This is a genomic window from Lysobacter sp. GQ73, assembly GCF_059758755.1.
This window is the reverse complement of sequence record NZ_JCAXEE010000001.1, coordinates 1,029,595-1,085,975: the sequence shown is the minus strand read 5'-3', so window position 1 is coordinate 1,085,975 and position 56,381 is coordinate 1,029,595. Positions and strand designations below refer to the sequence as shown.

At 68.0% G+C, this 56,381-nt stretch carries 50 protein-coding genes and 1 tRNA gene (1 of these 51 running past the window's edge); 23 read left to right on the top strand and 28 right to left on the bottom strand.

Going from position 1 to position 56,381, the window contains the following annotated elements:
- Positions 1–335 precede the first annotated feature (335 nt).
- On the bottom strand, positions 336–611 hold the full coding sequence (locus AC6CH2_RS04400; RefSeq protein WP_435396869.1) for a polyhydroxyalkanoic acid system family protein: 276 nt from the start codon (positions 609–611) through the stop codon (positions 336–338).
- A 201-nt stretch (positions 612–812) separates the two neighbouring features.
- Here AC6CH2_RS04400 and AC6CH2_RS04395 point away from each other — a divergent pair, with 201 nt between their 5' ends.
- Positions 813–1,616, top strand: a complete 804-nt coding sequence (locus tag AC6CH2_RS04395; protein ID WP_498268085.1) for an FHA domain-containing protein — start codon at positions 813–815, stop codon at positions 1,614–1,616.
- 30 nt (positions 1,617–1,646) lie between these two features.
- On the opposite strand, the gene msrQ is transcribed toward AC6CH2_RS04395, so the two are convergent.
- Both msrQ and msrP read right to left on the bottom strand, forming a co-directional pair.
- Complete coding sequence (gene msrQ, locus AC6CH2_RS04390) at positions 1,647–2,264, bottom strand: protein-methionine-sulfoxide reductase heme-binding subunit MsrQ (RefSeq protein ID WP_498268084.1); 618 nt, start codon at positions 2,262–2,264, stop codon at positions 1,647–1,649.
- 112 nt (positions 2,265–2,376) lie between these two features.
- On the bottom strand, positions 2,377–3,348 hold the full coding sequence (gene msrP, locus AC6CH2_RS04385) for a protein-methionine-sulfoxide reductase catalytic subunit MsrP (protein ID WP_498268083.1): 972 nt from the start codon (positions 3,346–3,348) through the stop codon (positions 2,377–2,379).
- Positions 3,349–3,506: 158 nt separating this feature from the next.
- On the opposite strand from msrP, the gene serC reads away from it, so the two are divergent.
- From serC to aroA, 4 genes are all read left to right on the top strand, one after another.
- The gene (serC, locus tag AC6CH2_RS04380) at positions 3,507–4,592 is read left to right on the top strand and encodes a 3-phosphoserine/phosphohydroxythreonine transaminase (RefSeq protein ID WP_498268082.1); all 1,086 of its coding nucleotides are present in this window, start codon (positions 3,507–3,509) and stop codon (positions 4,590–4,592) included.
- A 141-nt stretch (positions 4,593–4,733) separates the two neighbouring features.
- Positions 4,734–5,981, top strand: a complete 1,248-nt coding sequence (gene pheA, locus AC6CH2_RS04375) for a prephenate dehydratase (protein ID WP_498268081.1) — start codon at positions 4,734–4,736, stop codon at positions 5,979–5,981.
- Positions 5,978–7,177, top strand: a complete 1,200-nt coding sequence (hisC, locus tag AC6CH2_RS04370) for a histidinol-phosphate transaminase (protein WP_498268080.1) — start codon at positions 5,978–5,980, stop codon at positions 7,175–7,177. The genes pheA and hisC overlap by 4 nt, the downstream gene beginning before the upstream one ends.
- Positions 7,174–8,499: a 3-phosphoshikimate 1-carboxyvinyltransferase gene (aroA, locus tag AC6CH2_RS04365; RefSeq protein WP_498268079.1), complete on the top strand. Its 1,326-nt coding sequence runs from the start codon at positions 7,174–7,176 to the stop codon at positions 8,497–8,499. The genes hisC and aroA overlap by 4 nt, the downstream gene beginning before the upstream one ends.
- Positions 8,500–8,705: 206 nt before the next feature.
- Here aroA and AC6CH2_RS04360 read toward each other — a convergent pair whose 3' ends face one another.
- Positions 8,706–9,329: an energy transducer TonB gene (locus tag AC6CH2_RS04360; RefSeq protein WP_498268078.1), complete on the bottom strand. Its 624-nt coding sequence runs from the start codon at positions 9,327–9,329 to the stop codon at positions 8,706–8,708.
- 143 nt (positions 9,330–9,472) lie between these two features.
- A complete protein-coding gene (locus tag AC6CH2_RS04355) occupies positions 9,473–10,141 on the bottom strand; it encodes an energy transducer TonB (RefSeq protein ID WP_498268077.1) in 669 nt (222 codons plus the stop codon).
- Between the two features lie 193 nt (positions 10,142–10,334).
- Here AC6CH2_RS04355 and serS point away from each other — a divergent pair, with 193 nt between their 5' ends.
- Together serS and AC6CH2_RS04345 are read left to right on the top strand one after the other, a co-directional pair.
- Positions 10,335–11,627: a serine--tRNA ligase gene (serS, locus tag AC6CH2_RS04350; RefSeq protein ID WP_498268076.1), complete on the top strand. Its 1,293-nt coding sequence runs from the start codon at positions 10,335–10,337 to the stop codon at positions 11,625–11,627.
- Positions 11,628–11,662: 35 nt separating this feature from the next.
- Positions 11,663–12,043, top strand: a complete 381-nt coding sequence (locus AC6CH2_RS04345; RefSeq protein ID WP_498268075.1) for a hypothetical protein — start codon at positions 11,663–11,665, stop codon at positions 12,041–12,043.
- Positions 12,044–12,163: 120 nt separating this feature from the next.
- Here the strand turns inward: AC6CH2_RS04345 and AC6CH2_RS04340 are convergent, their stop codons facing one another.
- On the bottom strand, positions 12,164–12,742 hold the full coding sequence (locus AC6CH2_RS04340; RefSeq protein ID WP_498268074.1) for an FMN-dependent NADH-azoreductase: 579 nt from the start codon (positions 12,740–12,742) through the stop codon (positions 12,164–12,166).
- A 116-nt stretch (positions 12,743–12,858) separates the two neighbouring features.
- Here AC6CH2_RS04340 and AC6CH2_RS04335 point away from each other — a divergent pair, with 116 nt between their 5' ends.
- Positions 12,859–13,884 carry a LysR family transcriptional regulator gene (locus AC6CH2_RS04335; protein WP_435396346.1) on the top strand — a complete coding sequence of 342 codons (1,026 nt, stop codon included), beginning with the start codon at positions 12,859–12,861 and terminating at the stop codon, positions 13,882–13,884.
- 147 nt (positions 13,885–14,031) lie between these two features.
- A tRNA-Ser gene (locus AC6CH2_RS04330) sits at positions 14,032–14,121 on the top strand.
- A 58-nt stretch (positions 14,122–14,179) separates the two neighbouring features.
- Here AC6CH2_RS04330 and AC6CH2_RS04325 read toward each other — a convergent pair.
- From AC6CH2_RS04325 to AC6CH2_RS04315, 3 genes are all read right to left on the bottom strand, one after another.
- A complete protein-coding gene (locus tag AC6CH2_RS04325; protein ID WP_498268073.1) occupies positions 14,180–14,698 on the bottom strand; it encodes a hypothetical protein in 519 nt (172 codons plus the stop codon).
- 25 nt (positions 14,699–14,723) lie between these two features.
- Positions 14,724–15,305: a YecR family lipoprotein gene (gene yecR / locus AC6CH2_RS04320; RefSeq protein ID WP_498268072.1), complete on the bottom strand. Its 582-nt coding sequence runs from the start codon at positions 15,303–15,305 to the stop codon at positions 14,724–14,726.
- 231 nt (positions 15,306–15,536) lie between these two features.
- Positions 15,537–15,866 (bottom strand): hypothetical protein, encoded by a 330-nt coding sequence (locus AC6CH2_RS04315; RefSeq protein WP_498268071.1) that lies wholly within the window; start codon positions 15,864–15,866, stop codon positions 15,537–15,539.
- Between the two features lie 259 nt (positions 15,867–16,125).
- On the opposite strand from AC6CH2_RS04315, the gene AC6CH2_RS04310 reads away from it, so the two are divergent.
- Positions 16,126–16,968 (top strand): energy transducer TonB, encoded by an 843-nt coding sequence (locus AC6CH2_RS04310; protein WP_498268070.1) that lies wholly within the window; start codon positions 16,126–16,128, stop codon positions 16,966–16,968.
- Positions 16,969–17,292: 324 nt separating this feature from the next.
- Complete coding sequence (locus AC6CH2_RS04305; protein WP_498268069.1) at positions 17,293–18,240, top strand: DUF2268 domain-containing putative Zn-dependent protease; 948 nt, start codon at positions 17,293–17,295, stop codon at positions 18,238–18,240.
- A gap of 86 nt (positions 18,241–18,326) precedes the next feature.
- On the opposite strand, the gene AC6CH2_RS04300 is transcribed toward AC6CH2_RS04305, so the two are convergent.
- The 5 genes from AC6CH2_RS04300 to AC6CH2_RS04280 form a co-directional block, all read right to left on the bottom strand.
- Positions 18,327–18,614 carry a hypothetical protein gene (locus AC6CH2_RS04300; protein ID WP_498268068.1) on the bottom strand — a complete coding sequence of 96 codons (288 nt, stop codon included), beginning with the start codon at positions 18,612–18,614 and terminating at the stop codon, positions 18,327–18,329.
- A gap of 74 nt (positions 18,615–18,688) precedes the next feature.
- A complete protein-coding gene (locus tag AC6CH2_RS04295) occupies positions 18,689–19,171 on the bottom strand; it encodes a hypothetical protein (RefSeq protein ID WP_498268067.1) in 483 nt (160 codons plus the stop codon).
- 129 nt (positions 19,172–19,300) lie between these two features.
- Positions 19,301–20,206: a LysR family transcriptional regulator gene (locus AC6CH2_RS04290; protein ID WP_498268066.1), complete on the bottom strand. Its 906-nt coding sequence runs from the start codon at positions 20,204–20,206 to the stop codon at positions 19,301–19,303.
- 37 nt (positions 20,207–20,243) lie between these two features.
- Positions 20,244–20,948, bottom strand: coding sequence for a cysteine hydrolase family protein (locus AC6CH2_RS04285; protein WP_498268065.1), 705 nt, complete (start codon positions 20,946–20,948; stop codon positions 20,244–20,246).
- Between the two features lie 138 nt (positions 20,949–21,086).
- On the bottom strand, positions 21,087–21,782 hold the full coding sequence (locus tag AC6CH2_RS04280) for a histidine phosphatase family protein (protein WP_498268064.1): 696 nt from the start codon (positions 21,780–21,782) through the stop codon (positions 21,087–21,089).
- A gap of 305 nt (positions 21,783–22,087) precedes the next feature.
- Between AC6CH2_RS04280 and AC6CH2_RS04275 the strand changes: the two genes are divergently transcribed.
- On the top strand, positions 22,088–23,134 hold the full coding sequence (locus AC6CH2_RS04275) for a saccharopine dehydrogenase family protein (protein ID WP_498268063.1): 1,047 nt from the start codon (positions 22,088–22,090) through the stop codon (positions 23,132–23,134).
- A gap of 55 nt (positions 23,135–23,189) precedes the next feature.
- Here the strand turns inward: AC6CH2_RS04275 and AC6CH2_RS04270 are convergent, their stop codons facing one another.
- The 3 genes from AC6CH2_RS04270 to AC6CH2_RS04260 are packed head-to-tail and all read right to left on the bottom strand — an operon-like array spanning position 23,190 to position 25,817.
- Positions 23,190–24,545 carry a hypothetical protein gene (locus tag AC6CH2_RS04270; RefSeq protein WP_498268062.1) on the bottom strand — a complete coding sequence of 452 codons (1,356 nt, stop codon included), beginning with the start codon at positions 24,543–24,545 and terminating at the stop codon, positions 23,190–23,192.
- A gap of 42 nt (positions 24,546–24,587) precedes the next feature.
- On the bottom strand, positions 24,588–25,157 hold the full coding sequence (locus tag AC6CH2_RS04265) for a hypothetical protein (RefSeq protein ID WP_498268061.1): 570 nt from the start codon (positions 25,155–25,157) through the stop codon (positions 24,588–24,590).
- Positions 25,158–25,196: 39 nt separating this feature from the next.
- Positions 25,197–25,817, bottom strand: a complete 621-nt coding sequence (locus tag AC6CH2_RS04260) for an alpha/beta hydrolase family protein (protein WP_498268060.1) — start codon at positions 25,815–25,817, stop codon at positions 25,197–25,199.
- 463 nt (positions 25,818–26,280) lie between these two features.
- Between AC6CH2_RS04260 and AC6CH2_RS04255 the strand changes: the two genes are divergently transcribed.
- A complete protein-coding gene (locus AC6CH2_RS04255; protein ID WP_498268059.1) occupies positions 26,281–27,726 on the top strand; it encodes a hypothetical protein in 1,446 nt (481 codons plus the stop codon).
- 125 nt (positions 27,727–27,851) lie between these two features.
- Here AC6CH2_RS04255 and AC6CH2_RS04250 read toward each other — a convergent pair whose 3' ends face one another.
- The gene (locus AC6CH2_RS04250) at positions 27,852–29,303 is read right to left on the bottom strand and encodes a TIGR04222 domain-containing membrane protein (RefSeq protein WP_498268058.1); all 1,452 of its coding nucleotides are present in this window, start codon (positions 29,301–29,303) and stop codon (positions 27,852–27,854) included.
- 306 nt (positions 29,304–29,609) lie between these two features.
- On the opposite strand from AC6CH2_RS04250, the gene AC6CH2_RS04245 reads away from it, so the two are divergent.
- A complete protein-coding gene (locus tag AC6CH2_RS04245) occupies positions 29,610–29,918 on the top strand; it encodes a DUF2782 domain-containing protein (RefSeq protein WP_498268057.1) in 309 nt (102 codons plus the stop codon).
- Positions 29,919–29,931: 13 nt separating this feature from the next.
- On the opposite strand, the gene AC6CH2_RS04240 is transcribed toward AC6CH2_RS04245, so the two are convergent.
- Positions 29,932–30,744: an isocitrate lyase/PEP mutase family protein gene (locus AC6CH2_RS04240; protein ID WP_498268056.1), complete on the bottom strand. Its 813-nt coding sequence runs from the start codon at positions 30,742–30,744 to the stop codon at positions 29,932–29,934.
- A gap of 116 nt (positions 30,745–30,860) precedes the next feature.
- Positions 30,861–31,757, bottom strand: coding sequence for a M28 family metallopeptidase (locus tag AC6CH2_RS04235; RefSeq protein WP_498268055.1), 897 nt, complete (start codon positions 31,755–31,757; stop codon positions 30,861–30,863).
- 139 nt (positions 31,758–31,896) lie between these two features.
- Here AC6CH2_RS04235 and AC6CH2_RS04230 point away from each other — a divergent pair, with 139 nt between their 5' ends.
- The gene (locus tag AC6CH2_RS04230; RefSeq protein WP_031371689.1) at positions 31,897–32,544 is read left to right on the top strand and encodes a response regulator; all 648 of its coding nucleotides are present in this window, start codon (positions 31,897–31,899) and stop codon (positions 32,542–32,544) included.
- Between the two features lie 268 nt (positions 32,545–32,812).
- Here AC6CH2_RS04230 and AC6CH2_RS04225 read toward each other — a convergent pair whose 3' ends face one another.
- Positions 32,813–36,328, bottom strand: coding sequence for an Rne/Rng family ribonuclease (locus AC6CH2_RS04225; RefSeq protein WP_498268054.1), 3,516 nt, complete (start codon positions 36,326–36,328; stop codon positions 32,813–32,815).
- A 501-nt stretch (positions 36,329–36,829) separates the two neighbouring features.
- Between AC6CH2_RS04225 and AC6CH2_RS04220 the strand changes: the two genes are divergently transcribed.
- Positions 36,830–37,786 (top strand): RluA family pseudouridine synthase, encoded by a 957-nt coding sequence (locus tag AC6CH2_RS04220; protein WP_498268053.1) that lies wholly within the window; start codon positions 36,830–36,832, stop codon positions 37,784–37,786.
- 165 nt (positions 37,787–37,951) lie between these two features.
- Here the strand turns inward: AC6CH2_RS04220 and AC6CH2_RS04215 are convergent, their stop codons facing one another.
- Together AC6CH2_RS04215 and AC6CH2_RS04210 are read right to left on the bottom strand one after the other, a co-directional pair.
- Positions 37,952–38,368: an energy transducer TonB gene (locus AC6CH2_RS04215; RefSeq protein ID WP_498268052.1), complete on the bottom strand. Its 417-nt coding sequence runs from the start codon at positions 38,366–38,368 to the stop codon at positions 37,952–37,954.
- Positions 38,369–38,375: 7 nt separating this feature from the next.
- Positions 38,376–38,717 (bottom strand): 4a-hydroxytetrahydrobiopterin dehydratase, encoded by a 342-nt coding sequence (locus AC6CH2_RS04210; RefSeq protein WP_057917746.1) that lies wholly within the window; start codon positions 38,715–38,717, stop codon positions 38,376–38,378.
- A 143-nt stretch (positions 38,718–38,860) separates the two neighbouring features.
- On the opposite strand from AC6CH2_RS04210, the gene AC6CH2_RS04205 reads away from it, so the two are divergent.
- Both AC6CH2_RS04205 and AC6CH2_RS04200 read left to right on the top strand, forming a co-directional pair.
- Positions 38,861–39,457 (top strand): NfuA family Fe-S biogenesis protein, encoded by a 597-nt coding sequence (locus tag AC6CH2_RS04205; RefSeq protein ID WP_498268051.1) that lies wholly within the window; start codon positions 38,861–38,863, stop codon positions 39,455–39,457.
- Between the two features lie 19 nt (positions 39,458–39,476).
- Positions 39,477–41,186, top strand: coding sequence for a serine/threonine-protein kinase (locus AC6CH2_RS04200; protein WP_498268050.1), 1,710 nt, complete (start codon positions 39,477–39,479; stop codon positions 41,184–41,186).
- A 183-nt stretch (positions 41,187–41,369) separates the two neighbouring features.
- Here the strand turns inward: AC6CH2_RS04200 and AC6CH2_RS04195 are convergent, their stop codons facing one another.
- Together AC6CH2_RS04195 and AC6CH2_RS04190 are read right to left on the bottom strand one after the other, a co-directional pair.
- A complete protein-coding gene (locus tag AC6CH2_RS04195) occupies positions 41,370–41,822 on the bottom strand; it encodes a c-type cytochrome (protein ID WP_498268049.1) in 453 nt (150 codons plus the stop codon).
- An 8-nt stretch (positions 41,823–41,830) separates the two neighbouring features.
- Positions 41,831–42,220 carry a c-type cytochrome gene (locus AC6CH2_RS04190; protein WP_498268213.1) on the bottom strand — a complete coding sequence of 130 codons (390 nt, stop codon included), beginning with the start codon at positions 42,218–42,220 and terminating at the stop codon, positions 41,831–41,833.
- A 379-nt stretch (positions 42,221–42,599) separates the two neighbouring features.
- Here AC6CH2_RS04190 and AC6CH2_RS04185 point away from each other — a divergent pair, with 379 nt between their 5' ends.
- The 5 genes from AC6CH2_RS04185 (at position 42,600) to AC6CH2_RS04165 (ending at position 53,181) form a co-directional block, all read left to right on the top strand.
- The gene (locus tag AC6CH2_RS04185; RefSeq protein ID WP_498268212.1) at positions 42,600–43,709 is read left to right on the top strand and encodes an efflux RND transporter periplasmic adaptor subunit; all 1,110 of its coding nucleotides are present in this window, start codon (positions 42,600–42,602) and stop codon (positions 43,707–43,709) included.
- Between the two features lie 76 nt (positions 43,710–43,785).
- Complete coding sequence (locus tag AC6CH2_RS04180) at positions 43,786–47,277, top strand: efflux RND transporter permease subunit (protein WP_498268048.1); 3,492 nt, start codon at positions 43,786–43,788, stop codon at positions 47,275–47,277.
- A 1-nt stretch (position 47,278) separates the two neighbouring features.
- Positions 47,279–50,389 carry an efflux RND transporter permease subunit gene (locus tag AC6CH2_RS04175; protein WP_498268047.1) on the top strand — a complete coding sequence of 1,037 codons (3,111 nt, stop codon included), beginning with the start codon at positions 47,279–47,281 and terminating at the stop codon, positions 50,387–50,389.
- Positions 50,390–50,717: 328 nt separating this feature from the next.
- On the top strand, positions 50,718–52,373 hold the full coding sequence (locus AC6CH2_RS04170; RefSeq protein WP_498268046.1) for an ExeA family protein: 1,656 nt from the start codon (positions 50,718–50,720) through the stop codon (positions 52,371–52,373).
- A 4-nt stretch (positions 52,374–52,377) separates the two neighbouring features.
- A complete protein-coding gene (locus AC6CH2_RS04165; RefSeq protein ID WP_498268045.1) occupies positions 52,378–53,181 on the top strand; it encodes a general secretion pathway protein GspB in 804 nt (267 codons plus the stop codon).
- Between the two features lie 124 nt (positions 53,182–53,305).
- On the opposite strand, the gene AC6CH2_RS04160 is transcribed toward AC6CH2_RS04165, so the two are convergent.
- From AC6CH2_RS04160 to AC6CH2_RS04150, 3 genes are all read right to left on the bottom strand, one after another.
- A complete protein-coding gene (locus AC6CH2_RS04160; RefSeq protein ID WP_498268044.1) occupies positions 53,306–54,535 on the bottom strand; it encodes a TraB/GumN family protein in 1,230 nt (409 codons plus the stop codon).
- Between the two features lie 359 nt (positions 54,536–54,894).
- A complete protein-coding gene (locus tag AC6CH2_RS04155) occupies positions 54,895–55,776 on the bottom strand; it encodes an alpha/beta hydrolase (RefSeq protein WP_498268043.1) in 882 nt (293 codons plus the stop codon).
- A gap of 64 nt (positions 55,777–55,840) precedes the next feature.
- A protein-coding gene (locus AC6CH2_RS04150; RefSeq protein WP_498268042.1) for a TetR/AcrR family transcriptional regulator crosses the window boundary here: on the bottom strand, positions 55,841–56,381 show its 3' portion. Its footprint extends 68 nt past the window's final position; only the last 541 of its 609 coding nucleotides appear in the window; the start codon falls outside the window, past its right edge; it ends in the stop codon at positions 55,841–55,843.

The following is a 56,381-nucleotide window of genomic DNA, read 5'->3' as shown; positions in this document are numbered from 1 at the left end:
CGGCTCAGGCCGATGCGCGAACGAATGCCGGCAGGCCTCATGCCGACGCGCGCTGCGAATCTTGTCGAAATACAGACGCTGCCCCGCCGATCGTGCATCGACCTGCGACAGGTCGGCCAGCCGCTCGGGCGGTCCGCCGTGGGCCGCGAACAGGACGAACTCCAGCGTTTCACCGGGGCCGGTGGGCGGACGAGTCGACCGCCACGGATGCGGGCGCGCTCTATGCGAAACCGTTCGTTTGCGCCGAACTCGCCCTCGGCCTCCCGGTCCTCGCGTTCGAGGGCGTCCTCGAGCTCGACCAGGCGGGCTCGGTCATGGGTCGGCGTGAAGACGGTTTACTTGAACCGTTCTTCCAGCACCCGGCGGATTTCCGACTCGATCGGGCCCTTGAGGGCGCCGAGCAGGAAACCGAGTTGCGCGGTCACGTGCAACTGGTTCGGCTGCAGCGAGATCTTGCCGTCGACGCCGCTGCGCACGAAGTTGAGGGTGTCGCCGACCCAGTCGTATTCGACATCGAAACGTTCGGCGAGCTTCTTCGCGACGTCCTCGACGGCTTTGCGGGCCTTGGCCGGTGCGAGCGAATGCGGGTGGCGGATATCGATGCTGGACATGGTCTGGGTTCTCCCTGGAGGCCGGTATTGTGGGGGCAGGGACGGGCGCATCCAAGCCTGACCGCGCCGCGCGAAGGCGCGGTGTAGCGCCGCCCGGAGCGGCGATGCGCCGGCGCATGCTTGCGAATGCGCCGCGGCGATGCGATCCGGCGGCGCCCGCGGGGTGTGAGCCGATTCGACAACCTGCTAGATTGCGGCGGAGTGAGCGCCCTCAAACTTCGATACCCCAACCGCGAACATGCCGACCTGGCCCTCAAGCCCGGGGTGCATGCGATCGGGCGCGATCCGGCCGGACGCACCGTGCTGGTGGAAGACGCCGGCGCGGCGATCGCCCAACTCAGCGTCGACCGCCGCGGCGTCTGGCTGCAGGTGCGCGAAGGCCTGCGCGGCCTGCACGTCAACGGCCGCCCGGTGAAACGCGTGGCGATGCTGCGCGCCGGCGATGCGATCTTTCTCGACGGCGTCGAACTGCTGCTGATCGACGACAAGCCTGAGCCCGCGCCGCCGTTCGGGGTCGACATCCCGGCCGATTCGCGCATGGTCGTACGCGGCGTCGGCGGCATTCATCACGGACGCTGCTACACCCTGGAGCAGCCGCGCCTGATCGGCCGCGCCGGCGATTGCGACATCCGCATCAACGAACCGGCTTTCGCCGACCGCCACGCGCGCCTGGAGGCCCATGCCGACGGCGTGGTGTTGCGCGATGTCGGCTCGGTCGACGGCAGCGTGGTCAACGGCCAGCCGGTGCGGCACGCCTTGCTCAAGCCCGGCGACCAATTGCTGCTCGATGGCCAGCACCGCTTCGTGATCGAAGCGCCGACCCGCCAGTTCAGCGCGGCCGAAGCCCTGCAGGCCCAGTTGGCCCAGGAAGCGGCCTCGAACGAAGAGCGCATGCCGCCGCCGTCGGCGCTGCCGGCCTCGGTGCGGCGCATGCCCTGGCTGCTGCTGGCCGCGGTGGTCATGGCCGGCCTGCTGAGCCTGCTGCTGCTGTACGGCACCCGCTGAGCTCCAGCTGTCCCCTGGGCCGAACCGCGCCTATCGCGCCGCGGCCCGGCGCCGCGTCCGCGCCTCGGCGACCTTGCGCCACAGCCGCCAACCCAACAGCAGGGTCAGGATCGCGGCGTACAGCAGGGGCTCGCGGATATCCGACTTCACCAGCCACCAGAAATGCAGCACCGCCAGTACGGCGATCGGATACACGAGCCGGTGCAACTGCCCCCAGCGCCGGCCCAGGCGCCGCATCATGCCCTGGGTCGAGGTGACCGCGAGCGGGATCAGCAGCAGCCAGGCCAGAAAACCCACGGTGATATAGGGCCGCTTGGCGATTTCCTCGAAGATCTGGGTCCAATAACCCTTGAGGTCGAGCGCCAGGTACGCGGTCAGGTGCAGGCTGGCATAGAAGAAGGCGTACAGCCCGAGCATGCGGCGGAAGCGCAGCAGCACGGTCTGGCCGCTGAGCTGGCGCAACGGCGTGACCGCCAGGGCGATCATCAGCAGGCGCAGCGCCCACAAGCCCAGGCGATGTTCGATCTCGGCGATCGGGTCGGCGCCGAGCCCGCCGCCACCGGTCAGCACCTCTTCGCGGATCTGCCAGGCCAGGATCGCCGCCGGGGTCAAGGCCAGGCCATGCACGACCAGCTTGGCCCAGACCACGCCCGCCGGTGTCCGGCGTTTAGTCGCCGGACGCGGCGGCCGGCCCGGCGAGGGCGAGGGTGCAACTGTCGCGTTCGAAGTCGTCGCGTCGGCCATCGAATCCTGCGCCATCTCAGAACCAGGTCCGCAGGTTCATGCCGGCGTACAGGCCGGCGACCTGGTCGCCATAGCCGTTGAACAAACGGGTCGGGATGCGCTCGGCGAACAGCTTGCTGCCGGTGCCGGCGATGCGGCGCTCGTTCTTCTGGCTCCAGCGCGGGTGGTCGACGCTGGGGTTCACGTTCGAGAAGAACCCATATTCGCTGGGTTGCAGCTCGTTCCAACTGGTGCGCGGCCGGCGCTCGACGAAGGTGATGGCGATGATCGACTTGATGCTCTTGAAGCCGTACTTCCACGGCACCACCAGGCGCAGCGGCGCGCCGTTCTGCTGCGGCAGGGATTTACCGTACAGGCCGGTCGCGAGCAGGGTCAGCGGGTGCATCGCCTCGTCGATGCGCAGCCCCTCGCGATACGGCCAATCGATCGAGGGGTAGGCGATGCCGGGCATCTGCTTGCGGTCGGCTAGGGTAGTGAAGGCGACGTACTTGGCCTTGGAGGTCGGCTCGAAGCGCTTGAGCACGTCGGCCAGCGGCACCCCGAGCCAGGGGATCACCATCGACCAGCCCTCGACGCAGCGCAGCCGGTAGATCCGCTCCTGCGGGGTCAGCCCCTTGATCAGGTCCTCGAGCGAGAGCTTGCCCGGCTTGGCGCAGGCGCCGCCGACCGCGACCGTCCACGGGCTGGTGCGCAGGGTCCGCGCGGCCTTCGAGGGGTCGGACTTGTCGGTGCCGAACTCGTAGAAGTTGTTGTAAGTGGTGATGTCTTCATAACGAGTCAGCACCTCGTCGGTGCGGAACCCGGCCTGCATCTGCTCCGGGCTCGGCGCCGGCCGCGCCGGCGGCGAGGGCGGCTCGGCCTCGGCGCAGCCGGACAGGCCCAGGGCCGGGCTCAGGGCGAAGGCGGCCAGCAGGCGCCGGCGCTCGCGGTAGACCGCTTCGTCGGTGACCTGGGAGGAGGGGATGGAAAGTGCATCGCGCAATGACATGAGACAGCTCCGGGAGGCGAGTCCGAGTCCTCAACGCATACCGGACCCGATGTGAGGATAGAGGCAGCCAGCGGGGCAAAAGTTGCGCGAGAAACGGAGGCGCACACGGTGTTGCACTGCGGCATACTGAGGGGCCAACCCCCACTACGGAGTTTCCGATGTCCCGCGCTTTCAACTTTAGTGCCGGTCCCGCGACCCTGCCCGAACCGGTCCTGCTGCAGGCGCAGTCGGAACTGCTGGAGTGGAACAACGCCGGGGCCTCGATCGTCGAGCTCAGCCACCGCGGCCCGGAGTTCATCCAGGTCGCCGCCGAGGCCGAACGCGACTTGCGCGCGCTGATGTCGATTCCGGAAGATTACGCGGTGATGTTCCTGCAGGGCGGCGCGACCGCGCAACAGGCCTTGATCGCGCTGAACTTCGCGAACCCGGGCCAGACCGTCGACTACGTGGTCACCGGCCACTGGGGCAAGACCGCGCTCAAGCAGGTCAAGCCCTACGTCAACGCCAACATCGCCGCGAGCGGCGAGGCCGACGGCTTCCGCACCATCCCGGCGCGCGACACCTGGAACCTGTCCAAGGACGCGGCCTACGTCCACTACACCGCCAACGAGACCATCCACGGCGTCGAGTTCCGCGACATCCCCGACACCGGCGAGGTGCCGCTGATCGGCGACTTCAGCTCCAGCATCGTGTCCGAACCGCTCGAGGTGTCGAAGTTCGGGGTGATCTATGCCGGCGCGCAGAAGAACCTCGGCCCGGTCGGCGTCAGCGTGGTCATCGTCAAGCGCGAGCTGCTCGAACGCGCCGGCCAGCCGCGCGCGGAAATCTTCGACTACCGCGCCCACGTCAAGGGCGAGTCGATGCTCAACACGCCGCCGACCTGGAACTGGTATCTGGCCGGCCTGGTGTTCAAGTGGATGTTGGCCGAAGGCGGCGTGGAAGAGTTCGCCAAGCGCAACGACCGCAAGTCCAAGCTGCTGTACGGCGTGATCGACAACTCCGGCGGGTTCTACCGCAACGAGGTGGCGGCCGCCGCGCGTTCGCGCATGAACGTGCCGTTCTTCCTCAAGGACGAAGCGCTCGACAAGCCCTTCCTGAAGGAGGCGCAGGACGCCGGCCTGATCTCGCTCAAGGGCCATCGCGCTCTCGGCGGCATGCGCGCCTCGATCTACAACGCGATGCCTGAGCAGGGCGTGCAAGCACTCGCAGCCTTCATGCAGGACTTCCAGCAACGGCACGGATAAGCGGCCACGCCGGTCCGGTGCCGTATCGGCATCGGCCGCGGCTGCGAACGCCCGGTCAGGGATGGCCGGGCCGTGCGATCCGAACGCTACAGGTTGCGCCAGGAACGGCGCGGCAACCGCTTCGGTAGCGACGAGACGACAATGACCTCCAAGTCCCGCAAGACCCCGAAAGCAGACAGCAAGTCGCCGGCCGAACCCGGCAGGCAGACACCGGCCGCCGCCAAAGGCGCGACCGCAAAGAAGACCGCCGGCAAGCCGAAAGCGGCGCCCAAGGCCGTCCCCAAGGCAACACCCGAAGCCGCCGCCGCGGCCAGTCCCGACCTGGCCCTGTTGCGCGAGCGCATCGACGGCATCGACCGCCACATCCAGGAACTGATCGGCGAGCGCGCGCAGTTCGCCAACCAGGTCGGCAAGGCCAAGGGCAAGCTCGCCGCGGCGGTGGATTACTACCGCCCCGAGCGCGAAGCCCAGGTGCTGCGCCGGGTGGTCGACCGCAACGACGGCCCGCTCAACGACGAAGTGCTGGTGCGCCTGTTCCGCGAAATCATGTCGGCCTGCCTGGCCCAGCAGGAGCCGCTCAAGATCGGCTTCCTCGGCCCGGAAGGCACGCACTCGCAGCAGGCGGTGTACAAGCACTTCGGCCACTCGATCCACGGCCTGCCGCTGGCGAGCATCGAAGAGGTGTTCCAGGAAGTCGAGGCCGGCAGCGCCGATTTCGGCGTGGTGCCGGTCGAGAATTCGACCCAGGGCACGATCCAGTCGACCCTCGACATGTTCCTGACCTCCAAGCTCAAGATCAGCGGCGAAGTCGAACTGCGCGTGCACCAGCACCTGCTGTCGCGCAGCGGCCGCATCGAGGACATCGAACGGGTCTATTCGCACCCGCAGTCGTTCGCCCAGTGCAAGGCCTGGTTGCGCGAGTACCTCCCGAAGGCCGAGAAGATCGCGGTGTCGAGCAACGCCGAAGCCGCGCGCCGCGCCCGCAATGCCGACGACGCCGCGGCGATCGCCGGCGCCAGCGCCGGCAACGTCTACGGGCTGCGCACCGTCGCCGGGCCGATCGAGGACCGGCCCGACAACACCACCCGCTTCCTGGTGATCGGCCGCGAGCTGTTCACTCCGTCGGGCAACGACCGCACCTCGCTGCTGATCTTCATTAAGGACCAGCCGGGCGCGCTCTACAACGTGCTCTCGCCGTTCGCCAAGCGCGGCCTGAGCATGAACCGCATCGAGTCGCGCCCGGGCCACACCGGCCGCTGGCAGTACGCGTTCTTCGTCGACATCGGCGGCCATGTGCAGGAGCCGGCGATGCGCGAAGCGCTGGAAGAACTGGAAGAGCTGGCGCACGAAGTGAAGGTGCTCGGCTCCTACCCGGTGGCGATCGCATGAGCGCGGCGGCCCCGCAAGCGCGACAGCCGGCCAATGGCGAGGGCAGGGATGCGTCTGGCAGCGGCAGGCCGGCCTACGACGAAGCCTGGTTCGCCGCGCGCGCGCAGGCCGGCATCCAGCGCCTGAAGGCCTACGACCCGGGCCACGACCTGGTCGCACTGCGACGCCGTTTCGGCGAGGCCCATCTCGCCGAGCTGGGCTCCAACGAGAACCCGTACGGCCCCTCGCCGCAGGCGCGCGCGGCGATCCTCGATCGCCTGCATGCGCTGCACCGCTATCCCGATCCGCTCGGCGCCGATCTCAAGCGCGCGCTGGCCGCCAGGCACGGCGTCGACGTCGCCCAGGTCCAGCTCGGCAATGGCTCGCACGAGCTGCTGATGCAGCTCGCGCAGGTGTTCGCCGGCCCCGGCGACGAGGTGGTGTTCTCGCGTTACGGCTTCGCCGTGTTCGCGCTCGCCACCCAGGCCGCCGGCGCGACCATGCGCATCGTCGAGGCCTTGCCGCGCGATGCGGCGATGCCCTGCGGTCACGACCTCGATGCGATCGCGGCGGCGATCGGCCCGGCCACGCGCTTGGTCTACCTGGCCAACCCGAACAACCCGACCGGTACCTGGTTCGGCCGCGAGGCGATGATCGATTTCCTCGACCGAGTGCCGTCCGAGGTGCTGGTGGTGATGGACGAGGCCTACGCCGAAATGGCCGACGCCCCGGACTACGCCAGCGCGCTGTCTCTGCTCGGCCGCTACCCGAACCTCGCCATCACCCGCACCTTCAGCAAGGCCTATGGCCTGGCCGGCTTGCGGGTCGGCTATCTGCTCGCCCAGCCGGGTTTGATCCGGGTCATGGACCGGGTGCGCGAAAGCTTCAACGTCAACGGCCCGGCCCTGGCTGCGTGCACCGCGGCGTTGGCCGACGAGGCGCATCTGGACTGGGCCTGCGCGCGCAACGCCGAGCAGCGCGCCGCGCTGGCGGCGGCCTTGCAGCAGCGCGGCCTGCGCGTCTTCCCTTCGCAGACGAATTTCGTCCTGGTCGAGTTCGGTCCGCGCACCGCGCAGATCGAAGCGGCCCTGGTCGAGCGCGGCGTGATCCTGCGGCCGATGGCCGGCTATGGGCTCGCCGATTGCCTGCGGATCAGTGTCGGCTCGCCCGACGAGAACCGCCGCCTGCTGGCGGCATTGGACCAAGTGCTGACATGAGTGCGCTCATCGAAGAACAAGCGGCCTGGACGGCCGGGTCGGGTTCGCCCCTGCGCGGTTCGCTGCGCGTGCCGGGCGACAAATCGGTTTCGCACCGGGCGGTGATGCTCGGCGCGCTGGCCGAAGGCGTCACCCGCGTCACCGGGTTCCTGGAAGGCGAAGACACCCGCGCCACCGCGCGCGTGTTCGAGCGCCTGGGCGTGCGCATCGAAACGCCGAGCGCGAGCGAACGCATCGTCCACGGCGTCGGCATGCACGGCCTGCGCGGCGTCGCCGAAGCACTGGATTGCGGCAACGCCGGCACCGGCATGCGCCTGCTCGCCGGCGTGCTGGCCGGGCAGGACTTCGACAGCGTGCTGATCGGCGATGCCTCGTTGTCGAAGCGGCCGATGCGCCGGGTCACCGAGCCGCTTGCGGCGATGGGCGCGCAGATCGGCACCGAGGACGGCGGCCTGCCGCCGCTGCGGATCCGCGGCGGCCGTTCGCTGCAAGGCATCGAATACACCTTGCCGGTCGCCAGCGCGCAGGTGAAGTCGGCGCTGCTGCTGGCCGGCCTGTACGCCTACGGCGACACCGTCGTGCACGAGCCGCACCCGACCCGCGACTACACCGAGCGCATGCTGGCCGCGTTCGGCTGGCCGATCGAGTTCTCGCCCGGCTACGCGCGCCTGAGCGGCGGCCACGTGCTGCGCGCCACCGACATCGCGGTGCCGGCCGATTTCTCCTCGGCGGCGTTCTTTCTGGTCGCCGCGAGCGTGGTGCCGGGGTCTGACCTGCATCTGCAAGCGGTCGGCATGAACCCGCGCCGCACCGGCTTGCTCGGCGCGCTGCGGCTGATGGGCGCCGACATCGTCGAAGAAAACCCGCGCGCCGAGGGCGGCGAGCCGGTCGCCGACCTGCGGGTGCGCTACGCGCCGCTACACGGCATCGACGTGCCGGAAGCGCTGGTGCCGGACATGATCGACGAATTCCCGGCCCTGTTCATCGCCGCGGCCACCGCGGAGGGCCGCACCACGATCCGTGGCGCCGCCGAGCTGCGGGTCAAGGAGTCCGACCGCATCGCGACCATGGCCACGGGCCTGCGCGTGCTCGGCGCGAACATCGTCGAAACGCCCGACGGTGCGGTCATCGAAGGCGGCGCCTTGCACGGCGGCGAGGTCGACAGTCACGGCGATCACCGCATCGCGATGAGCTTCGCGATCGCCGCGCAGTTGGCCGACGGCGAGGTCCGCATCGGCGACGTCGCCAACGTCGCGACCTCGTTCCCGGGCTTCGAGGCCCTGGCGGCGAAGGCGGGCATGCGGGTCGCTGCGGCCGGGTAGGGCGCAGGAGTGCTTGTCGCGAATTAAAAACGGCGGCCTTGGGCCGCCGTTTTGCTGTGTAGGATTCGCGATGGGTGATGGAAGTGATTGGGTTCGCCATCGTCGCGGCCTGTCCTCGATGGTGGCCGGAAGGTTCGGCGTGAGTTTCGTCGTCGCCGGCCTTCGCCATCATTCTCGGTTTGTCCCGGCTCCGGCAGGAATCTCCGTCAGTGGGGTTTGAACTCCACCGGCTGCTCGACCACCGAGGCCACTTCGCGGCCGTCGCGGGTCGCCGGACGGAAGCGCCAATCGCGCACCGCGACCAGCGCGGCGCGGTCGAGTTCGCGCGAACCGCTGTGGCGCGCGATTTCGACCTCTTCGGGCTTGCCGTCGGCGCCGACGTTGACCCGCACGACCACGGTGCCGCCTTCGCCGCGGCGCAGAGCGCCGCTGGGATAGCGCGGCTCGGGATTGCCGGTGGCCAGCGGCAGCGCCTCGGTCGCACTCGGCGGCGCGGTCGCCGCGACAGCCGGGGTCGCCGGCTTCGCCGCAGTTTCGGCGGCGGCAGCGGCCACCGTCGCCTTGCGTGCGGCGACTGCCGGCGCGGTTTCGCCGGCGGCCATGTTGCGATCGATCGGCGGGACGATCACCAGCGGCATCGCCCGGGCCGGCGGCGGCGCCGGCGGACGCTTGCCGTAGTAGTACCAGCCCATGAAGGCGGCGCCGAGCAGGAGCAGCAACAGCCATAGACCGGTCGAACTGGAGACGGTTTCGATCGCGCCGTCCTCGGGTGCCTGGATGGCGTCGAAGTCAGGCCGGTTCGGGTCGAGTGGATGTGACGCAACGCTCATTTTTAGCTCCTTTCCGCGATTTCGAAGGCGAAAGCGCGCGCCGAGCTTCCAAGCGCGCTCGTTAGCCTGCGGTGAACGGAAGGTAAAGAAGTCAGGCGAGCGTCAGCCGGGCTGCGCATTGCAGACACGGATCACTACTTGAATCACTGGTTGGCGTTGAAGGTGATCGGCACGATCACCGCATCGGCGACCGGGCGGCCGTTGCGCATCGCCGGACGGAAGCGCCAGTGGCGCACGGCGGACACCGCCGCGCGATCGAGCAGGCGCGAACCGCTGCCTTCGACGATCTGCACATCGCCGGTCGCCCCCTGTTCGTCGACCGACACCCGGATCCGCACCGTGCCGCCTTCGCCGCGGCGCAGGGCCTGCGCCGGGTACTGCGGCGGGCGATTGCCGGGCAGCGGCGCAGCCGGGGTCTGCGCGGCGGCGGACGCGGCCGGCGCGGCCGGCTGCGCGCTCGGCATGGTTTGCGGCGGCGCCGGCGGGTTCGGGTTCTCGACCAGTTCGGCGCGCTCTTCGTCCTGCCCCGGCGCCGCGGCCTGCGGCGACTGCTGCGCGTCCGGGGCGACGCCTTCGCCGCCGGTCCCGGCCGGCGCCGGCAGGGGCGCGTACTGCGGCGTGGCGCCGGCCGGCAGCGCGCCGTCGGCGCGGTAGAAGTCGTCGCTGTTGTTGCGGTTGCTCGACCACACCCACGCGAACAGGCCCAGGCCGATGGCGAACGCCCCCAATATCAACAGCCAGGCCTTGCCCGAGGGGCGCCAGGCGGCGAAATCGAAGAAGCGGCGCGACGAAGCGGGGGGCGTGGTCGACATGGGCGGTCCGAATGTGCGTTGGGCCGCATTCTGCAACGAAACGCCCGAAAGCGTCGCCCGCGGCCTGCGATCCGGCCCCGGTTCGGCCCTCGCCGGCCCGCGATCGACCGGCTCGGGCAACTACGAGGTTCGCGAAAACCGCCGACTGACGCGATAATCTGCGGTTCTTCTCGCCACTGCGACCGGCTACGCCATGCTCGATCCGACCCTGCTGCGCCAACAGCCCGCCGAACTCGCCGCACGCCTGCGCGAAACGCGCGGCTACGTCCTCGACCCGGCCGTGCTGGAATCGCTGGAGAGCGAGCGCAAGCAGATCCAGGTGCGCACCCAGGAGCTGCAGAACCTGCGCAATACGCGCTCCAAGGCGATCGGCCAGGCCAAGGCCAAGGGCGAGGACGTCGCGCCGCTGATGGCCGAGGTCGCCGCGTTCGGCGACGAGCTCAAGGCCAGCGAAGCGCGCCTGGATGCGATCAAGGCCGAGATCGAAGCGATCGCGCTCGGCATCCCGAACCTGCCGCACGCCTCGGTGCCGGCCGGCAAGGACGAGGCCGACAACGTCGAGATCCACCGTTGGGGCAGCCCGCGCACGTTCGACTTCGAGGTCAAGGACCACGTCGAACTCGGCGCCCGCAACGGCTGGCTCGACGGCGACACCGCCGCCAAGCTGTCGGGCGCGCGCTTCACCGTGCTGCGCGGCGGACTGGCCCGGCTGCACCGCGCCCTGGCCCAGTTCATGATCGACCTGCACACCGAGCAGCACGGCTACCAGGAAACCAGCGTGCCTCTGCTGGTCAACGCCGACTCGATGCGCGGCACCGGCCAGTTGCCCAAGTTCGAGGACGACCTGTTCGCGACCGTGGTCGGCGAGGGCGAAGCGGCGAGCAAGCGTTACCTGATCCCGACCTCGGAAGTGCCGCTGACCAACATCGTCCGCGACGAGATCGTCGAAGACGCCGCGCTGCCGTTGCGCATGACCGCGCACTCGATGTGTTTCCGCGCCGAAGCCGGCAGCCACGGCCGCGACACCCGCGGCATGATCCGCCAGCACCAGTTCGAGAAGGTCGAACTGGTCAGCATCGCGCGCCCGGACGAAAGCTACGACGAACACGAGCGCATGACCCGCTGCGCCGAGGTCGTGCTCGAGACCCTCGGCCTGCCGTACAAGCGCATGCTGCTGTGCACCGGCGACATGGGCTTCGCCGCGACCAAGACCTACGACCTGGAAGTCTGGCTGCCGAGCCAGAACACCTACCGCGAGATTTCCTCCTGCTCGAACTGCGAGGCCTTCCAGGCCCGCCGCATGCAGGCGCGCTGGCGCAACCCGGCCACCGGCAAGCCCGAGCTCGCCCACACCCTCAACGGCTCCGGCGTCGCCGTCGGCCGCGCCATGATCGCGGTCATGGAGAACTACCAGAACGCCGACGGCTCGATCACCGTGCCCGAGGCGCTGCGCCGCTACATGGGCGGCGTCGAAGTGCTGAGCTGATCGTCCGCCGCGTCGCAAGGAAGGCAGGCAGGCAGATGATCCTCGACGCCGAAGCACTCGATTACTACTTCAGCGTCGCGACGATGCTCGGGCCGGCTTTGATCGGCTTTTTCGCCCTGCAATACGCGATGTTGGTCGGCCGCAACCGCAAACGCCCCGTGCCGTTGTCGGGAGGGGCCGTGGCCGCGAGAGCCGCGGTCGGCGTGATCGTCGGCAGCGTGGTGGGGTTCGGCGCACTGTGGCTGACCATGTACGTCCCGTCCTATCTCACCGGCGATTTCCAGGGCCTGCCGTGGCTGACGATGTTCATCGCCATGCCGGTCGGCGGGCTGGTTGCCCTCGGCGTCAGTTACTGCCTGAGCCGATGGCTCGTGGTGCGCGCTCGCGGCGTCGCCGTAGCCCCCGTCTCGTCCTGATTCTCGATCGCCCAAGAAAAAAGCCGGGCCTGTCAGGACCCGGCTAATTCCGACGCGGGGGGAGGAAGCGTCGGACTTGGAGCTACACGGTTGGGGCGGGGCAGACTCGATCGCGAAGACTTACGCGGCCTGGCGCAGGGGCACCGGAATCGATGCGTGCGCCGCAGCGAGCGCGTCGGCACGATGCTGAGGCGAGTAGGCCACACCTTCCGCACGCACGAACTCGACATCCGTCACGCCGATGAATCCGAGTACGTGACGCAGGTAGGTCTCTTGAAAATCGCTCGGCGCATCGGTGTGGATGCCGCCCCGGCCGCTGGCCACGATCGCCCGCTTGCCGGTGGCCAGGCCCTCAGGGCCGGCCTCGGTGTAGCGGAAGGTCTTGCCAGCGACCGCGATGCGGTCCACCCAGGCCTTCAGGGTCGAAGGAATGCCGAAGTTGTACATCGGGGCGCCAAGGACGATCACGTCGGCCGCCAGGAATTGTTGCAGGATGCGTTCCGACTCCTCGGCTTCGGCCGGATCGGCCTTGGCCAGCGAACGGCCGGTAAGATGCGGGATCGGGTCGGCATCCAGGTCGCGGTAGTCGATCGTCAGGCCCGGCACCTCGTCGTGCCAACGCGCCGCCACCGCCGCGCTAAGCTCACGGGTCACGGAATGGGCGCCCAGGGCGCTCGAATCGATATGCAACAGCTTCATGGTGGACCTCGGTGGCTCGGTCGGAGCCGGTAATGCGGGCGTCGCCGCGTTGGAGCAAAGTCTGTATCGTTGCTTCGGTGGGATAAAGATGCTTCAATACCACTTATTGTTCTAATATTGGAACTATCGTCATGCACGATTTGAACGACCTGTATTACTTCGCGATGGTCGTCGACCACGCCGGCTTCGCCGCCGCCGAACGCGCGCTGGGCATTCCGAAGTCGCGCCTGAGCCGCCGCATCAGCCAGCTCGAGACCGACCTGGGCGTGCGCCTGCTGCAGCGTTCTACCCGCCGCTTCGCCGTCACCGAAGTCGGCAACAGCGTCTACCGGCATGCGCAATCGATGCTGGCCGAGGCCCAGGCCGCGCGCGAAGTCGTCGACCGCCTCAGCGCCGAACCGCGCGGGGTGATCCGGGTCAGCGTGCCGGTCGGTCTGGCGCAACAGCAGATCCCCAAGCTGCTGCCCGAATTCCTCGCCAAGTACCCGCAGGTGCGGGTGCAGTTGAACGTCAGCAACCGCCGCGTCGACATCATCAACGAAGGCGTCGACGTGGCCCTGCGCGTGCGCTCCAAGCTCGACGACGACGGCAGCCTGGTCATGCGCAGCTTCGGCCAGATCCAGGAACTGCTGGTCGCCAGCCCGAAGTACCTGACCCGCATGGGCCGCCCGAGCAACCCCGACGAACTGTCCGACCACGTCACCCTGAGCATCAGCGAAGACGACGCCCGCCAGCGCTGGGAACTGCACGGCCCCGACGGCGAAGTGCGCCGGGTCGAGCTCAAGCCGCGGGTGATGGGCTTCGACTTCCCGATGCTGATGGCGCTGGCCGAGCAGGGCGTGGGCATCACCCTGCTGCCCGAGACCGTCTGCGCCGAGGCCGTGCGCCGCGGCGACCTGGAGGTGGTGCTGCCGAACTGGCGCCTGCCGCAGGGCATCTTCCACGCCGTGTTCGCCTCGCGCCGCGGCCTGCTGCCCGCGGTGCGCGTGTTCATCGACTTCCTGGCCGAGAAGGCCCCGTCCCTGGTCGAGTCCGCGCGCCTGCAGTGCAGCGACATCAAGGGCATCCCGTGCCCCGACGGCATCGCCCGCCACGACAAGAAGCACGACAAGCCGGTGAAGGTGTCCGCTCCGGCGGCGTAAGGGCAGGCCGGTACAGGGCCACGGCTGTCGGCGAAACCGCCGCGGCATGAGAGAATGCCCCGCGCCCGGTGCAAGACTGGGCGCCCAGGGCGGTTCGCAAGGAACCGCCCGCGACGGACCCAAGGACCGTCGCCGCAAGACCTCAACGGAGAGATGGCCGAGTGGTTTAAGGCAGCGGTCTTGAAAACCGCCGAAGGGTCAAACCTTCCGTGGGTTCGAATCCCACTCTCTCCGCCACTTTGGTGCCAAGCAGACCGCGGTGAATTTCATGGCGACGCCAGAGCCGTCATGCAGCTCAAAGCGTTGCCGACAATTCAATCCAGGTGGTAAGTACGAGACCGGTGGCGATTAGCGAACTGAAGCCTGCGATCATTAGACTCCAGAGCGTTCTGTTCGTTTGCTTGATCAGATATGGAGGGAAAATCTTGAGCCACCACTTTAGAGGGAATGGAAAAGCTCTTTCACGTGCGAGGAGCATCGATTGATCATTCGGCCAGTATTTTCCGGCCCTCGTCCATGCTTCAGATATCTCCAGCGCTTTCTCAAGTGCTCCAGCCTTCGTGCAAATTAGGCTGCCGAGAAATTTCGCCAGCAAAACTAAAGCAAAGGCGAAGGCAAGTCGGGGGATAATGATGCTGAGCTCGTCGGCACTGATCTGGTTCGAAAGCTTGTCAATGTTTGCTACGAGGAGTCCGAATACGGCGGCAGTGCCGCCTGTGAGCCAGCTGACAAATGAATCAAGCGATCGATATCCACGATCTGCGCCTGCAACAGTCGTTTGGAATAAAATTAGATCGGAGTCTTCAGTTTTCATCGTACGGCCTCTTTACAACGAGCAATCAATTCACCTGCGTGCAAGTCTGTCCTTGGCACTGCATCACCAATGAGCGCCCGGTTGACGCGCAGGTCGCCTTATAGACGTTCCCGCTGACGACAGAGACATTTCCGCCGCAGCCGCGCTCTGCAGCAAAACGTAGAGCGGCTTGGTAGCCCTGCCCGGCGGGCTGACTCGGAAGGGAAGGCGTCACGGCAGGCTCGGCTGTCGTGCTGAGCGCGAGTTGTGTGGTTAAACCACTCTGGGGGACGGGATGAGTCACGACTTGTTGCGCGGATCCTGTGCCCGTGCATTGGAATTCCTTAGTGACCATCCAGCGGGCACACCCTCCGAATCCGCCGAATTGATTGCACTGGCGAGTAACGCCGCCAAACGCTTCGGCTCCTGAATATCCCCAAGTGGCGCATCGCTGCGATGCCAAGGCTTGCGCCTGACTATCGCTCAGCTGAGGCCTCTCGAGTTCGCCTACTTCATATGACAGCCGGACCACGCCGTCCGCTCGGCTGCCTCCAGTTGCAGCCCAGTCCTTAGTGGTTGCGCAACCTGTAATAGCGATGATCGCTAGCAAGCCAATTAGTGCACGCATTGCATTTCCCCCTGAGCGACAGCGGATGCCGTCAGCTTGAGCTACGTGCAATGGCGCCAGAACCGGCCAATATCGTAAATGCAGGTCAGGAGAGATGCGGCTGGAATTCTGAGGTTGCCTCTCGATCAATCTCGTTTAAACGGCCTATACGGCGCAAGGCGTTTAGGTGAGAGTTCCAAGAGGCCAGGACATCCATCGGTTAGCGAGTCCAGCGCGCTGCTCGGGTCTCGGTTAGTCCGCGAAGTAGGCCCATAATTCATTGAGATCGCCCAGGCCGATGTTGGGCGAGCGAGCGCGGAACATCAGGTTCAACTTGTCATCGGCACGCCGGATTGCTTGCGGATCGCCGCCGGCCTCGGCTGCCGTGAGTTCATCACGGGCGTCGCTGATGAAGCGGCTGAGTATGTCCTCCAGTGCCCAGAGCGTTATCTCGAACGGCGGGTTGCCACGGGGACTGCTCGCCGCGGTTTTAAGCGTGCCGGCGAGTGCTTCTATCAGGTCGGGATAGTCCTTGAGCATGTCGCGCAGGCGCTGCGGGACAGGGGGCGTTGTGCAGTCCATGCAGTGTCTCGTTCCTACTGGGGCGATGGCTCATTTTACAGCTGATGAAGGGGGCTGGATTCTCCGATAAACCTCGCGTTGTATTGTTTTTGGCGCACGGAGCACATTCCGCAGTCGATTTCGCATCCTCCGCGCAACTGTGATTCTGTTGCCGCCGATTCACCGCTGTATTCGTAATCTCCGGGCAGGCTCGGCCGTGCCGGGTCTGTCGATGCGCTGCGTCGCAGGCATCGAATGGAAATGGCCCAGGAGCTATCGAATGAAATTTGCAGCCATTGCAGCGGTGGCGCTGTTTACCTTGAGCGGCGCCACGGTCGCGGGGAAAAGGGAAGTCGACGAAGTGCGTGCGCGCTCGGAGATGAGCATGGTGGTCACCGGCAAGATCCGTATCAAGGCCGATGGCAGTGTCGAAGGCCTCGATTTGGACAAGACGAGTGAGCTGCCGAGGGGCGTGGTCGAGATCGTGCAGCACACGGTGCCGACTTGGCGGTTCGAGCCGGCCGCTGCCGGCAAGGAGGCAGTCGAGGCGTTGAATATGTCGGTTCGTGTCGTCGGCCGCAAACAGGCCGACGGTAATTATCAGTTGACGATGCGGAGCGCGAATTTCGCCGCCCCCGATCCGGGCGCTGTCTTGAGGGCGCGATCGCTTCCTCCGCCGAGCTATCCGAGCGCGTTGGAAGGCACGAACGCCGCGGGTACGGTGTACGTGTTGGTGCGCGTCGGCGAGGCGGGTGAAGCGCAGGACGTGTTCGCCGAGCAGATCAACTTGAGCGTGGTTGCCGAAGAGAAGAAAATGCAGCGGATTCGCGAGGAGTTCGCGCGCTCGGCGGTCAGTGCGGCCAAACGCTGGAAGTTCGAGTTGCAGAAGAAAGATGGGGCGTCAGGCCCTTGGACGGCTCGCATCCCGGTCGAATATGTCCAGCCTGGTCGGAAACCCGTCAAATACGGACAGTGGGAGGTCTATGTTCCCGGCCCCCGCCAGCAAGCGCCGTGGTTGCAGGACGAGGCCACCGCAGGGCCCGGCGCGGATGCGTTCGCCGATGACGAGCCGCAGTTGCTGGGGCAGGGCCGCCGCTTGTTGACCGAGCTGGCGCAGGAGTGAACGCTGCTGGCGCGGATGCATGGGCATGGTGTCATGCAGCCTGGCGCCGCGTTTGCAACGGCTGGCCAGCGCTGTCGGATCAAGCGTCTATCGCTCGCGCTTCGAGCCCTGGCGGCGCATGAGCGTGCTGAAAGACTGCCCTCCGGATGCGGGGAGGGGGTGACTGTCGTCACTTTTGAACGGCGCCAGGGTATGAGGTGATGTGCGTATCGGCGCGCCCGGGCAGCAGACTTCGAGCGCGTCATCCCATCAGCAGCAGTCCAGGCTTCAGAGGCGGCGACCAGCCGTCGGGCATGTCCGGCTGCCAGCCTCAGGATCGAGATCGTGCTCAAATTGCCGCGCTGCGCTGTGGTTTTGTCCTTGCTTGCTGCGACCGCCTTCGCCGAGGCCGCGCCCAGGCCGGAACCCGAAATCCTGACCGAAGACGTCACGCGCTTCTATGCGCTGTACGACGCCACCGGCGGCCGGCCGATGGTGGAGCAGATCGAGAAGGATTATCTGGCCAAGGGCACGCGAAGCCTGGGCGAGTTCGCCAAGGCCAGGCGGGTGACCGCGCAGAGCATCGCCGACCGTCTAGTCAAGGACCCGGCCGTGTATGCGAAGGCGAAGGAGTGTCTGGTCAAACTGCCGGCGGTGAAGCAGCGGGTCGCTTCGGCCCTCGACAAGCTCGCGGACTTGTACCCGGGGGCGCGGTTTCCGCCGGTGGCCATCGTGGTCGGCCGCGGACGGCCGGTCGGCATGGGCGATCCGAACGGGCTCACCATCGGTCTGGAAGCCTTGTGTTCGGCTGAATTCATGAACCCCGATGCGGAAGACCGCTTCGTCCACGTCATCGCTCACGAGTACGCCCACATCCAGCAAACGGCGCCGACCGAGTTCGCGGAGGGCGACCCGAACGCGACCGTGTTGCGCGTCGCCTTGGCGGAGGGCGTGGCCGAGTTCGTTGCCGAGTTGACCTCCGGCAACGTTGGCAACGGGCGCCACGCCGAGTGGACCCGCGGCAAGGAGGCCGAGATCGAGAAGGCTTTCGTCCGCGATATGGACGGCACCGAGTCGTCGGCCTGGCTCTCGAATTTCACCGGCCCGGACCAGCCCTACGACCTGGGCTATTGGGTGGGGTACCGGATCGTCAAGGCTTATTACCTGGGATCGAAGGATCGCAAGGCCGCGCTCAAACGCATCATCGAGATGGACGACCCGAAAGCCTTCCTGGCGCAGAGCGGCTGGACGCCGGGCAAGCGCTTGCCGGCCAGGGTTTCCGGCAAAGAATGAGGGGGCTTGAGCCCCGCATCGCGCGTCGGGTTCGGGCGAACCCGGCGGCGTTTTTCCACTAAGGCCGGGCAGGGCCGGTCACGAAACTAACGCGCTATGCCGCCGGCGCTTCCGGACCGGCGTCGCGGCAGCTCCAGCGCGTTCATCCGCTGGTTCGCGGTCTGCATGGCAGCCCGAAGGGGTTCTGGATGCTCTTCCGCGGACATATTGATTTCCCTCACCGCGGTTGCGACGACGTCGAGCTCGTACTGCTCTGGCGGCAGGACAGTCAACAATGCCTTGATGTAGCGCAGGTACACCTCGCATTGGCCTTCAAGTGCGGTGATGCGCGATTCGAACTCGGCTCGGGTGATCGGGTCGTGCTGCCTGTCCATAACGGTCTCCGATACGGGTAGAGGACGCACTCGGAAGCTTACGCCAGCGATGTTAACGCCGGCCACTCGCCGGGCTATCTCGCTGCGTCGATTGCTTCAAGCGCGACCATGCCGGGGTAATCGCGAAGCCTTGGGTAGCGACGACGGTGATAGCAGTCCCAGTAGCTGATCACCCTTCGCCGCGTGGTCGCCATGAACCCCGGGTTTTCGCGCGCGAACGCCAGCAGATGGGCCGGGACGGCGTCACCGAGCGATATCGCGACGGCGTCGACGATTTCGATGACGTATTCGCCCAGCAACTGGACGATGAAGGGTGCGACCCAGGCGCAATCGACGCCGAGCACGTCGCGCAGGTACTTTTCGCGAACGTGACCGTCGCAGTGGCGGGTGCCCAGGCACTGCGCGAGCAAGCGCGCATCGCCGGTCTCGCGGTCGACGATCGATCGCAGGCGCCCAGGTGCGCAATAGAGTCGGGAGGGCAGGGACAAGCGCTCGCCGCGTATCAGCAGATCGGGGCCGGCGATGGTCGGATGGGCTTGATGCTCCAGCTCGTGCATCAACCTGGATGCGAACGGCTGGAGTTCTGCGGGGTAGTGGGGCGGGTGTGTCATGGGAGCTCACTGCCGGAACTCCGTCGCTCGCCGACGGTCGCGCCTGACAGCGGAAGTTCCGCCCAGGGTGCGAGATTACTCGATCCTGTTCTGCCGGGCCATCGCGTAATGCGCCCGCATGTATTCCGTGAACGCGCGGACCTTGGGCGTGAGCTGGCGCGCGTGCGGGTAGAGCGCGAAGTAATGGCGTTGGCCCGCATGATGCTGTGGCAGTATCCGCAGCAAGCGACCGGCGGCCAAGTCGTTTTGCGCAGTGAGCAGGGTAAACACGGCGATGCCCTGGCCGGCCATGACGGCCGCATGCAGGGCGAGGATCGAGTCCAGGCGCAGCCGGCTGCCGAACTTGAGCTCGGCTTCCTCGCCGTTGTTTGAGGTCAGCTGCAGAGTAGGACCATCGGCGGCATAGGCCAGCAACGGGTGGCTCTGCAGGTCGTCGATCGTGCGCGGCAGGCCGCAGTCCGCGATGTACTGCGGCGCTGCCACCAGTACTCGCTGCGACACAGCGAGCTCGCGTGCGCCCAGGCTGCTGTCGGCCAGCGGCCCGGTGATGCGGATGGCCATGTCGAAGCCGCCCTTGACCAGGTCGACCATGCGGTCGTCGCAGGCCAGGTCGAGGTCGATCTTGGGATGGCGCTGCATGAAGCCGGGCAGCCACTGCGCCTGTTCGAGTGCGCCGATGGCATGGGGCAGGCTGAGCCGCAGCACACCGGACGGCAGTTCGGGGTCGGTGTTCAATCGCTGCCGGGCTGCGTCGATCCGGTCGAGGATGTCGACGCAGTCGCGGTAGTACTGCGCACCGGCCTCGGTGGCGGTCAGGTTGCGGCTGTTGCGGTTCAACAGGCGCACGCCGAGCTGGGTTTCCAACTGGCCCAGCTGGCGCGAGACCGAGGTGTGGGTGGTGCCCAGGCGTTCGGCCGCCCTGGTGAAACTGCCGGATTCGACGATGCTTCGGTAGGCGCGCATGGCCGACAATTGATCCATCACTCGACTCCGGTCGTCGGCACTGCGCCGAAGGGTATCAGTGGACCGGCAACGAGAGAATCCGATCGGTGCTCAGCACGTCGCCGAAAGTGTCCTCGATTTCGGCCAGGGCCGATGCGTGCAACTGGGCGGCACCGACCCTGCTGCCGTCGCGCAGATCGAGGTTGCGGGTCGCGGTGGCGTCGGAGGACACGATGACCCGATAGCCACGCGCGGCGGCGTCGCGGGCGGCGCCGGCGACACAGGCGTGGGTCTGCAGGCCGGCGATGATCAAGGTATCGGCGCCGGCCTCTTTCAAGGCCTTCTCGATGGCGGTGGCGGAAGCGCCGGCGAATACGCTGACGGCATCCTTCTTCACCACCAGTTCGCCCTGACGAGGCTGCATCGCCGCATGGAACTCGACCGTGCCGCCGCCTTCGGCGAACAGGGGCGCGCCGGACGGCAGCACGTGCTGCACGTGGATGACCCGGATGCGATGGCGATCGGCAAAGTCCAGCAGGCGGCGGGTCTGCCGCAGCGCAGAATCGCCGTCGGCGATCGGCATGCGTCCGCCGGGGAAGTATTCGTTCTGGAAATCGATGACGAGCAGGGCGGTCTTGCCCGCTGGCAGTTCCGCGACCGGCGCGGCCCCGGCCATGGCGCGGATGGTGGGATGCAACACCGGTTTCGACGCCTGCGCATTGATGCCGCCGAGCCCGGCGATGCCGAGCGCGGCCAATCCGATCAGAGAAGAAATTCGCATTCGAGCAGCCTCGTTGGGAGAGGCGCCATGATGAAGATCGGCCGCAGAATGCCCAGCCGTCTGCACGAACAGTTGCTGTGCGGTTTGCGCACAGACGCCGGACCGGCAAGGCTCGGCTTTGGCTGTCGTACGCGGTCTTCATGGCGCAAAGACCCAGCCATGATCCGTCTGCCCATGGACCAGACGGATCGACGCGTTCTTCGGATTTTGCTCTTCTTCGAACCACTCGTAGGAGCGATGCAGCCACTGCATCAGGAAGGCGCGGATGGTCACGCCGTGACTGACGATGACGAGCTGGTTGACGCCGCTCTTGTCGTAATCGCGATGAAAGGTTCCGAAGGCCTGGTGGACCCGGACCGCGACGTCGAAGCGGCTTTCGCCGAGCGGCATGCGCGCCCAGAATTTCCCTTCGAACTCGACCTGCTTGTTGTAGTGGGCGGCTTCGCGAGGAAACTGTTGAGCCAATTCCTCTTCCGGAATGCCGTCGAAGAGGCCGAACTGTTGCTCTACCAGATTGACGTGTTCTTTCCGGTCGAATAGAAACTTGTGCTTATGGTCCTCTCCGGCCAGCTCGGCGACGGCATTGACGCCGCGAATGACTTCGTCGGCCGTTTGCCGTGTCCGCGCGTAGGGCGATACCCAGAACCGGGTCTTGGTGGTCGGCGAGTTCTTCTCGAGAAAGTGCCGGCCCAGCCATTCGCCGGCTGCATAAGCTTGCTGCTTGCCGGTGGCGGTCAGGGGGATGGCGTGATCCGCCAGCTCCAGGTGTTTTTTCTTGTCGACATTGCACACGGACTCGCCGTGCCGGATGAAGATCAACGAGAGCGGTTTCATGCGTACGGATCCTTGTGGCGTTTCCTTGCCGGAAGCGCATTCCTGCCAGTACACGACATAAAGTATCCCTGAGTCCCGCCGCGGGCAATGCACACCGGGATGCGCGCTGTTCCGGGTGCCGTCCGGGGCACGCAGCGGGATCGCTTCGGCTGGGCGCGCTGCAGGGATGCCTGAGCCAGACCGCCCAAGCCTCGCCTGCGGGTATCAGGAGGCTCGGTCGAGCAGCTAAAGATTTCGATAGCGCGTACATGATGGTTCGCGGTTTCCTATGCCCGCCCGATCCGCGGGCATCACGGAAACGCACGATGTCGATCAGTCCAGTAACAGCCCCGAATTCCCAGGCGGCACAGAACCGTCGCGTCGCCGTATTCGGCGCTTATGGCCATACCGGCCGCTTCGTGATCGGGCGTTTGCGCGAGCGGGGCTGGGTGCCGGTGGCCTGCGGTCGCGACGTCGAGCGCCTGGCCGTACTCGATGACGCTTTCCCCGGGATAGATCGCTTCGTCGCCTCGGTCGACGACTCCGCGTCGCTGGATCGCGCGCTGGCCGGCACGGTCGCAGTGATCAACTGCGCCGGACCGTTCAGCGATACCGCGATCCCGGTAGTCGAGGCGGCATTGCGTGCAAAGGTGCACTACCTGGATACGGTGGCCGAGCAGCAGCCGGCGTTGGCCTTGTTCGAGCGGTACGACGTAGCGGCCAAGGCGGCCGGCATCGCGATCGTGCCGGCGATGGCCTTTTACGGCGGGCTGGCGGACCTGCTGGCGACTCATGCGATGGGCGACTGGGACGCGGTCGACGAGATCCTGATCTCGGTCGGCCTGGACAGCTGGCACCCTACCAACGGCACCCGCGTGACCGGCGAACGCAACAAGGCGCGGCGCTTGGTGGTCTCGAAGGGCGCGCTGGATTTCGTGGCCGATCCGGCGCCGACACGGGACTGGGCGTTCCGGGCGCCGTTCGGTACCCAGGAGGTGGCGGGCGTGCCGCTCAGCGAAATCGTCCTGATTTCCAGGCATCTGCGTGCGAGCGAAGTGCATTCCTACCTGAATCTCGCATCGCTCAAGGACGTGCGCGACCCGACCACGCCGGCGCCGGTCGCGGCCGACAGCAGCGGACGCTCGGCGCAGCGGTTCGTGGTGGAGGTGATGGTGCGCAAGGGCGAGGCGCAGCGTCATGCCAGCGCGCAGGGCCGCGACATTTATGCGGTCAGCGCGCCCCTGATCGTCGAGGCGTTGGAGCGGGTCGTCGATGGCCGCCGCACCCGCAGCGGCACGGTCGCAGCCGGCGAAGCCTTCGATGCGACCGGGTTTCTGGCCGCGCTCGCGCCCGAGCATCTCGCACTGGCTTGATGTGGCCCTGCGGCGCGGCGATCTCGATGGCGATCGCCGCGCGAGCATGCAGGGCTTACTGTCGCGGCGGCTCGTCTTCGATGCGGTTCATGAACATTCGCCGCAGCAAGGGCAGGTCGCAGGTCGGCGCGGTGACGCGATACCTCGTGGGCGCCTCGGCGCACAGCTTCGGCGTGGCCCCGGTCAGTTTGCCTTCCTTGCAGGCCTGGCACATGCGGGTCAGCCCAGCGTCGAGTTGCAGCGAATAATCCAGCGGCCGCGCCGGGAACGTCGGATCGACCAGGTCGCCGCCGCGGGTGTTGCGGAAGTAGTCGCTGACGTTCTTCTCGATATCCGCTTCGCTCAGCGGCGGCTGCGGGCCGTTCGGGCCGACCGGGTAGGTCGGCACGATGCTCAGAGTCGGGTTGCGCGGCCACTGGGCGAGGGCGTGGCAGGACAGGCACGATGAGCGCATGTTGTCGGCCGGTCCGTTCAAGCGCCCCTGGAAGCCCGGGAACGGCCGGTGCAGCCAACTGCCGGGCGTGCCCTGCCAGAGCACCCCGGCCAGGTCCTTGTTGATCCGGCTCTGCTTGATCGGCGCCCAGGCGCCCCAGTTCGCATCGTGCACGTTCGGATCGTTGCCCCACATCAGGCCGACCGGCACGAGATTGTCGAGGAAGCCGTCGCCGCGGGCCGGTCCTTGCCAGATGAAGGTGCCCATGACCCACTCGGTTTCGTCCGCGTCGGGATCGCGGATGGCGATGTCGACCTGCAGCAGCTTGAGGCGCCTGGCGCGGCTGTTCTTGTCGATCTTGGCGAGCACCGTGGGCGCGCCATCGAGATAGTCCAGGCCGGTGGCGTTGGAGAACAGCATCTTGAACGAAACGGTCTTGTCGGGAAATTTCAGCCCCGGGGCATTGCGCGCAGGCAACTGCGGATCGCAAGGGTCGGCGAATACTTTGCCGAGCCCGACCGCGCCTTCGCTGTTGTACCAACCGATCGCCCACACATCGAAGCCGCCCGGCGAGGTCGGCGAAAGATCCAGCGGATCGGGGCTGCGCTCCTTGGTCAGGCCGTTGACGCGTTCGCGCCCGTTCGAGCCGTAATCCATCCAGGGCGCGATCCACCAGGGCGAACCGGCCGGCATGCGGATCTTGCCGGCGCTGTCGATGCTGATGCCCGAATCTCGGATGTCCTTGAGCACCGCATCGGTGTAGCGCCTCCAACTGGTCTTGAAGCTGATCGATTCCCAGCTGTAAGCCGGATGGTTGGGAACCGAGGCCGGATAGTCGGTGCGCCACGGCAGCGTGATCTTCTTCGCGGCTGGATCGTAGGCGGTGCTGTTCTTGGCGTCGAAGCGACTGCAGGTGCCAGCCTGGGCGGCCAAGGGAAGCGCGGCCAACAGCACGAGCTTTGCGAAAAATCCGTTCATGGATCGACCCTTCCTGGCCCCTGTTTGCCAGATAAACGCCGTTTACATTAGGCAGCGGCCAGGACACATCGGTGAAACGACGGCCTGGCCGAACACAGCGGCGAGCGCGCTCAAGCGGCGCTGGCTCAAGCGGCGCTGGGTTTCCTGCGAAGGCGCCTCGGCGTCGTCGCCGCCGAGGATCCACATCTGCGGTTGGGTCAGCTTTCGCAGCACCGGCATCGGGTCGAAGATCCAGCTGACGTCGCTGTCGAGCAGGGCGATCTGCATCAGGTCGTCGCCGCGGCGCCGCCGCACGACCTCGCCGGTGTACTCGCCCTCGAGCGCCTTCCACCAGGGCTCGTGTTGGTATTGCGTGCGCAACGCCTCCAACTCGTCCCAGCCGCGTTGGCCCTTGCTCGCCGCGGGCAGGCCGGTGGCGTCGCTGACCCGGCGCGCCTTCGCCAAGGGCTCGGAATCGGCGAAGCCGGCGGCGCGCAAGTCGGCGGCGACCTGGTCGCGATCCTCCGACAGCACGCCGTCGGCGAGGCCGAACACGACCATGACGAACTGTGCCTGCGGCGTCTTCATCGCCGCGAGCGGTGCGACCCAGCCGCCCTGGCTGCTGCCATGCAAACCGATGCGCGAGATGCGCGCGCCGCCGAGCCGGCGCGCCTAGGCGAGCGCGACGACGGCATCGTCGGACAACAGGTCGAAGTCCTTGGAAAACTCGCCCTCGGACCCGCCGGTGCCGCGCTTGTCGTAGACGAACACGCCGACGCCCTGCGACGGGAACAGGTTCTGCTGGAAATAGGCGTCGACGCCGGACACGTTCTCGGAACCGTGCACCAGCACCACGACCGGCACCCGCTGCTGGCCGCGGGGCAGCATCAAACGCCCGCGCGAGCTCAAGCCATGGCTGTAGAAGCGGGTCTCGGCGATGTCGAACCCGATCTTGCGGCCGCGCCGGCCGTCGAAACGGATGCGGGACCGATCGCAGCTGCCGAACGCTACCTCGATGCCGTCCGGCCGTCCGGTCCAGCCGCGAGTGCTGATCCAGGCGCCGTTCTCGCGCACCAGCTTGCCGCTGCGCCCGTCGAGCAGGCGCCAGCGCAACGTGCCGGGAGCGTCGGACGGCATCACGCTGACGATGCCGCCGTCGTCGAGCCGGTAGGCACCGACGTGGCAGCGCGCATCCGGCGCTTTGGACGCCTTGGTCGGAACAGCCGCTAGCGCGCTGGCGACCGCGACGGCGAGGATGCTGGCGATCGCAGCCGAGAAACAGAGTCGGAACACAGTCGTCGGCGAGTCCGTTGTGGTGACTGCCCTATCGGATGCGGAATCGGAACGAAAGGTTGTAGCGCGATCGCTCGCGCGGCGTCGTCCGCTTCGCGCAGAACAAAGCCGCGATCACGAAAACACATCTGGACACGTATCGGATCGCCGAAGCGCCGGGGGCATCACGACGTCCCTTGCGGCGGTCCACTAGCCTTGGCCGCAGCTGGAAGGCGTGCATGCGGTATCGCAGACCGTGCGCAATGGGGATGTTGCCGGCGATTCGAACTGGGCAGAGTCGAGCAGGGCGGGGTGGCGTGCAGCGGCCGGAGCTCTCCGGCCGTGCGCCGTCTGCAACACGATCCGTCGGGCCTCGGTTGTGTGGCCGAGCACGACGATGCCGTGGCCGCCGCCCAGCATGCGCAGCCTGTCCGGATGCTTCCGGAGCCGGCGCTCTCCGTATCGTAAGGACCAAGGATCATCGATGCTCCGCCCAGCGAATCCCCCATCGTCCCGCCGCCGCCGCGGTCTCAGCGGCGCGTTGATCGCCATCGTCGCCGGCCTGTTCTCGGCCGGCCCGGTGTTCTCCGCCAGTGCGGCCGACCCGGTCGCGAACGTCTTCGTCGACTTCACCGCGCACGGCCAGCCGACTTCCGAGTACTCGCTCGGCGCCACGATCTCGACCTATGCCGACGGCGGCAGCAACCTGATCAAGGGCAGTAACCGCGCACTGTGGACCCAGTACCTGCGCGACCTCGGGCCGCTGGTCTGGCGCGTGCCGCTGTTCCATCGCGACGGCCAGGTCGGCTCGTCGGCCGGCGGCATTCACGGCGGCAACGAAGGCGAGGCCTATATCCGCGGAATCAAGGGCATCGGCGGCATCCCGATGATCGCGGTGGGCGGCAGCACCGGCGACAACGACATTCGCGCCGCCGATGCGGCAGCGCTGGTGCGTTACTTCAACGACAACGGGGGCCAGCGCGGCGGCCCGGTGGTCGACTACATCATCGGCAACGAGCCCGACAACGGCTTCGGGATCGGCAATTACATCGCAGGCGGCAACGGCAGCGACGGTTTCCACAACATCGCGCTGGCGATGCGCCAGGCGAGTGCGCAACCGCTGTCGTTGGCAGGGCCTTCTCTGGTGACCTGGGCCGACTACAAGTACGGCGATTTCCGCCAGTTCTTCGCCAGCAGCCATGCCGATACCGACGTGGTCGATTTCCACAAGTACGGCGACGGGCAGCCGCTCGGCAACCTGGGAGCGACCTCGCAGTACGGCGATGCGATCGCCTGGCTGCGCAACGAGATCGACCTGAGCTTCGGCGAGCGCGCCGACGGCATCGCCATCCAGGTCGGCGAGTTCAACTACCACACCCGCTACGACGCGCAGTGGCGCGCTTCGTTCTACACCTCGCGCAATGTCGTCCACACCGCTTCGGTGATCGGCCACGTGCTTCGCGCCGGCGGCAGCGCCTATCAATACGCCGACAACAACGGCCCGCTGGGATTGATCAGCGACGGCACCGGTCTCAACGATCAGCCCGGCGGTCGCCACGTCCGCTTGCCGGCGTATTGGGGAGTGTCGGCCTGGAGCGGCGGCGCCTGGTCGCGGCGTTACGGCCAGACCATGGTCGCGGCGAGGACCGCGGTACCGGACCTGGAAGTGTTCGCCACCGACAGCGCCAAGAAAATCGTCCTGATCAACAAGTCCGAGACCACCGACCGGCAGGCGGTGCTCGCGCTGACCGGCAAGAGCAGCGGTACCTATACCGCATGGCGCTACGGTCGCGGCATGGACCCGGCCAACTTCGCCGGCGGCGCGCAGTTCCTGCCGCCGGTGAAGATCGCCACCGCCCGAGCCTTCTCGCAGGGGCGGTTGGTGGTGTCGGTGCCGTGGATGAGCGTGCTGGTGATCGACGTGGATTGAAGCCTCGGCGGCGGCGGAGCATCGCAGTCCCGGCTCACGTCCCCGGCTCGCGCCCCAGGCGGGCGCGAGCCGGAATGGTTCAGTGCTACGCGGGCGAGCCGACCCGGTTCGGGCCCGCGCTTCGATCAACCGCCGCCGCAGCCGCCGCAACCCCCGCCGCAGCCACCACCGCCGCCACCGTCTCCGCCTCCATCGCCACCGCCGCCGCCCGAGCTGTCCGAGGAAGACGAGGTGCGGATTTGCTCGTAATCGGAGAACGGGGTGCCGATCAGGACCGCGGTGCCGGCCAGTGCCACCGTCGAGGCCGGATCGTAGGCATCCGCCGGTCGCTGTCGCGCCGCCTTGTACAACTGCCAGTCGCCGGCCCAGGTGCGGGGCCGGTCCTGAGTCAAGAGCGCGCTACACACCGCCATCAACACGGTCAGGATGGTCAGCGCGATCAGGAACCCGACCGGCCGATCCAGTTGCAGGCCGATCATGATCTTGCACAGCCCCAGGGCGGCGACCGCGGCCAGGGGCAGCGCCGACAGCCTCGCCGCCCAGGCCTGTCGGCGCGGGCTCAGCAGCCAGCCTTTGCTGCGTACGCGCTGCTCCTGCGATCGGTGGCGTTCGCGCAATGTCGACAGTATCCGCGACAGGGTCTGCTGTTCGGCGACCACTTGCATGGCATCGCGCAGCACCGGCGACAGCGTTTCGATCTGTTCGGCGGTCAAGCGCGAGCGCAACCACACCCGATCGGTCAGGTAGGCTTCGCGCGCCTTCTTGCGGTCGTATTCGAGGCTGACCGCGTCGAGTGCGAGCAACTCGACCACGATCGCGTCGGCGACGCGGTCGCTGCCGCCGGACAGATACGCCAGCTCCCAGCGGTCGGCCTCGTGGCTCGGCCCCGGGCCTCGCGGCCCGCGCAGCCGTTGCCGCAGCCAGGCGCCCGCGATCAGCGCGGCGACCATCAGCACGACGAACCAGGCCAGGAACGGGCCGCCGGTCCAATGCAGCGGGTTGGTTTCGTTCGCGCTCAGCGCCAGCAGCGCATAGGCGCCGACGACGGCGATCATGCCGAAACGCATCGGCCGCCGGGATGCCCGCGGCTCGGCGGGCATGACGCTCGCTTGCGCCGACGGCGCTTGCGGTGCGCGCGGTTCGGGCCAGAACCGCTTGGGCGGCGCGCCGAAAAAGCGCCGGTAACTGTCCAGAGTGTCGGCGTACTGGCGCTGGTGCTTCAGCGTTTCGGCGCTGCCGCCGCGCGAGGGCACGTGGTGCAGCTCGTATTGCAGGACCTCGGCGCAGAAGCGCTCGTAACGCCGGGTATCGACGATGTGGGTATGCCAGACCTCGTCGATGAGCTCGCTCGGCGTGACCACATGATCGACGACGGCGACCGCGAGGAAGCAAAAACGGCGGTACTCGTCGAGCGCCGCCCGAGCTTCGCTCAGTGAGAGCAGGGCGGTCGTGGCGACGCGGGTCAGGAATTCGTCCGAATCGTCGTCGAATCGGTAGTCGCACAGGCGCTGCCACAAGGCGCGTTGAGCTTCGGTCCATCCGGCGGTGTCCGCCGGCGCTCGGTTCGGATCGTTCATGACCATCCCTCGGTAGTCCATCCATTGAACTGCCTGCATTCGGCCGTTGCGGCGCGTGCGTTGGGATGCGCCGGCCCGGCTTGAGGTAAACGCTACGGCAGGCCGGGGCGCGGCGAAATAGCCGGTTACGGCTAGTCCTCGGACTCTGGGGTTTCGGTTAGGTGTAGAGCGGCGCGAGCCGCGACCGCCTTCCTGCGGCATGCGCCGTTATCGCCATGTCGCGGTCGCGGCTTGCGCCGCTCCTACCCGGAAGGCGACGTGTGCCTGCTGCGGCGTATAGTCCAGTGCGATCGCAAGGAGAACCCGATGCGCTATGCGGTATTGGCGGCGGCGGCCGTACTGGCGGCCTGCGCCAGCCTTCCCGATCCGACCGCGGCCCTGGTCGACCCGCAGGTGCGCGTGCGTTACGCCGGCGACGACGTGATCCGCGAATACCGTGCGCCGGGGCGACCGGGGCGGATCGTCAAGATCACCCCGGCGAACGGACTGCCGTTCTATCTGTTCGACGACGACGACGACGAGCGCATCGACCGGCACCTGGGCGATATTCCGCCGAGGTACCACGATGCGCTGAGGTTCAAGGTCCGTTTCGAGGATTATGGACTGATGCGTTGAAGCGCGCCGGCGCTCAGCGCTCGGCGAACAGCGCGTTGAGCCGCGAATACGCCATGGCGTCGGCGCCGAGCGGCGCCGAATCGCCGTCGCGCAGGAAACCGCCGGCGAGCGCGGCGGTGTGGGCGAACATCGACTGGGCAATGTCCGAACCCGCGCTCAGGCGGCGCACGCCCCAGCCCTGCAGTTCGGCCGCCGCCGGCAGGGCCGGGCGGGCGAGCAGGTTCAGGGGCAGGCCGGCCTCGGCGGCGATCGCGCGCACCTGGGCCTCGTCGGTGAGGCCGGGCACGAACAGGCCGTCGGCGCCGGCGGCGCGATAACGCGCGGCGCGCGCCAGGGTCTCCTCGACGCGGCGCTCGGGCGGCGCCAGGCCGCGCAGGTACACGTCGGTGCGGGTGTTGACGAACAACGCCACGCCGGCCCGCGCGCTGGCGCGCTTGATGTGTTCGATCTTCGCGCACAGCAGCTCGGGCTCGCCGCCGCCGTCTTCCAGGTTGATGCCGACCGCGCCGACGTCGATCAGGCCGGCTACGGTTTCGGCGACCGCGGCCGGGTCGTCGGAATAGCCGCCTTCTACGTCGACGGTCAGCGGCACGCGGATTGCGCGGACGATGTCGGCGACGGTCGCGACCAAACGCCGCACCGGCAGCAGATCGCCGTCGGGATAACCGTGCGACCAGGCGACGCCGGCGCTGGTGGTGGCGACCGCCTTGGCGCCGAGGCTTTCGATCAGGCGCGCGGTTCCGGCGTCCCAGGCATTGGCCAGCAGCAGCAGGCCGTCGCGGTGCAGGTTATGGAAATGATCGGCGTGTTGGGCGGGTGCGCTCATGCGTAGGACTCCGAAAGACAACGGCGAGAAGAAGGTGAAAAGAAAACCGGCGAGGGCGCAAGAATCTCACGCCACCCGCCCGCTGACTCGCCGTTTTCGGCTATTGCCGTGATCGGTCAATTTTGAGCCGCATCCCACTGCCGGATCGCCCGCTCGACCGCATCGACGCCGCGCGCGGTGGCGGCCGCGTCGATCTGTTCCACGGTGTCGTTGCTGCTGTGGATCACCTGGATGACCTTGGCCTGGGTCGCGGACTTCTCGCCCTTGAAGAACGACAGGATCAAGGGCACTTCTTCGTGGCCGATCAGCGAATACGACACCGCCGGCCAGCCGGCCTTGAGGAAGGGCAGGTGATCGCTCGGCGGATACTCGCGGCCGGCCGACAACTGCAGCCCGGAGGCCTTGACCGCATCGCGGCTGGCGTCGACCAGGGCGCTGTCGGCGTCCGGCGTCATCATCCACAGGGTGTCGCCCCAGCCGAACACGTCGAAATTGACGTACAGCGCGGGCTTTTCGCTGCCCTGGGCGATGTAGGCGCTGGAACCGAGCAGGCCGGCTTCCTCCAGGTCCCAGAACGCCACCGCGACGCGATGGCGGGCGAGCGGCTTGCGCTTGAAGCGTTCGGCCAGGGCCAGCACCGTGGCGCTGCCGGAGGCGTTGTCGGTCGCGCCCTGGCCTTCTTCCACCTGGTCGAAATGCGCGCCGAACAGCAGCAGCGGCGCGTCGGCCGCGCCGGAAACTTCGGCGATCAGGTTCTGCCCCTGTTGCTTCTTCGCGGTTTCGAAGGCGACCGCTTTCCATTTCAGGCCCAGGCCGTCGAGGCGTTTTTCGATCGGCGCGCGGCGGTTGCCGGCGCCGGCCTCCGACAGGCTGCGGACATCGCCGAGCCACGAGCCGGCGGTGGTCGCGGCCGGCGCCGGCGCGGTTTCGCGCGCATTCGCGCCGGCCATCGAAAGCAACAGCAGGGAAGTGGCGAAGGTTGTGGCGAGCGGCGAGAGTTTCTGAGGACGCATTGGGTCTTCTCGAAGGCACGTTGAAGGGACGGAATCAGGCCGCATTGTGCCCACTTTCACATTATGAATGCCTTGCACCGCACCATGCCGGCGCGTAGCCTCGGCGGCGTTGCAGGACTCGGTCGTAGGGGAAGGGACAATGACTATCCGTGTATTCATCGTTGACGACCATGCGTTGGTCCGCACGGGCATGCGCATGATCCTGTCGGCGGAGACGGATATCGAAGTGCTCGGCGACGTCGAAAGCGGCGAAGAGGCGATGCCGCTGATCCGCAAGCTCAAGCCCGACGTGGTGCTGTGCGATCTGCACCTGCCCGGCGTGAGCGGGCTGGAGGTGACCGAGCGCATCGTCAAGGGCGACCACGGCACGCGCGTGATCATCGTATCGGTGCTGGAAGACGGCCCGATGCCGAAGCGCCTGCTCGAAGTCGGCGCCTCCGGTTACGTCGGCAAGGGCGGCGATGCGAGCGAGTTGTTGCGCGCCATTCGCGACGTCGCCCGCGGCAAGCGCTATCTGGCCAGCAACATCGCCCAGCACCTGGCCTTGTCGAACATCGACGGCGGCAACTCGCCGTTCGACGAACTGTCGCCGCGCGAACTGGAGATCGCCTTGCTGCTGGTGCAGGGCTTCCGCCAGGAAGAAATCGCCAAGCGCCTGAGCCTCAGCGCGAAGACGGTCAATACCCACAAGACCCGGCTGTTCGAGAAGCTCGCGATCACCGACAGCATCGCGCTGGCCCGCCTGGCCGCGCAGTACGGACTGGCCGATCCCGCGCATTCGCTGTGATGCGACGCGTCGGCGCCGGAGCCGGCGTCGAAGACGTGGTGTCCTGATCCGAAGGCGATGCCCTGAAGGCGCTGCCGAACGTCGATTGGCCGGGCAAGCGCCTGCTTCGGACGAATCGCCTGAGCATCGATGCGGCGGTTCGCCGCAGCGAGTGCCGCGGTGCACGGCTAAGGCAATGTCGTTGAATCCAAATCCGGGGCGCAAAAAGAAACCGGCCGCATCAGCGGCCGGTTTCTTCGTTCTCGGGGTCCGGGTGGAGCGTCGCCGGTCAGACGCGACGCTCGTCGTCGGAAGCCCCGTCGGCCGGGTCCTGCTCGCCTTCGACGGCGGCCTTGGCCGCGTCGCTGCGGGCCGGTTCGGCCGGATGGGGCAGAGCATCGAACAGGCCGGCGGTGCGCGGCGTCGTTGCCGGCGCCGCGTTGACGGCGTCGGCAGGAGCGGACTCGACCGAAGCGGACTCGACCGAAGCGGGTTCGACCGGGCTGGCCTCAGGCGCGCTGGCCTTCGGCTCGACCGAGCCGGTCGCAGCGGAAGCCGCCACCGCCGGTTCGACCGCGGCCGGGCGGGCTTCGGCCTGCGGTGCTTCGGCTTGCGCGGCTTCGACTTGCGCAGTGTCGCGGACGGCCGGCTGAGCGACCGGCTTGATCACGGTCGTCTCGACCGGGGTCTGCTCGACCACGGCCTGTTCGACCACGGTGTCTTCGACGCGGGTCTCTTCGACCAAGGCCGAAATCGGCTCGACCACCGGATCGAGGTCTTCGTTGCGCGGTGCCGCGGCCTGCAGGGCCGCGTGCTGCGGGGCAGCCGGTGGCTGCACCGCGTGCTGCCGCTGCAGCGCAGGCTGCGCCTGTTCGATCGCCGCGGCCGCATCCTGGGCGGGCGTGACGGTTTCGGCAGGCACCACGACCGCTGCATCGGGCAGGCGGGTGATCACCGGCATCGCCGCTTCCAGCACCGGCTCGGCGACGGGTTCGTTCACGACCGGCTCGGCGGAGACATAGGCCTTGCGCGAAGCCTCGGCCTGCGGCTGCGCGGGCTCGCGCGCGGCCGATGCGTCGGCAGCAGGTGCGTCGGCAGCAGGTGCGTCGGCAGCGGACGTGGCCTCGTGGCCGAGGTTCGCGAACGTCGCCTTCGGCTCGGCGGCCGTTTCCGCAGCCGGGTTGAACACGCGGCTGGCGACGGCGGCTGCGGGCGCGACGGCGGCTGCCGCGGCTGCGGCTGCGGCGGGCGCCGCGGCCTGGGCGCGCGGCGCGGGTGCGCTGCCGTCGTCGTCGAAGTCGAACTCGGGCTGGGAACGGTTCGCCGCGGCCGGGGCCGCCGCGGGTTCGCCGCCGCTCTCGTCTTCGTCGTCGAATCCGTTCTCGTCCTGGCCCTGGCCTTCGCCACCGGCAGCGGCTTCGCCGTTGCCGCGACGACGGCGACGGCCACCGCGACGGCCACGACGGCGACGGCCGCCGCCTTCGCCTGCGGCTTCATCGGTATCGCGCGGCTCGGCGCCGGCCGGGTCGGCGGAGACCGCCGCGACTGCGGCTTCGGTCTTCAGTACGGTCTCGTCGCTGGCGGCGGGCGTGGCAGGCGCGGCGATGGGAGCGCCGGCGCTCGCCGATGCGGAGGCCACCGCGGCGGGCACGATCGTCGCGGCGCCGACGGCTTCGGCCGGGGCGGGAGCCGGAGCGTCCTGGCGCGGCGGCCTGGGCTCGCGCGGCGGACGCGGGGTGCCGCCGGCGGCCTGTGCGGCGCGCTCTTCGTTCTGCGGCTTGGGCGGCTTGGGCGTTTGCGCCTGTTGCTGCGGCTTCGGCTGCTGCGCTTGCGGCTGCTTCTGCTTGGGCGGCTGCTGGGCGGCCTGCGACTGGGCGTTCTGCGCCGGCTTGTCGCGACGCGGTTCGTCGCGGCGCTGCTGCTCGTCGCGGCGGCCGCCGTCGCGTCCGCCCTTGCCGGCGTTGTTGCGGTTCTCGCCGCGGCGCTGGCCGTTGCGGTCGCTGCGATCGCTGCGGCCGCGGCCTTCGGCGCTGCGCGCGGCCGGCTCGGCCGGGGCCGGAGCGGGCTGCGAGGGGCCGCGGAAGATGCGCAGAATGCGCTCGACCAGGCCGACCGAATGGGTCGGCGCGGCGACCGGCGCCGGGGCCGGGGCGGGCGCCGCCGCCGCGGCCACGGCGGGTTCGCGCGGTTCGCGCAACGGCGCCGGCTGCAGCGGCTTGACGTTGGTGACGATCGGCGCGTCCGGAATGTTCAGATGGGCCTTGGTCAGCGCGTGCAGCGGCAGCTTGCGCTGGGTGCCGCGCTGGTAGCTGGGCTTGGACGATTCTTCGCCGATCTCGTTCTCGCGCACCCGGGTGACTTCGTAGTGCGGGGTTTCGAGCTGCTCGTCGGCGACGATCACGATCGGCGCGCCGTGGCGCTGTTCGATCTCGGTCAGCGCGCGGCGCTTTTCGTTGAGCAGGTAATTGGCGATTTCGGTCGGGGCCTGCACCAGCACCTGTCCGGTGTTCTCCTTCATCGCATGCTCTTCGGCGATGCGCAGGATCGACAGCGACATCGACTCGACGCTGCGCATGCGGCCGTGGCCGTCGCAACGCGGGCAGACCAGCTGGCTGGACTCGCCGAGCGAGGGACGCAGGCGCTGGCGGCTCAGTTCGAGCAGGCCGAAGCGCGAGATGCGGCCGATCTGGACGCGGGCGCGGTCCTGCTTGAGGGCGTTCTGCAGGCGGTTCTCGACGTCGCGCTGGTGGCGGTTGGACGCCATGTCGATGAAGTCGATCACCACCAGGCCGCCGAGGTCGCGCAGGCGCATCTGGCGCGCGACTTCCTCGGCCGCTTCCAGGTTGGTGTTGAACGCGGTTTCCTCGATATCGCCGCCCTTGGTCGCGCGCGCCGAGTTGACGTCGATCGCGGTCAGGGCTTCGGTCTGGTCGATCACCAGGGCGCCGCCGGAGGGCAGGCGGACGGTGCGCTCGTAGGCGTTCTCGATCTGCGACTCGATCTGGAAGCGGTTGAACAGCGGGGTGTCGTCGGCGTACTTCTTCAGCTTGCGCAGGTTGTGCGGCATCACCTGCTCGACGAACTCGCGCGCTTCGGCGTACATCTCGTCGGTATCGACCAGGATCTCGCCGATGTCGGGACGCATGTAGTCGCGCAGGGCGCGGATGATCAGGCGCGATTCCTGGTAGATCAGGAACGGGGCCTGCTTGCTCAGCGCGGCGTCGGTAACGGCCTTCCAGACGCTGACCAGGTAGTCGAGGTCCCACTGCAGCTCTTCGGCATCGCGGCCGACGCCGGCGGTGCGGATGATCACCCCCATGTCGTCGGGGATGGTGAGCTTGTCCATCGCGTCCTTGAGCGCGGCGCGGTCTTCGCCTTCGATCCGGCGCGAGACGCCGCCGGCGGTCGGGGAGTTCGGCATCAGCACCATGTAGCGGCCGGCCAGGGAGATGAAGCTGGTCAGGGCGGCGCCCTTGTTGCCTCGTTCTTCCTTGTCCACCTGGACCACGATTTCCTGGCCCTCGCGCAGCAGTTCGCGCAGGCCGGCCTTGTTGTGGTCGACGCCCGGCTGGAAATAGTCGCGGGAGATTTCCTTCAGCGGCAGGAAGCCGTGGCGGTCGGCGCCGTAGTCGACGAACGCCGCTTCCAGCGAAGGCTCGAGCCGGGTGATGCGGCCCTTGTAGATGTTGGACTTCTTCTGTTCCTTCGACGGCTGTTCGATATCGATGTCGTACAGGGATTGGCCGTCGACGATGGCGACGCGCAGTTCTTCCGCCTGCGTCGCATTGATCAGCATGCGCTTCATTGTTGCGTTCCTCGCGCGCTCTACCGCGCGGAACGCCATGGCGTTTCGCTATCTGGGAACTGAGACTTCGCCGTCGCGATCGTCGGCCGCAGCGAATGCGGGCCGCCCGCGCGCCGGCGAAGTCTCCACTACCAGCGCTACATCACCACGGCACGCCGCGGGAGCGCTTCTTACCTACTCGGTTCTTTCGGGGCCGGCGACGCGAACGTCGCTCGGGGCGGGCGGCGGCGCGTCGAGCCGGCTCTCAACGAGCCTCAGGCTTGGGCGCCGCACGGGTGTTCATCTCGACGGTTTGACCCATCGGGCGCTGGCCGGTTCCGCCGGTCCGTCGCTGCTAACATGGCTACCCCGTGGGCAGTGGTTAGACGCGGACCGGAATCGCGGGAGGGGCTTTCGGCCCCGTACCGAACCGCACGCTTGTCAGGCGACGCGGTCGGGTACAACTCCCAGCGAAATCAAAACCTTATCTCGCGTCGCGAGTGTAACAGATAACGCTTCGGGATGACCCAGACAGCAAACTCCGGTAACACCGGCGCACGGACTGTGCGCGTACCCGAAGATCGTGACGGTCAACGGCTCGATAATTTCCTCCTGGGCCAACTCAAAGGTGCGCCCAGGTCCTTGATCTACAAGCTGGTCCGCTCCGGCCAGGTGCGGGTGAACGGCGGTCGCGCCAAGGCCGAGCGCAAGCTCGAGGCCGGCGATGAGGTGCGGATTCCCCCGGTTCGTCTCAGCGAGGCCGGCGACAAGCCGACTCCGCCGAAGGGCTTCATGGATGCGCTCGACGCGGCGATCGTGTTCGAGGACGCGCGCCTGCTCGCCCTGAACAAGCCCTCCGGGGTCGCCAGCCACGGCGGCAGCGGGATCAGTTTCGGCGCCATCGAGACCCTGCGCGCGCTGCGCCCGGGCCAGACCCTGGAGCTGGTGCACCGGCTCGACCGCGACACCTCGGGCCTGCTGATCGTGGCCAAGAAGCGTTCGGCACTGACCGAGATGCAGGCCCTGATGCGCGAGGAGGGCGGGATCGCCAAGCGTTATATGGCGCTGCTGACCGGGCGCATGCCCGAGGGCGTGATGAGCGTGGACGCGGCCCTGCACATCGGCCTGCGCCAGGGCGGCGAACGCCATGTCCAGGTGCACCGCGACGGCAAGCCGTCGCTGAGCCACTTCAAGGTCCTGGAGCGGCGCGGCGGGCAGTCGTATTGCGAGGTGCGGATCGAGACCGGCCGCACCCACCAGATCCGCGTGCATGCCCAGCACATCGGCCATCCGGTCGCCGGCGACGATAAATACGGCGAGGTCGAGGCCAACAAGCGCCTGCGCGAGCAGGCCGGGCTGAAGCGCCTGTTCCTGCACGCCTCGACCCTGGAATTCGCCCTCGACGGCGGCCGCGAGCCTTATCTGCTCAACGCGCCGCTGGCGCCGGAGCTGGTCGAGGTGCTGGACCGGCTGAGCTGAGCCGCAGTCCCCGCTGCAACGGTCGCCTGCGGGCAGCAGACCGGGCATCGGGTTGGCTATCGGATTTCGGGCCAGCGCGCTCTCGCCCGATCCGGCGGCTGCAAACGAACGACCCGGCTCGGGCCGGCGCCGTACGTCTGGCAGGATCTGCTGCGCGCGGCGGCCTTAGCCGCAATGCTCCGGGCGGGTCGCCGGCGAGTGGAAGGTCACCGGTACCTGGATGTCGGTCGAGACCGGTTTGCCGTTGCGGGTCGCGGCCTCGAAGCGCCAGCGCTGCACGCCCTTGATCGCGGCCTGGTCCAGCGCCGGGGTGCGGCTGCTTTCGAGCACGTCGACCTTCTTCGGCTTGCCGTCCGGGCCGACGCTGAGCTGCAGCACGACCTTGCCGCCGATCTGGTCGCAGCCGATCTCCTGCGGGTAATCCGGCGGCGGCGTGTCGACCGCGCGCAGCGGCGTGGACGGGATGATCGGCGCGTCCGCGGCGCGTTCGCCGCAGCCGGCGGCGAGCAGGGCGAGCAGGGCGGCGCCGAGGGCCGGGGCCAGACGCGGGGAGAGGCGGGAATTGGTGCGGATTGGGTTCATGGCGGGATCAACCGGTCAGAGCGTCGGCCTTGGCCGCGCAGATGAAGTCGTTCTCGCTCAGGCCACCGACGTCGTGGGTCGAATACCGCACCACACAGCGGTCGTAATGGACGCCGAGATCGGGATGATGGTCTTCGCGATTGGCCATGAAGGCCAGGGCGTTCACGAAAGCCATCGTTCGATAATAGTCGTCGAAACGGAAGGTGCGGGTGAGGGCGTGGCCGTCCTCGGCGAGCTCCCAGCCCGGTACTTCGGGCAGCAGCTCGCGGATGCGGGCTTCGCTGAGCTTGTGTTCGATGCCCCGGCGCACGATGCAATGAGCCTGGGACAGGGGGATGAGATCGTTCATGCTGCGGACTCCTGGGCGGCCCGGCGATGGCGCCGCGGCATGGCTATGCGCGGCGACCGCCTTCCATGAACGGAATCGTATCGCCGACGGTCGTAGGATGCATGCGCGGCTTCACGCCGTGCCGACCCCGTTAGAATAGCCCGATGATCAATATTTCCGAATCCGCGCAAATCCACTTCCGCAAGCTCATCGAGCGCGAGGCCCTGCCGGGGCTCGGCGTGCGGCTGTCGGCGGTGCATCCGGGCACGCCGCGAGCCGACGTGCGCCTGGAGTTCGCCGAGCCGGCCGACCTGGCCGGCGACGAATGGGCGGTGGACTGCGAAGGCTTCACCCTGTGGCTGCGCGCCGACAGCGTGCAGTACCTGGACGGCGCGGAGATCGATTACGAGGTCAAGGCCACCGGCGGCCAGTTGCAGATCCGCGCGCCCAAAATCAAGGGCGAGGCGCCGACCGACGCGGCCTCGCTGGTCGAGCGGGTGCGCTGGGTGGTCGAGCACGAAGTCAATCCGCAGCTCGCCCAGCACCGCGGCCACGTCTCGGTGCAGGAAGTGACCGCCGACGGCGTGGTGGTGCTGCGCTTCGGCGGCGGCTGCCACGGTTGCGGCATGGCCGACGTGACGCTCAAGCAGGGCATCGAAACCACTCTGATGACCAAGGTACCGGGCGTGACCGCGGTACGCGACGCCACCGATCACGAGACCGGTGACGCGCCGTACATCCCTCGAGACACCGCCGCCTGATTCCGGCGCGGCGCAGCCTATGCCCACCGCCGCCTCCGTCATCGAAGCACTGCAACGCCGGTTGCGGCTGGCGGTGCGCCGCGATTCGCCGCCGCCGGGCGAGTTTCCCGCGGGCTGGCAAAGCTGGCTGGAGTCGATGCGCGAGCGCAGCGGCGCGGTGACCGGCGCGACCTCGGACGCGCTGATCGCGGTGATCGCGCAGCGGCCCTTGGCGCAACCGCCGCCGCGCGCGGCGATGCTCAACCGTTGGCAGGCCTTCGCGACCTTGTGGCGCCAGCAATGGCAGCCGCCGGAGCGCGAAGAGCGCTGGCTGCGCTGGATCGCCGGCGCGTTCTCGCTGGTCTGGCACATCTTCGTCGCCGGCCTGCTGATCTGGCTGATGTATCTGCAGTTCTTCGCCACCCGGCCGCCGCCGGAGGGCGAGAACGTCACCATGATCGAATACATCGGCGAGGGCACGCCGAAGGAACCCGGCGGCGGCTCGCAGCAGCCGAGCGATCGGCCGCAGGCCGAGACTCCGTCGCCGCAGGCCGAGCCGACCCCGCAAGCCGCGGCGCCCTCCGAGCCCACGCCGCCGCAACTGGCGGCCGATGCGCCGCTGCCGACCCCGGAACTGCAGGCGACCTTGCCCGAGGTGCCGCAGCGCGACGTGCCCGAGCCGCAGGCGCCGGCGCCGACCCTCGAGCAGCCGGTGATGGTCAGCAAGGAAGTACCGGATTCGCCGCAGATCTTCGTGCTGCCGCCGACCCGCCGCCGCCTGGACGACACCCCGCGGGTGCCGCAACTCGAAGCCAAGACCCAGCCGGTGCCGTCGCTCGACGTGCCGGCGCCGGTACAGCCGATCGCGCGCGAACTGCCGCAACGCGAAATCGCCGCGCCGAGTATCGCGGTGCGGCCGCCTGAGGTGAGCGTGCGCGAGGTGCCGGCGCCGTTGTCGCGGGTGCCGGTGCGCGAGCTGCCGACGCCGTCGATCGCCGCGCCGCAACTGAGTTCGACCGCGCCGCAAGTGCGCATCGCCGACATCCCCACGCCGTCGCCATCCGCGGCGGCCGCGCCTTCGTCGAGCGCCGCGCCTTCGACGTTCCCGCCCTCGGCCTCGGCTGCGACCAGTCCGCCAGCCAGCAGTTCCAGCAGCCAGCCGGCCGCATCGAGCGCGGCCCCGGCGCCGAGCTCGGCCGCACCGGCCGCGACCGCCGGTGCCGGCCCGAAGCCGACGCCCGCGCCCGGAACCTGGTCGACGCCGAAGCGCGGCGACGACTGGGGCGAATCGACCCGCAATCAGCCCGGCGGACAGCGCGGCGACAGCCCCGGGCTGTACAACAGCGACGGCAGCGTGCGTCTGGCCGATGCGCCTGGCTCGGCGTCGCCCGGCAAGCCCCCGGGCACGATCACCGCCGAAATCAAGGACCTCGACCGCGCCGGCACCTGGTTGCGGCGCAAGCCGACCGACTACGAGCCGACCGCGCTCGACAAGTATTGGCGCCCGAACGAAACCCTGTTGGCCGAATGGGTCCGCCGCAGCGTGCAGACGGTGATGATTCCGATCCCGGGCAGCAAGGGCAAAAGCATCCGGTGTTCGGTCGCCTTGTTGATGCTCGGCGGCAGCTGCGGCATCAACGACCCGAACCTCAACGATCAGCCGGCGGTCGCACGCCCGCCGCCGGACATCCCGTTCAAGCCGCATCTGCAGGAAGACAACGGCAGCGTGCGGCCGCCGCCGGGCGGCTGAGCGCGCACGACCGGGCGCCCACCTCCGCGCGATCGGGGCACAACACCGGCCGCGCCATTGCGCGATCTGGAGTTTTCCGGCTGCGGGCCCTGGCGGCGTTTCGGGAGATCCCCGCCGCAAACGCAAACGGCCCGCATGCGGGCCGTCGCTTTCCGAGCGCTGCGCGGCCGAGGCCGCGAGGCCTCAGTGGATGCCGTGCAGGTCGCGCAGCTGGCCTTTCTCGCGCGAACCGAAGTAGGCGGAGAGGTCGGCGATCTGCTGATCGGTCAGATCCTTGGCCTGGCTCGACATCAGCGCATGCTCGCGGTCGCCGTCGCGGTAAGTCTGCAGCGAGTGCGCGATGTAGTCGTGGTACTGGCCGGCGAGCTTCGGGTAGGTCGGGTCGATCGGGGCATTGCCTTCGGCGCCGTGGCAGTCCACGCAGGACTGGCCGGTGGCCTTGCCTTTGACGCTGGCGAGCTTTTCGCCCGCGGCGATGTTGCCGGCCGGCAGGCCCGCAGACGAGGACGTATGGCCGGCGTCGCGGTCGGCGGAGGAATGGCCGGCCGGCGCTTCGCCCTGCGAGCAGGCGGCGAGGGCCAGGACCGAGCACAGGGCGATGGCGAGGCCGCTCTTGAAGAAGCTGGAGTTCGTCATGGGGCGGCTCACTTGGCGCTGGAAAGGAAGGCGGCGATGTCGGCGATGTCCTGGTCAGAGAAGCTCTGGGCCTGGGCCTGCATCGTCGGGTGCTTGCGCGTGCCTTTCTTGTATTCGGTCAGCGCGTTCGTCAGGTATTCCGGGGACTGCCCGACGATCTTGGGAACGTGATAGTTCGGGTAGGCATTCTTGTAGCCGGCGACGCCGTGGCAGCCCTGGCAGGTATAGGTCAGTTGGCGGCCGGTCTCGGCATTGCCCTTGATGGCCGGCGCGGCGGCCGGAGTGGCCGGAGTAGCGGCGGCGGGGGTGGGGGCCGGCGCCTTGGCGGGTTCCTGAGCGTGCGCCGTCATGGCGGCCAGGGTCAGGGCAAAGCAGGCGGCGATCGTCAGCGGTCGCATCATGTCTAGTCCGCAATCTCGAATGGCTAGCGAAAGGTGGTGGCTGGCTGTGCAGGGCCGGAGCCGCGCATAAGTCGGCGAGTATAGCCGGCCATGCGACTGCAACGAAGTCGTCGATGAGCGCATCCATACTTGCAAGGGCGGCGGCGTCCCGCCGCCGGAGGCGCCGCGGCGGCGCTTCCGGCGTCGCTCGCGCTTACCGTGCCTCAGAATAAGTGCATGGCTCCAGTCACCATTACCTTCGGCGGATGGTGGTTTTCGGGGCCGGTGATATACCTATATACAACACCGGCATACGACCGGTAACCGACGAAAAATCTAGAGCTTGGGGTCGTCTCGAATGCGTCAACTCACCAATATCCGCAACAGCGGTCCGGCAATGGGCGGCAGCATGGCGTTCGCCGCCCTGGCCCTGGCCTGTGTGCTCGGCCTGTCGGCCTGCAAGGGCGGCGCCGGCGCTGCGGAAGCGCAGGCCAAGGAAGCCAAGGAAAAAGCATCGGAGGCGATCCCGGTCGAGGTCGCCCAGGCGTCCCGGCGCGCGATCGCGGCCAGCTACACCGGTACCGCGCCGCTGGAGGCGCGGGCCGAATCGCAGGTAGTGGCCAAGACCTCGGGCGTGGCGCTCGCGGTGATGGTGGAGGAAGGCCAGCACGTGCAGGCCGGCCAGGTCCTGGTCCGGCTCGACTCGGCCCGCGCCGAGCTGCAGGCCGCCCAGACCAACGCGACCATGCGCAAGCTCGAGGCCAACTACGCCCGCTCCAAGCAGTTGGCCGAGCAGCGCCTGCTGAGCGCCAACGACAACGACCAACTGCGCTACGACCTGGAAAATGCCCGCGCCGCCAACCGCATGGCGAACCTGGAGTTGTCCTACGCCAAGGTGGAGGCGCCCATCTCGGGCGTCGTGGCCTCGCGTTCGATCAAGACCGGCAACTTCGTCCAGATCAACTCGCCGATCATCCGCATCGTCGACACCTCGCGCCTGGAGGCGACGCTCAACGTGCCCGAGCGCGAGCTGGCCACGCTCAAGGCCGGCCTGCCGGTGCAGATGCAGGTCGACGCCATGCCCGGCAAGGTGTTCACCGGCACGGTCGACCGGGTCGCCCCGGTGGTCGATTCCGGCAGCGGCACCTTCCGGGTGATCTGCGCGTTCGAGGGCGGCGGCACGCTGCAGCCCGGCATGTTCGGCCGCCTGCGCATCGACTACGACAACCGCTCCGACGCGCTGGTCGTGCCGCGCGCGGCGCTGCTCGACGACGAGGGCGATCCGGCGGTGTTCGTGGTGCGCGGCAAGAAGGTCGCGCGCGTCCCGGTCAAGCTGGGCTATCTCGACGGCGCTTGGGCCGAGGTCCGCGACGGCCTCAAGCTCGGCGACCAGGTCGTGGTGGCCGGCAAGACCGCGTTGCGCGAAGGGACCGAGGTGCAGCTGATCAACACCGCCCAGCCCAAGACCGTCGCCCGCGCCGCCGGTGCGGCCACCGACAAGCAGTAAGCGTCAGACGCTTGCGGTCCAGCGCGGCCGGCCTTCGGCCGCGTCTTTCGAATTCTTTTGAACGTGGGGACTGACTGTGGCTCAGCTTCCGGACACGACGTCCTTTAACCTGGTGGAGTTCTCCACCCGTCGCCGCGTCACCGTGGCGATGGTGACCATCACCTTCCTGCTGTTCGGCCTGATCGCGCTGAACAGCCTCAAGGTCAACCTGCTGCCGGACCTGAGTTATCCGACTCTGACCGTGCGCACCGAGTACACCGGCGCGGCGCCGACCGAAATCGAAACCCTGATCTCCGAGCCGCTGGAAGAAGCGGTCGGCGTGGTCAAGGGCCTGCGCAAGCTCAAGTCGGTCTCGCGCACCGGACAGAGCGACGTGGTGCTGGAGTTCGCCTGGGGCACCGACATGGACCAGGCCAGCCTGGAAGTGCGCGACAAGATGGAAGTCGTGCAACTGCCGCTGGAAGCCAAGAAGCCGGTGCTGCTGCGCTTCAACCCCTCGACCGAGCCGATCCTGCGCATCGCCCTGTCGAACAAGAACGGCGCCAAGGCCGGCGAGAACGAGGCGATCCGCCAGCTGACCGCGTTGCGTCGCTATGCCGACGACGACCTCAAGAAGAAGCTGGAACCGGTCGACGGCGTCGCCGCGGTCAAGGTCGGCGGCGGTCTCGAGGACGAGATCCAGGTCGACATCGACCAGCAGAAGATCTCCCAGCTCAACCTGCCGATCGACACCATCATCCAGCGCCTCAAGCAGGAGAACATCAACATCTCCGGCGGCCGCCTGGAGGAGGGCGCGCAACGCTACCTGGTGCGCACCGTCAACGAATTCGCCAGCGTGCCCGAAATCCGCGAGATGCTGGTGACCACCCAGAAGGCCGGCGGCAACGCCGCGGCCGACGCCGCGGCGGAAATGGCGCGGGTGGCCGCCGCCTCGGGTTCGGCCGACGCCATGGCCGCGGCCGCCTCGGTGCAGAGCGCGAGTTCGGGCGAGCAGAGCACCGCGGCCGGCGGCAAGCCGGTGCGATTGAAGGACATCGCCGAGGTCCGCCAGAGCTTCAAGGAGCGCGAGGCGATCATTCGCCTGGGCGGTACCGAAGCGGTCGAACTGGCGATCTACAAGGAGGGCGACGCCAACACCGTCGCCACCGCCGACGCGATCCAGGCACGCCTCAAGCAGATCAAGGAACAGATTCCGCCGGACGTGGAGCTGACCACGATCGACGACCAGTCGCAGTTCATCCGCCACGCCATCGCCGACGTCAAGAAGGACGCGGTGATCGGCGGCTTCCTGGCGGTGCTGATCATCTTCTTGTTCCTGCGCGACGGCTGGAGCACCTTCGTGATCGGCCTGTCGTTGCCGGTGTCGATCATCGCCACCTTCTTCTTCATGGACCGCCTGGGGCTGAGCCTCAACGTGATGTCGCTGGGCGGCCTGGCCCTCGCCACCGGTCTGGTGGTGGACGACTCGATCGTCGTGCTGGAGAGCATCGCCAAGGCGCGCGAACGCGGGCTCGGCATTCTCGAAGCGGCGGTCACCGGCACGCGCGAGGTCAGCATGGCGGTAGTCGCCTCGACCTTGACCACGATCGCGGTGTTCCTGCCGCTGGTGTTCGTCGAGGGCATCGCCGGCCAACTGTTCCGCGATCAGGCCCTGACCGTGGCGCTGGCGATCGGCATCTCGCTGATCGTGTCGATGACCCTGATCCCGATGCTGAGCGCGTTGCGCGGGCGGCCGGCGCTGGGCTTCCAGGAAGAGGCGCCGCATCCGCGCTGGCAGCCGCGCAACCGCGCGACGAAGGTGCTGGCCTGGCCGTTCCTGGCGATCGGCGCAGCGGTGCGCTGGACCTTCTTCGGCATCGCCTGGGCGGTCGTGCGCGCCTGGCGCATCCTCGGCGCGGGGCTCGGGCCGGTCATGGGCAAGGCCAGCGACCTGGCGATGGCGCCGTACGAGCGCGCCGAACGCGGCTATCTGAAGCTGTTGCCGGCGGCGATGGGTCATCGCGTGCTGGTGCTCGGCCTGGCCGGCGCGGCGTTCGTGGCCACCCTGGCGGCGGTGCCGCTGCTCGGCGCCGATCTGATCCCGCAACTGGCCCAGGACCGCTTCGACATGACCGTCAAGCTGCCGCCGGGCACGCCGCTGCGCGAGACCGACCGGCTGGTGCGCGAAATCCAGGAGAAACACGCGAAAGACCCCGGCATCCACGCCTGGTTCGGCGTCAGCGGCAGCGGCACGCGGCTCGACGCCAATCCCACCGAGAGCGGCGAGAACATCGGCAAGATCACCGTGGTGATGGCCGACGGCGGCAGCAAGCAGATCGAGGCCGAGGAAACCGAGCGCCTGCGCCGCACCATGCAGGCCCATCCCGGCGCCCAGGTCGATTTCGCCCGGCCGCAGCTGTTCAGTTTCTCCACGCCGTTGGAGATCGAATTGCGCGGCCAGGATCTCGAGACCATCCAGCGCGCGGGCCAGCACATGGCCAAGCTGCTGCGCGGCAGTCCGCATTTCGCCGACGTCAAGTCGACGGTGGAGCAGGGCTTCCCCGAGATCCAGATCCGCTTCGACCAGGACCGTGCCGGCGCTTTCGGCCTGGCCACGCGCGATATCGCCGACGTGGTGGTGAAGAAGGTGCGCGGCGACGTGGCCACCCGCTACAGCTTCCGCGACCGCAAGATCGACGTGCTGGTGCGGGCGCGCGAGTCCGACCGCGCCTCGATCGAAAGCATCCGCCGCCTGATCATCAACCCCGGCAGCAACCGCCCGGTGACGCTGGAGTCGGTGGCCGACGTCGTCGCCACCAGCGGTCCCAGCGAGATCCATCGCGCCGACCAGGTGCGGGTGGCGATCGTGTCCTCGAACCTGCGCGACATCGACCTCGGCGGCGCCATCGCCGAAGTCCAGAAACTGGTCCGCGAGCAACCGTTGAGCGCGGAAGTGCGCATGCACATCGGCGGCCAGGGCGAGGAACTGCAGCAGTCGATCAATTCGCTGCTGTTCGCATTCGGTCTGGCGATCTTCCTGGTCTATCTGGTGATGGCCTCGCAGTTCGAGTCGTTGCTGCACCCGTTCGTGATCCTGTTCACGATCCCGCTGGCGCTGGTCGGCGCGGTGCTGGCGCTGCTGCTGACCCGCTCGGCGGTGTCGGTGGTGGTGTTCATCGGCCTGATCCTGCTGGTCGGCCTGGTGGTGAAGAACGCGATCATCCTGATCGACAAGGTCAATCAGTTGCGCGAGCACGGCGTGCCCAAGCGCGAAGCCCTGATCGAAGGCGCTCGCTCGCGGCTGCGCCCGATCATCATGACCACGCTGTGCACCCTGTTCGGCTTCCTGCCGCTGGCGATCGCGACCGGAGAGGGCGCCGAGGTGCGTTCGCCGATGGCGATCACGGTGATCGGCGGTCTGCTGGTGTCGACCCTGTTGACCCTGGTGGTGATTCCGGTGGTGTACGACCTGCTCGACCGTCGCGGCGACGAGTACTACCGCAATCGCGTGCGCAAGGCCGAGCGGGACGCCAGGACCGCCGCCGACAAGATCGGCCACGACAACGATCCGCTGGCCGAGGCGCACTGACATGAGCGTTGCCGAGATCAGCATCAAGCGGCCGATCACGACCATCATGCTGTTCGTGTCGATGTTCGTGATCGGCCTGATCGCGGCGGTGCGGCTGCCGCTGGAGTCGCTGCCGGACATCACCGCGCCGTTCCTGGTGGTGCAGCTGCCGTACGACGGGTCCACGCCGGAAGAGGTCGAGCGCACCATCCTGCGCCCGGCCGAAGAAGCGCTGGCGACGATGACCGGGATCAAGACCATGCGCGGCAGCGCGACCTCGGACTCGGCGACCATCCAGATGGAGTTCAAGGACTGGGACCGCGACATCGCCATCGCGGCTTCGGAGGCCCGCGAACGCATCGACGCGATCGTCGACGACCTGCCCGAAGGCTTCCAGCGCTACTTCGTGTTCAAGTGGTCCAGCGCCGACCAGGCCATCCTGCAGGTGCGGCTGGCCGGCGACATGGACCTCAGCCGCGAATACGACCTGATCGATCGCGAGTTCAAGCGCCGCCTGGAACGCATCCCGGGCGTGGCCAAGGTGGAGATCGGCGGCGCCGCGCCGAACGAGGTCGAGATCGCGATCCTGCCCGACCGCATGGTCGCGCACGGCGTGGATCTCAATACCCTGACCAAGAGTCTGCAGGCGCTGAATTTCTCGATCTCGGCCGGCCAGATCGAGGACGGCGGCCGGCGCCTGCGGGTGCAGCCGATCGGGCAGGTGGCCGATCTGGAGCAATTCCGCAATCTGGTGATCAACACCAGCGGACTGAAGCTGCGCGACATCGCCGAGGTGCGGCTCAAGCCGGCGCGCCTGGAAACCGGCCGCCGGCTCGACGGCCGCCCGGCCATCGGCCTGGACATCTTCAAGGAGCGCAGCGCCAATCTGGTCGAGGTGTCGAAGCTGGCGCTGGCCGAGGTGGAGGCGATCCGCGCCCAGCCGGCGCTGAGCAACATCGAGATCAAGGTGGTGCAGAACCAGGGCGAAGACGTGACCAGTTCCTTGCTGGAGCTGGGCGAGGCCGGCGCGATCGGCCTGCTGCTGTCGATCGCGGTGCTGTTCTTCTTCCTGCGTCATTGGCCCTCGACCTTGATGGTGACCCTGGCGATTCCGATCTGCTTCGTGATGACCCTGGGCTTCATGCACTTCATCGGCGTGACCCTCAACGTGCTGTCGTTGATGGGGTTGCTGCTGGCGGTCGGCATGCTGGTCGACAACGCCGTGGTCGTGGTCGAAAGCATCTACCAGGAGCGCGAGAAGATGCCCGAGCAGCCGCAGCTGGCTTCGATCCTGGGCACGCGCCACGTCGCCATCGCCCTGTCGGCCGGCACGCTGTGCCACTGCATCGTGTTCCTGCCCAACCTGATCGGCGAGACCAACGACATCAGCATCTTCATGTCGCAGATCGCCATCACGATCTCGGTCTCGCTGCTGGCCTCGTGGCTGGTCGCGGTCAGCCTGATCCCGATGATCTCGGCGCGGATGAAGACGCCGCCCGCGGTCAACACCGCCACCGGGCTGATCCCCTGGCTGCAGCGGTCTTACGCTCGATTCCTGCGTTGGACCCTGGAGCATCGCGGCCTGAGCGTGCTCGGCATCGTACTGGTGGTGTCGATCAGCATGATTCCGGCGACCCAGACCAAGTTCGACATGTTCGGCAACGAAGGCGGCAAGGAAGCCTTCATTCAATATCAGTGGAAGGGCAGCTACACCCGCGAGCAGATGTCGGTCGAAATCCTCAAGGTCGAGCAGTTCCTCGAAGCGCGCCGCAAGCAGTACCACATCAAGCAGATCTATTCGTTCTTCAGCGAGCAGGGCAGCGAGGGCGGCACGCGGCTGCAGTTCGACGAGACCAAGGTCAAGAACAACAAGCCGCTGGTCGACGAGATCGCCAAGACCCTGCCGAAATCGGCCAAGGCCGAGATCACCGTGGGCCAGGACCAGGACGGCGGCCAGGGCGGCGGCAAGAACGTCCAGGTCCAGCTGGTCGGCGATTCGACCGAGACCCTGACCGAACTGGCCCGCGACATCCTGCCGATGCTCGCGCGCCGGCCGGAGTTGCGCGATGTCCGCGTCGACGTCGGCGACCGCAACACCGAACTCAACGTCAGGGTGGACCGCGAGCGCGCCGCATCGTTCGGTTTCAGCGTCGAGGAGGTGTCGCGCTTCGTCGGCCTGTCGCTGCGCGGCGCGCAGTTGCGCGACTTCCAGCGCGGCGAGACCGAGGTGCCGGTGTGGGCGCGCTTCGCCGGCGCGGAGAAGTACACCATCGAGAACCTGGCCGAGTTCACCGTGCGCTCCAGCGATGGCCGCAGCGTGCCGTTGCTGGCGATGGTCGACGTCAACCTGCGCCCGACCGCAAGCCAGATCAACCGCAACGACCGCCAGACCACGCTGACCATCCTGGCCAGCCTCAACGGCAAGGCGACCACGCCCGATGCGCGCAAGGCGATGGAGGACACGCTGAAGAAGGTCGCGTTCCCGGCCGGCTACAGCTACAGCTTCGACGGCAGCTCGTTCGAGCGCGACGACGATGCCGGCAAGCAGATGATGTTCAACCTGGTCATCGCCCTGGTGATGATCTACGTCGTCATGGCCGCGGTGTTCGAGTCGCTGTTGTTCCCGGCGGCGATCATGAGCTGCGTGGTGTTCTCGATCTTCGGCGTGTTCTGGCTGTTCTGGCTGACCGGCAGTTCGTTCACGGTCATGGCCTTCATCGGCATTCTGGTGCTGATGGGCGTGGTGGTGAACAACGGGATCGTCATGGTCGAGCACATCAACAATTTGCGGCGACGCGGCTTGTCGCGCAACGAGGCCTTGGTCGAGGGCAGCCGCGAGCGTCTGCGGCCGATCATGATGACCATGGGCACGGCGATCCTGGCGATGGTGCCGATTTCGCTTAGCGACACCGTCGTGCTCGGCGGCCTGGCCTACTCGCCGATGGCGCGCGCGGTGGCCGGTGGCCTGGCCTTCTCGACCGTGGTCAGCCTGCTGTTCCTGCCGACGATCTACAGTCTCCTGGACGACATGCGCGCCAGCGCCGGCCGGATCGTGGGCCGTGCGCGCGGTAAGCCAGCACCGGCGGACGAGCGGACGGGCGAGGGCGGCGAAGGCGCCGGCCTGCCGGTGTAAGCGGCAGGTTCGGGCCCGCATCGAGGCGGGCCCGGATCGCCGGCCCTGAAGGCATCGCCTCAACCCTCACCACGTCCCTTGCACTGGGGCGTGGTACGGCCGGCCGCGATCGGTCCAGGGCGTTGCCGTCTGCCGCGCTGACGCATAGTCGCTGGATTCGTGCGCTGTCTCGCAGCGACGATGCCCCCGATTCGTGGCAGGCTAGGCGCTTCGAAGCCACGACAAAGCGCATGTACCTCCGCATAGTCGCTGGATTCGTGCGCTGTCTCGCAGCGACGATGCCCCCGATTCGTGGCAGGCTAGGCGCTTCGAAGCCACGACAAAGCGCATGTACCTCGAGCACTATGGCCTGAAGGAGCCGCCGTTCTCGATCACTCCCGATCCTCGCTTCGTGTTTCTCAGCGAGCGCCACCGGGATGCGCTGGCGCACTTGCTGTTCGGCATCGGCCAGGGCGGAGGCGGCGGTTTCGTCCAGCTCACCGGAGAGGTGGGTACCGGCAAGACCACCCTGTGCCGGTTGCTGCTCGAACAACTGCCGGAGAAGACCCGGGTCGCCCTGGTGTTGAATCCGCGGCTGAGTCCGGTCGAGTTGCTGGAAACGGTCTGCGAGGAATTGCACCTCGACCTCGCCGGCAAGCACGGCAGCGTCAAGGCGCTGGTCGACGCGCTCAATCGTTACTTGCTCGACGCTTACGCGCAGGGCCTGCGGGTGGTGTTGATCGTCGACGAGGCGCAGAACCTCTCGCTGGAAGCGCTGGAGCAGGTGCGGCTGCTGACCAATCTGGAAACCGACACCCAGAAGCTGCTGCAGATCATCCTGCTCGGCCAGCCCGAGCTGCGCGACATGCTGGCGCGCCCGGACATGCGCCAACTCTCGCAACGCATCACCGCGCGTTTTCATCTCACGCCGTTGAGCGCCGACGAAACCGCGGCCTTCCTGCGCCATCGCTACCGTATGGCCGGCGGGCAGCGCCTGCCGTTCACGCCGGGTGCGATCAAGCGCATCCACGCCCACTCCGGCGGGGTGCCGAGACTGATCAACGTGATCGCCGAACGTGCCTTGCTCGGCGGTTATGCCCACGACAACCTCCAGGTCGACGAGCGCACGGTGAACCGCGCCGCGGCCGAAGCGCTGGCGCCGAGCCGGCGAGGCCTTTCGCGCGAGCGTGTCGCCATGTTCTCCGCCGCGGCCATCCTGGCGTTGGCGCTCGGCGCGCTGTGGTGGCGGAGCCAGCCGTCCGAGGCGGTAGCCAACGCATTCGTCGCGAAGACGCCGGCGCAGCCGACCGGACAGGCCGGAGCGACGGATGCAGATGGAACCTCATCGGCAGCGAAAACCGGAACCGAAGCGAAGCCGCCGAAGGCGAACGACCCGACGGCGACGCCGCACCTGGATGAAACCGCATTCGCGCAGCGTGTCGCCGCGGCCGAACTCGTTTCGCTGCCCGCATGGCGACAACTGCTGAGCGCCTGGGCATTGCCGACCGACGAAGCCGCCGTCGCCGCCGCGTCGCGCTGCATGTCTTCTATCGCTCCCGGCGTCTATTGCCTGCGCGGGGAGGCGAACCTGGAGAAACTGGCCCGGCTTGGCCGCCCCGTGCTGCTGCATCTGCGCCTCGGCGTCCGCGATCCCTGGGTGTTGTTGACCGCCATCGGCGCCGGCAAGGTGCGGCTATCGCTGGATGGCTCGTCGTTCGAGACTGACCGCGCTGCGCTCGAACGCTTATGGACCGGCGAATATGCCGCGGTATGGCGCGGCCCGGAAGGCTTGGGTTCGTCCTTGTCGCCGCGTGCCGGCGGCGCGCGCGGGGAATGGTTGCGCACGCGGCTCGGCGTGATCGCGGCGGCTGGTGCAAGCGTCGAGGACGTGCGCGGTTTCCAGAGCGCACGTGGCTTGCTCAGCGATGGCGTGGTCGGTCCGGAGACGATGCTCGCACTGTCGTCCGGCGACGCCGGTCCGCGTCTGCAGTCGGTGCTGGAGTAAGCCGATGTCGTTGATTCTCGAAGCCCTGCGCAAGTCCGAAGCCGAACGCCGCCGTGGCGAGTCGCCCGACCTGTATGCGGAACTGCCGCCGCTCGCGCGCGCGCCGCGTCGGGCCACGCCGACCGCTGGGTGGCTCGCGCTTGCCGCCGTCGCCGTCGCCGCCGGGCTCGTCTGGTGGCTGAGCCGACCGCCGGCGGCTGAGCCGGTCGCGAACACCGCAGGCGAAGTGGCCGGCCGCGAACGCTCCGTCGCCGCCGCGACGCCGCGAATCGAACCGCCCGCGGCGATCGAGTCGCCCGCGGTCCCGGCCGCCCCGATACGCGATCCGCTGCCTGCGGATCGGCCTGCGAATCCGCCTGCGCCTATGGCTCAGCCTACCGCCGCAGCCGCGCCGCCCCGGGCAACTGCCGCCATCGCAGACAAGCAGGGCGGGGGCGAAGAGCAAGCCGAAGAGGGCGAGACCGAGCCGTCCGCAGTCGCGACCGATCCGCCGCCGACGCCCGCGCCGCCCCCGCTGCCGGCCCCGCCACCGGTCGTCGTTCCCGAGCCGGCACCGCCGGTGGCGATCGCCGGCAACGACGGCCTGCTGCTGCTCGCCGACCTTCCGGTGGCCGAGCGCAAGCAACTGCCGCCGCTGAAGTTGAGCATGCACATGTGGAACGACGCCCCGGCGCAGCGGTTCGTCATCATCGACGGTCAGCGCCTGTCCGAAGGCAGCCGTATCGGGGACGCAGTGCTGGTGGCGATCAGGACCGATGGCGTCGTCCTGGACTGGAACGGACGGCGCCTGAACCTGCCGATCCGTTGAACGAGCGCTCGCGAGCGAAGCTTCAGCGCCACGCTTCGATATAGCTGCGCAGGCGTTCGTTACCTCTCAGGGCAAGGTCGCGCGCAACGACCAAGAGAAAGTTCGCCGGCTCAAGTCCCGTCGATCAACCGACCAGCTTGCTGGCGATGCGGAAACCGGCCAGCCACACGCCGATGCCGGTGCCGATGTTGGTCAGCATGAAGTTCAGCACCACCCGGGCGACGCGGTTGCGGTACCAGCCCTTGACCGTCTGGGCGTCGTCGCGCAAGGCCATGAAGTCGCCATAGGCGGGCTTGCGCCGGTGCACTTCGACCAGCGCACTGAGCGCGCCGGTCGGTACGCCCGGGCGGAACGGCTTCAAGGGGGCGACCACGGCCGCGGTAATGATGCTGAAGGGATGGCCGCCGGCGAGCAGGCAGCCCAGCGCGGCCAGGCCGCCGGTGAACAGCACCCACTGCAGCAGCAGGTCGGCGCCCATCGCCGCGCCACCTTTCCAGAAGCCCCAGGCGATGCCGGCGATGATCAGCGAGGTGATCACGATCATCACCCACGGCACCTTGCTCTTGGTGGTGACCTGTTCGAGCGCGGTGCGCTGGGCGACCGGGTCCTCGGTGTCCTCGCGCAGATGCCGGGCCAGGCCCTGCAGATGGCCTGCGCCGACCACGGCCAGCACTTCGCGCGCCTCGCCGTGGGTCTCGCGCAAACGCGCGGCCATGTAGCGGTCGCGCTCGGCGATCACGGTCTCGTACAGCTCGGGGCTTTCGGCGGCGAACTCGCCGAAGCTCGATTCGAGCATGTCGCCTTGCTTGAGTTTCTCGATTTCTTCCTCGCCGACCTCGTCGGCGGCGAACAGCCCGCTGATCAGGCCGACGCCGAGCTTGGCCCGGCCCCAGAAGCCGAGCTTGGAGGAGGCGCGCTTGAAGGTCAGGCCGACTTCGCGATCGATCAGGTGCACCGGCAAGTCGCGTTCGCGCGCTTCCAGCACCGCGCGCTTGAGCTCCGCGCCGGGCTCGATCCCGAGCTGTTCGGCGAGCCGGCGCTGGTAAGCGGCCAGGGCCAGATTGGCGGCGAACAGCGCGGTCTTGCCGGAACGGATCACCTGGATCAGGTCGAGCCGCGCCAGCGCGTCGGGATCGGTCAGGGCCTGCAGACGCTGCGGGTCGAGCTCGACCGCGACCGCATCGAAGGCGCCGCTGCCGACCGCGTCGCGCACCGCATCGACGCTGGCCTGGGACACGTGGGCGGTGCCGAGCAGGGTGTAGCGCACGCCGTCGCGTTCGATCACCGCATGCGGCTGGGTGGCGAGCACGTCCTGCAGACTCGTGCTTGCCGGCGCCAACAACGACTCGCTCATGCGCGCGACCCGCGCGGTCGACGGAAGGACGAACTCGAGAACGGATGCATGCAGCGGCCCGGTGGCGGCCCCGGCAAACACAACGGCGCCCAAGGGCGCCGTCTGTGCCGAAGCGGGTGGAATCGATGGGGTGAAGCCGCTCCGTTGCCGGACGGCGACTCCTACCGTATGGGGGCAGAGCTTAGAGCCTGCAACCGGGCCCGGCAATGAACGCGGTCGCGTTCACGCAGCGCGGGCAGACGCCTGGATGCTGCCCCGCGCGCCCAGTGGGCGCCGACTCGATGGCCCCGGGGCCGGCGTCGGGTTCCACCCGTCCCGAGACCGCGGCGGCCGCGTTCGCGGCCGCCCGTGCCGTGCGTTCAGGCCAGGCCGAACGGCAGGTTCGGGCTCGACACCAGGCGTTCGCCGACGTTCTCGCCGTGCAGGAAACGCAGGCCGGCCTCGATCACGCTCTCGTCCTCGAGCACCCGGCGGTGGCCGAGGCCGCGGGTGGTCAACAGGCGCGAATCAGGCCAATAGCGCGCATAGCGCTCGCCCTCGGCCCAGGGCACCTCGCGGTCGCCGAGGTCGTGCACGATCAACGCCGGGCTGGCCATCGCCGGGGCGTTGCGGTGCGCCTGCTGCGAATCGAAGCTGATGCCGATGCGCGCTTCGTAATAGGCGAACAAGCGCCGGCAGACGTCCTCGCCGACCCACAGGAGCTGGGCGAAACGCTTCACTGCGGCGACCGGGTCGGCCGCCGGCGCGATCAGCACCGCGCGCTCGGCGCGCAGGCCGCGCGCCATCGCCAGCAAAGCCGCTGCGCCGCCGAGCGAATGGCCGATCAGCACCGCGGCCGGCCCGTAGTGCTCGCCGACGGCGAACAGATGGCGGGTGAAGTCGGGCAGGGTGGCGAGGCGACCCTCGCTCTTGCCGTGCGCGGGCTGGTCGAATGCGACCACCGCGTAGCCGGCGGCGAACAGGCCCGGCAGCCAGTTGGCGATGCGGGTGCCGTGGCTCGACCAGCCATGCGCGAACAGCACGTAAGGCTGGCGCTGCGGGTCCCCCCAGACGTAGGTGACAATGCGCCGGCCGTCGACTTCCAGCGCTTCCTCGCGGGCGCCGTGGGTCGGCGCGGCGAGGGCGCGGCTGCGGGTGGACGCGAACGGGGTGCAAAACAACCGGGCCACCCGGTGCATGGTGGCGTCGGGCGCGAACCATGCGCCGGCCAGAAAACTCAGGCGCAAACCGTATAACTTCACTATGTTACGAACGGTCGTGCTAATTTTGGCGATAAGCGGATGCATGACGAACCTCGTCGGTCGCTCAGGCGGTGGGGGAGGATGCGTAGGAACGGATCAAGCGTTCGAAGGCGCGGCGCCCGCGTTCGGTCGCGGAGTCGTAGCCGAACAGGCCGGAGTCGTGGTGCACGACCAAGGCCACGCCGTAGATTTCGAAAGCCAGTTGCGCGGTGTCGGTGTCGGCACCGAGCTCGCCGGTGTCGATGGCCAGTTGCACCGCCTTGCCCAGGGCCTGCTGCCAGCCCCTTTGTTGATCGACCACGGCGGCGCGCAATGAGCCGGGGCGGTCATCGTATTCGTGGACCGCGCCAAGCAGGACGCAGCCGCCCTCGGTGTGGCGCGCCCAATCGAACCAGGCCTCGACGATGGCGCGCAGGCGCGGCAGGCCGCGCCGGTGCCGCAATGCAGGCAACAGCACATATTCGACGAAACGCTGGCTGGCCAGGTCGAGCACCGCCAGCTGCAAGTCTTCACGCGAACCGAAGTGAGCGAACACGCCGCTCTTGGACATGCCGACCGCGGCCGCCAGTGGGCCGATCGATAGGCCTTCCAACCCGGCCGAGGCG

Coding starts and splice junctions, on each gene's coding strand:
- AC6CH2_RS04240 (WP_498268056.1), bottom strand. CDS start 30,744: ATGAGCGCACCCGCCCAACACGCCGATCATTTCCATAACCTGCACCGC.
- aroA (WP_498268079.1), top strand. CDS start 7,174: ATGAGTGCGCTCATCGAAGAACAAGCGGCCTGGACGGCCGGGTCGGGT.
- AC6CH2_RS04210 (WP_057917746.1), bottom strand. CDS start 38,717: ATGAACGATCTCATCCCCCTGTCCCAGGCTCATTGCATCGTGCGCCGG.
- AC6CH2_RS04310 (WP_498268070.1), top strand. CDS start 16,126: ATGAAATTTGCAGCCATTGCAGCGGTGGCGCTGTTTACCTTGAGCGGC.
- AC6CH2_RS04270 (WP_498268062.1), bottom strand. CDS start 24,545: ATGAACGGATTTTTCGCAAAGCTCGTGCTGTTGGCCGCGCTTCCCTTG.
- pheA (WP_498268081.1), top strand. CDS start 4,734: ATGACCTCCAAGTCCCGCAAGACCCCGAAAGCAGACAGCAAGTCGCCG.
- AC6CH2_RS04255 (WP_498268059.1), top strand. CDS start 26,281: ATGCTCCGCCCAGCGAATCCCCCATCGTCCCGCCGCCGCCGCGGTCTC.
- AC6CH2_RS04165 (WP_498268045.1), top strand. CDS start 52,378: ATGTCGTTGATTCTCGAAGCCCTGCGCAAGTCCGAAGCCGAACGCCGC.
- AC6CH2_RS04315 (WP_498268071.1), bottom strand. CDS start 15,866: ATGGACTGCACAACGCCCCCTGTCCCGCAGCGCCTGCGCGACATGCTC.
- AC6CH2_RS04205 (WP_498268051.1), top strand. CDS start 38,861: ATGATCAATATTTCCGAATCCGCGCAAATCCACTTCCGCAAGCTCATC.
- AC6CH2_RS04160 (WP_498268044.1), bottom strand. CDS start 54,535: ATGAGCGAGTCGTTGTTGGCGCCGGCAAGCACGAGTCTGCAGGACGTG.
- hisC (WP_498268080.1), top strand. CDS start 5,978: ATGAGCGCGGCGGCCCCGCAAGCGCGACAGCCGGCCAATGGCGAGGGC.
- serC (WP_498268082.1), top strand. CDS start 3,507: ATGTCCCGCGCTTTCAACTTTAGTGCCGGTCCCGCGACCCTGCCCGAA.
- AC6CH2_RS04295 (WP_498268067.1), bottom strand. CDS start 19,171: ATGCACGAGCTGGAGCATCAAGCCCATCCGACCATCGCCGGCCCCGAT.
- AC6CH2_RS04345 (WP_498268075.1), top strand. CDS start 11,663: ATGATCCTCGACGCCGAAGCACTCGATTACTACTTCAGCGTCGCGACG.
- AC6CH2_RS04230 (WP_031371689.1), top strand. CDS start 31,897: ATGACTATCCGTGTATTCATCGTTGACGACCATGCGTTGGTCCGCACG.
- AC6CH2_RS04355 (WP_498268077.1), bottom strand. CDS start 10,141: ATGTCGACCACGCCCCCCGCTTCGTCGCGCCGCTTCTTCGATTTCGCC.
- AC6CH2_RS04275 (WP_498268063.1), top strand. CDS start 22,088: ATGTCGATCAGTCCAGTAACAGCCCCGAATTCCCAGGCGGCACAGAAC.
- AC6CH2_RS04185 (WP_498268212.1), top strand. CDS start 42,600: ATGGGCGGCAGCATGGCGTTCGCCGCCCTGGCCCTGGCCTGTGTGCTC.
- msrP (WP_498268083.1), bottom strand. CDS start 3,348: ATGTCATTGCGCGATGCACTTTCCATCCCCTCCTCCCAGGTCACCGAC.
- AC6CH2_RS04215 (WP_498268052.1), bottom strand. CDS start 38,368: ATGAACCCAATCCGCACCAATTCCCGCCTCTCCCCGCGTCTGGCCCCG.
- serS (WP_498268076.1), top strand. CDS start 10,335: ATGCTCGATCCGACCCTGCTGCGCCAACAGCCCGCCGAACTCGCCGCA.
- AC6CH2_RS04200 (WP_498268050.1), top strand. CDS start 39,477: ATGCCCACCGCCGCCTCCGTCATCGAAGCACTGCAACGCCGGTTGCGG.
- AC6CH2_RS04250 (WP_498268058.1), bottom strand. CDS start 29,303: ATGAACGATCCGAACCGAGCGCCGGCGGACACCGCCGGATGGACCGAA.
- AC6CH2_RS04235 (WP_498268055.1), bottom strand. CDS start 31,757: ATGCGTCCTCAGAAACTCTCGCCGCTCGCCACAACCTTCGCCACTTCC.
- AC6CH2_RS04175 (WP_498268047.1), top strand. CDS start 47,279: ATGAGCGTTGCCGAGATCAGCATCAAGCGGCCGATCACGACCATCATG.
- AC6CH2_RS04290 (WP_498268066.1), bottom strand. CDS start 20,206: ATGGATCAATTGTCGGCCATGCGCGCCTACCGAAGCATCGTCGAATCC.
- AC6CH2_RS04170 (WP_498268046.1), top strand. CDS start 50,718: ATGTACCTCGAGCACTATGGCCTGAAGGAGCCGCCGTTCTCGATCACT.
- AC6CH2_RS04245 (WP_498268057.1), top strand. CDS start 29,610: ATGCGCTATGCGGTATTGGCGGCGGCGGCCGTACTGGCGGCCTGCGCC.
- yecR (WP_498268072.1), bottom strand. CDS start 15,305: ATGCGTGCACTAATTGGCTTGCTAGCGATCATCGCTATTACAGGTTGC.
- AC6CH2_RS04225 (WP_498268054.1), bottom strand. CDS start 36,328: ATGAAGCGCATGCTGATCAATGCGACGCAGGCGGAAGAACTGCGCGTC.
- AC6CH2_RS04285 (WP_498268065.1), bottom strand. CDS start 20,948: ATGCGAATTTCTTCTCTGATCGGATTGGCCGCGCTCGGCATCGCCGGG.
- AC6CH2_RS04400 (WP_435396869.1), bottom strand. CDS start 611: ATGTCCAGCATCGATATCCGCCACCCGCATTCGCTCGCACCGGCCAAG.
- AC6CH2_RS04280 (WP_498268064.1), bottom strand. CDS start 21,782: ATGAAACCGCTCTCGTTGATCTTCATCCGGCACGGCGAGTCCGTGTGC.
- AC6CH2_RS04190 (WP_498268213.1), bottom strand. CDS start 42,220: ATGCGACCGCTGACGATCGCCGCCTGCTTTGCCCTGACCCTGGCCGCC.
- AC6CH2_RS04340 (WP_498268074.1), bottom strand. CDS start 12,742: ATGAAGCTGTTGCATATCGATTCGAGCGCCCTGGGCGCCCATTCCGTG.
- AC6CH2_RS04300 (WP_498268068.1), bottom strand. CDS start 18,614: ATGGACAGGCAGCACGACCCGATCACCCGAGCCGAGTTCGAATCGCGC.
- AC6CH2_RS04220 (WP_498268053.1), top strand. CDS start 36,830: ATGACCCAGACAGCAAACTCCGGTAACACCGGCGCACGGACTGTGCGC.
- AC6CH2_RS04195 (WP_498268049.1), bottom strand. CDS start 41,822: ATGACGAACTCCAGCTTCTTCAAGAGCGGCCTCGCCATCGCCCTGTGC.
- AC6CH2_RS04325 (WP_498268073.1), bottom strand. CDS start 14,698: ATGAAAACTGAAGACTCCGATCTAATTTTATTCCAAACGACTGTTGCA.
- AC6CH2_RS04360 (WP_498268078.1), bottom strand. CDS start 9,329: ATGAGCGTTGCGTCACATCCACTCGACCCGAACCGGCCTGACTTCGAC.